The organism is Salinibacterium sp. SWN1162 (genome assembly GCF_015864675.1).
Lineage (GTDB): Bacteria > Actinomycetota > Actinomycetes > Actinomycetales > Microbacteriaceae > Rhodoglobus.
In genome coordinates, this window is the sequence record NZ_JADYWT010000001.1 from 229,212 (window position 1) to 286,882 (window position 57,671).

50 protein-coding genes and 1 tRNA gene (2 of these 51 cut by a window edge) are annotated in these 57,671 nt (G+C 61.6%); 20 read left to right on the forward strand and 31 right to left on the reverse strand.

The genetic code is table 11. From position 1 onward, the window contains the following. The 9 genes from I6E58_RS01080 to hemE form a co-directional block, all read right to left on the reverse strand. Positions 1-151, reverse strand: the 5' portion of a protein-coding gene (locus I6E58_RS01080; protein ID WP_197129461.1) for a phage holin family protein. 278 nt of this gene lie to the left of the window's left edge; 151 of the gene's 429 nt are visible here — the first part of the coding sequence; it begins with the start codon at positions 149-151; its stop codon lies beyond the left edge, outside the window. Between the two features lie 8 nt (positions 152-159). After that, complete coding sequence (locus tag I6E58_RS01085; protein ID WP_197129464.1) at positions 160-513, reverse strand: YtxH domain-containing protein; 354 nt, start codon at positions 511-513, stop codon at positions 160-162. 175 nt (positions 514-688) lie between these two features. Beyond that, positions 689-2,101, reverse strand: a complete 1,413-nt coding sequence (locus tag I6E58_RS01090) for a glutamate-1-semialdehyde 2,1-aminomutase (protein WP_197129467.1) — start codon at positions 2,099-2,101, stop codon at positions 689-691. Beyond that, positions 2,098-3,093: a porphobilinogen synthase gene (hemB, locus tag I6E58_RS01095; RefSeq protein ID WP_197129470.1), complete on the reverse strand. Its 996-nt coding sequence runs from the start codon at positions 3,091-3,093 to the stop codon at positions 2,098-2,100. The genes I6E58_RS01090 and hemB overlap by 4 nt, the downstream gene beginning before the upstream one ends. After that, positions 3,090-4,004: a hydroxymethylbilane synthase gene (hemC, locus tag I6E58_RS01100; RefSeq protein WP_197129473.1), complete on the reverse strand. Its 915-nt coding sequence runs from the start codon at positions 4,002-4,004 to the stop codon at positions 3,090-3,092. Before hemC ends, hemB begins: the two co-directional genes overlap by 4 nt. Further along, positions 4,001-5,170, reverse strand: a complete 1,170-nt coding sequence (locus I6E58_RS01105) for a ferrochelatase (RefSeq protein WP_129072676.1) — start codon at positions 5,168-5,170, stop codon at positions 4,001-4,003. The genes hemC and I6E58_RS01105 overlap by 4 nt, the downstream gene beginning before the upstream one ends. Then, positions 5,167-5,847 (reverse strand): hydrogen peroxide-dependent heme synthase, encoded by a 681-nt coding sequence (gene hemQ, locus I6E58_RS01110; RefSeq protein ID WP_197129476.1) that lies wholly within the window; start codon positions 5,845-5,847, stop codon positions 5,167-5,169. The genes I6E58_RS01105 and hemQ overlap by 4 nt, the downstream gene beginning before the upstream one ends. A 56-nt stretch (positions 5,848-5,903) precedes the next feature. Further along, positions 5,904-7,253, reverse strand: coding sequence for an NAD(P)/FAD-dependent oxidoreductase (locus I6E58_RS01115; RefSeq protein ID WP_197129479.1), 1,350 nt, complete (start codon positions 7,251-7,253; stop codon positions 5,904-5,906). A gap of 4 nt (positions 7,254-7,257) precedes the next feature. Next, a complete protein-coding gene (hemE, locus tag I6E58_RS01120; RefSeq protein ID WP_197129482.1) occupies positions 7,258-8,316 on the reverse strand; it encodes a uroporphyrinogen decarboxylase in 1,059 nt (352 codons plus the stop codon). A gap of 17 nt (positions 8,317-8,333) precedes the next feature. Here hemE and I6E58_RS01125 point away from each other — a divergent pair, with 17 nt between their 5' ends. The 5 genes from I6E58_RS01125 (at position 8,334) to I6E58_RS01145 (ending at position 12,308) form a co-directional block, all read left to right on the forward strand. After that, complete coding sequence (locus I6E58_RS01125) at positions 8,334-9,569, forward strand: glutamyl-tRNA reductase (RefSeq protein WP_197129485.1); 1,236 nt, start codon at positions 8,334-8,336, stop codon at positions 9,567-9,569. A 267-nt stretch (positions 9,570-9,836) separates the two neighbouring features. Further along, on the forward strand, positions 9,837-10,400 hold the full coding sequence (locus I6E58_RS01130; RefSeq protein WP_129072672.1) for an ATP/GTP-binding protein: 564 nt from the start codon (positions 9,837-9,839) through the stop codon (positions 10,398-10,400). After that, the gene (locus tag I6E58_RS01135) at positions 10,400-10,819 is read left to right on the forward strand and encodes a roadblock/LC7 domain-containing protein (protein WP_129072671.1); all 420 of its coding nucleotides are present in this window, start codon (positions 10,400-10,402) and stop codon (positions 10,817-10,819) included. The genes I6E58_RS01130 and I6E58_RS01135 overlap by 1 nt, the downstream gene beginning before the upstream one ends. Before the next feature lie 52 nt (positions 10,820-10,871). After that, the gene (locus I6E58_RS01140) at positions 10,872-11,231 is read left to right on the forward strand and encodes a hypothetical protein (RefSeq protein ID WP_197129488.1); all 360 of its coding nucleotides are present in this window, start codon (positions 10,872-10,874) and stop codon (positions 11,229-11,231) included. Between the two features lie 66 nt (positions 11,232-11,297). Next, a complete protein-coding gene (locus tag I6E58_RS01145) occupies positions 11,298-12,308 on the forward strand; it encodes a DUF2510 domain-containing protein (protein WP_197129491.1) in 1,011 nt (336 codons plus the stop codon). Positions 12,309-12,326: 18 nt separating this feature from the next. On the opposite strand, the gene I6E58_RS01150 is transcribed toward I6E58_RS01145, so the two are convergent. Together I6E58_RS01150 and I6E58_RS01155 are read right to left on the reverse strand one after the other, a co-directional pair. Further along, complete coding sequence (locus tag I6E58_RS01150; protein ID WP_129072668.1) at positions 12,327-13,241, reverse strand: serine hydrolase; 915 nt, start codon at positions 13,239-13,241, stop codon at positions 12,327-12,329. After that, complete coding sequence (locus I6E58_RS01155) at positions 13,235-15,202, reverse strand: M13 family metallopeptidase (protein ID WP_197129494.1); 1,968 nt, start codon at positions 15,200-15,202, stop codon at positions 13,235-13,237. The genes I6E58_RS01150 and I6E58_RS01155 overlap by 7 nt, the downstream gene beginning before the upstream one ends. Positions 15,203-15,277: 75 nt before the next feature. Between I6E58_RS01155 and I6E58_RS01160 the strand changes: the two genes are divergently transcribed. Together I6E58_RS01160 and pip are read left to right on the forward strand one after the other, a co-directional pair. After that, positions 15,278-16,696, forward strand: coding sequence for an MFS transporter (locus I6E58_RS01160; protein ID WP_197129497.1), 1,419 nt, complete (start codon positions 15,278-15,280; stop codon positions 16,694-16,696). Between the two features lie 50 nt (positions 16,697-16,746). Further along, positions 16,747-17,691 (forward strand): prolyl aminopeptidase, encoded by a 945-nt coding sequence (pip, locus tag I6E58_RS01165; RefSeq protein ID WP_197129499.1) that lies wholly within the window; start codon positions 16,747-16,749, stop codon positions 17,689-17,691. On the opposite strand, the gene I6E58_RS01170 is transcribed toward pip, so the two are convergent. Beyond that, positions 17,682-18,410, reverse strand: coding sequence for an alpha/beta fold hydrolase (locus I6E58_RS01170; RefSeq protein ID WP_197129501.1), 729 nt, complete (start codon positions 18,408-18,410; stop codon positions 17,682-17,684). The genes pip and I6E58_RS01170 overlap by 10 nt on opposite strands. Positions 18,411-18,521: 111 nt before the next feature. On the opposite strand from I6E58_RS01170, the gene nucS reads away from it, so the two are divergent. Then, a complete protein-coding gene (gene nucS, locus I6E58_RS01175) occupies positions 18,522-19,217 on the forward strand; it encodes an endonuclease NucS (protein WP_197129504.1) in 696 nt (231 codons plus the stop codon). Between the two features lie 50 nt (positions 19,218-19,267). Beyond that, positions 19,268-19,930: an HAD hydrolase-like protein gene (locus tag I6E58_RS01180; protein ID WP_197129506.1), complete on the forward strand. Its 663-nt coding sequence runs from the start codon at positions 19,268-19,270 to the stop codon at positions 19,928-19,930. On the opposite strand, the gene I6E58_RS01185 is transcribed toward I6E58_RS01180, so the two are convergent. The 5 genes from I6E58_RS01185 to I6E58_RS01205 form a co-directional block, all read right to left on the reverse strand. Further along, the gene (locus I6E58_RS01185) at positions 19,931-21,142 is read right to left on the reverse strand and encodes an NAD(P)/FAD-dependent oxidoreductase (protein ID WP_231595108.1); all 1,212 of its coding nucleotides are present in this window, start codon (positions 21,140-21,142) and stop codon (positions 19,931-19,933) included. Next, a complete protein-coding gene (locus I6E58_RS01190) occupies positions 21,139-21,669 on the reverse strand; it encodes an isoprenylcysteine carboxyl methyltransferase family protein (protein ID WP_197129508.1) in 531 nt (176 codons plus the stop codon). Before I6E58_RS01190 ends, I6E58_RS01185 begins: the two co-directional genes overlap by 4 nt. Positions 21,670-21,736: 67 nt before the next feature. Continuing rightward, complete coding sequence (locus I6E58_RS01195) at positions 21,737-22,795, reverse strand: type III polyketide synthase (protein ID WP_197129511.1); 1,059 nt, start codon at positions 22,793-22,795, stop codon at positions 21,737-21,739. A gap of 81 nt (positions 22,796-22,876) precedes the next feature. Continuing rightward, positions 22,877-23,416: a DoxX family membrane protein gene (locus tag I6E58_RS01200; RefSeq protein ID WP_197129514.1), complete on the reverse strand. Its 540-nt coding sequence runs from the start codon at positions 23,414-23,416 to the stop codon at positions 22,877-22,879. A gap of 161 nt (positions 23,417-23,577) precedes the next feature. Further along, positions 23,578-24,615: an NAD(P)-dependent alcohol dehydrogenase gene (locus I6E58_RS01205; protein ID WP_197129518.1), complete on the reverse strand. Its 1,038-nt coding sequence runs from the start codon at positions 24,613-24,615 to the stop codon at positions 23,578-23,580. A gap of 103 nt (positions 24,616-24,718) precedes the next feature. On the opposite strand from I6E58_RS01205, the gene I6E58_RS01210 reads away from it, so the two are divergent. Continuing rightward, a complete protein-coding gene (locus tag I6E58_RS01210; RefSeq protein ID WP_197129519.1) occupies positions 24,719-25,378 on the forward strand; it encodes a hypothetical protein in 660 nt (219 codons plus the stop codon). 85 nt (positions 25,379-25,463) lie between these two features. After that, on the forward strand, positions 25,464-27,569 hold the full coding sequence (locus I6E58_RS01215) for a DUF262 and DUF1524 domain-containing protein (protein WP_197129522.1): 2,106 nt from the start codon (positions 25,464-25,466) through the stop codon (positions 27,567-27,569). A gap of 55 nt (positions 27,570-27,624) precedes the next feature. Here I6E58_RS01215 and I6E58_RS01220 read toward each other — a convergent pair whose 3' ends face one another. The 4 genes from I6E58_RS01220 to I6E58_RS01235 form a co-directional block, all read right to left on the reverse strand. Then, positions 27,625-27,768, reverse strand: coding sequence for a hypothetical protein (locus I6E58_RS01220; protein ID WP_197129525.1), 144 nt, complete (start codon positions 27,766-27,768; stop codon positions 27,625-27,627). Between the two features lie 445 nt (positions 27,769-28,213). After that, complete coding sequence (locus I6E58_RS01225; RefSeq protein ID WP_197129528.1) at positions 28,214-31,339, reverse strand: type I restriction endonuclease subunit R; 3,126 nt, start codon at positions 31,337-31,339, stop codon at positions 28,214-28,216. Then, positions 31,339-32,532, reverse strand: coding sequence for a restriction endonuclease subunit S (locus I6E58_RS01230; RefSeq protein WP_197129531.1), 1,194 nt, complete (start codon positions 32,530-32,532; stop codon positions 31,339-31,341). Before I6E58_RS01230 ends, I6E58_RS01225 begins: the two co-directional genes overlap by 1 nt. Before the next feature lie 95 nt (positions 32,533-32,627). Next, positions 32,628-34,580: a class I SAM-dependent DNA methyltransferase gene (locus tag I6E58_RS01235; protein ID WP_197129534.1), complete on the reverse strand. Its 1,953-nt coding sequence runs from the start codon at positions 34,578-34,580 to the stop codon at positions 32,628-32,630. Between the two features lie 315 nt (positions 34,581-34,895). Here I6E58_RS01235 and I6E58_RS01240 point away from each other — a divergent pair, with 315 nt between their 5' ends. Continuing rightward, positions 34,896-40,382: a DUF3320 domain-containing protein gene (locus tag I6E58_RS01240; RefSeq protein ID WP_197129537.1), complete on the forward strand. Its 5,487-nt coding sequence runs from the start codon at positions 34,896-34,898 to the stop codon at positions 40,380-40,382. Positions 40,383-40,418: 36 nt separating this feature from the next. Here the strand turns inward: I6E58_RS01240 and I6E58_RS01245 are convergent, their stop codons facing one another. The 8 genes from I6E58_RS01245 to I6E58_RS01280 all read right to left on the reverse strand — a co-directional run bounded on the left by I6E58_RS01245 (position 40,419) and on the right by I6E58_RS01280 (position 50,243). Next, on the reverse strand, positions 40,419-41,612 hold the full coding sequence (locus I6E58_RS01245; RefSeq protein WP_197129539.1) for an MFS transporter: 1,194 nt from the start codon (positions 41,610-41,612) through the stop codon (positions 40,419-40,421). 3 nt (positions 41,613-41,615) lie between these two features. Continuing rightward, complete coding sequence (locus I6E58_RS01250) at positions 41,616-42,269, reverse strand: DUF624 domain-containing protein (RefSeq protein WP_197129541.1); 654 nt, start codon at positions 42,267-42,269, stop codon at positions 41,616-41,618. After that, entirely contained in the window at positions 42,266-44,296 is a 2,031-nt protein-coding gene (locus I6E58_RS01255; RefSeq protein WP_197129543.1) for a DUF4962 domain-containing protein, read from the reverse strand. Before I6E58_RS01255 ends, I6E58_RS01250 begins: the two co-directional genes overlap by 4 nt. After that, complete coding sequence (locus tag I6E58_RS01260; RefSeq protein ID WP_197129544.1) at positions 44,293-46,137, reverse strand: heparinase II/III family protein; 1,845 nt, start codon at positions 46,135-46,137, stop codon at positions 44,293-44,295. The genes I6E58_RS01255 and I6E58_RS01260 overlap by 4 nt, the downstream gene beginning before the upstream one ends. Beyond that, entirely contained in the window at positions 46,134-46,898 is a 765-nt protein-coding gene (locus I6E58_RS01265) for an SDR family NAD(P)-dependent oxidoreductase (protein WP_197129546.1), read from the reverse strand. Before I6E58_RS01265 ends, I6E58_RS01260 begins: the two co-directional genes overlap by 4 nt. A 74-nt stretch (positions 46,899-46,972) precedes the next feature. Next, on the reverse strand, positions 46,973-47,908 hold the full coding sequence (locus I6E58_RS01270; RefSeq protein ID WP_197129548.1) for a carbohydrate ABC transporter permease: 936 nt from the start codon (positions 47,906-47,908) through the stop codon (positions 46,973-46,975). 2 nt (positions 47,909-47,910) lie between these two features. After that, complete coding sequence (locus I6E58_RS01275) at positions 47,911-48,870, reverse strand: carbohydrate ABC transporter permease (protein ID WP_197129551.1); 960 nt, start codon at positions 48,868-48,870, stop codon at positions 47,911-47,913. Positions 48,871-48,944: 74 nt separating this feature from the next. Then, the gene (locus tag I6E58_RS01280; protein ID WP_197129553.1) at positions 48,945-50,243 is read right to left on the reverse strand and encodes an ABC transporter substrate-binding protein; all 1,299 of its coding nucleotides are present in this window, start codon (positions 50,241-50,243) and stop codon (positions 48,945-48,947) included. A gap of 280 nt (positions 50,244-50,523) precedes the next feature. Between I6E58_RS01280 and I6E58_RS01285 the strand changes: the two genes are divergently transcribed. Together I6E58_RS01285 and I6E58_RS01290 are read left to right on the forward strand one after the other, a co-directional pair. Further along, positions 50,524-51,588, forward strand: a complete 1,065-nt coding sequence (locus I6E58_RS01285; RefSeq protein ID WP_197129556.1) for a LacI family DNA-binding transcriptional regulator — start codon at positions 50,524-50,526, stop codon at positions 51,586-51,588. After that, positions 51,563-51,976, forward strand: a complete 414-nt coding sequence (locus tag I6E58_RS01290; protein WP_231595109.1) for a DUF2834 domain-containing protein — start codon at positions 51,563-51,565, stop codon at positions 51,974-51,976. The genes I6E58_RS01285 and I6E58_RS01290 overlap by 26 nt, the downstream gene beginning before the upstream one ends. Here I6E58_RS01290 and I6E58_RS01295 read toward each other — a convergent pair. After that, complete coding sequence (locus I6E58_RS01295; protein ID WP_197129558.1) at positions 51,973-52,851, reverse strand: restriction endonuclease; 879 nt, start codon at positions 52,849-52,851, stop codon at positions 51,973-51,975. The two genes, I6E58_RS01290 and I6E58_RS01295, sit on opposite strands and share 4 nt — an antisense overlap. 161 nt (positions 52,852-53,012) lie before the next feature. Here I6E58_RS01295 and pdxY point away from each other — a divergent pair, with 161 nt between their 5' ends. Continuing rightward, complete coding sequence (gene pdxY / locus I6E58_RS01300; protein ID WP_197129561.1) at positions 53,013-53,864, forward strand: pyridoxal kinase PdxY; 852 nt, start codon at positions 53,013-53,015, stop codon at positions 53,862-53,864. Positions 53,865-53,989: 125 nt separating this feature from the next. Here pdxY and I6E58_RS01305 read toward each other — a convergent pair. Then, positions 53,990-54,073 (reverse strand) — tRNA-Leu (locus tag I6E58_RS01305). Between the two features lie 210 nt (positions 54,074-54,283). On the opposite strand from I6E58_RS01305, the gene I6E58_RS01310 reads away from it, so the two are divergent. The 5 genes from I6E58_RS01310 to I6E58_RS01330 all read left to right on the forward strand — a co-directional run. Continuing rightward, positions 54,284-55,003, forward strand: coding sequence for a M23 family metallopeptidase (locus I6E58_RS01310; RefSeq protein ID WP_307841916.1), 720 nt, complete (start codon positions 54,284-54,286; stop codon positions 55,001-55,003). 80 nt (positions 55,004-55,083) lie between these two features. Beyond that, the gene (locus I6E58_RS01315; protein ID WP_129072638.1) at positions 55,084-55,800 is read left to right on the forward strand and encodes a DUF3662 and FHA domain-containing protein; all 717 of its coding nucleotides are present in this window, start codon (positions 55,084-55,086) and stop codon (positions 55,798-55,800) included. Further along, on the forward strand, positions 55,797-56,318 hold the full coding sequence (locus I6E58_RS01320; protein ID WP_197129564.1) for an FHA domain-containing protein: 522 nt from the start codon (positions 55,797-55,799) through the stop codon (positions 56,316-56,318). Before I6E58_RS01315 ends, I6E58_RS01320 begins: the two co-directional genes overlap by 4 nt. Positions 56,319-56,322: 4 nt before the next feature. Continuing rightward, complete coding sequence (locus tag I6E58_RS01325; protein WP_197129568.1) at positions 56,323-57,567, forward strand: PP2C family serine/threonine-protein phosphatase; 1,245 nt, start codon at positions 56,323-56,325, stop codon at positions 57,565-57,567. Next, positions 57,551-57,671: the start of an FtsW/RodA/SpoVE family cell cycle protein gene (locus I6E58_RS01330; RefSeq protein ID WP_197129571.1), read on the forward strand. Its footprint extends 1,325 nt past the window's final position; only the first 121 of its 1,446 coding nucleotides appear in the window; its start codon is at positions 57,551-57,553; its stop codon lies off the right edge, out of view. Before I6E58_RS01325 ends, I6E58_RS01330 begins: the two co-directional genes overlap by 17 nt.

Genomic DNA, 57,671 nt, shown 5'->3' on the forward strand with positions numbered 1-57,671 from the left:
CATTCTTGAGCTTGCCCACCATCTCGCTCTTGAGCGATTCGATTTCACCGCGAACGAGATCGCCCAGAAGGCGAGGAACGTCGGCGATGAGTGCAGCAAGCGAGCGCTTAGGCTCGCGCTGCGGGTCTGACTTCGGTGTTTCACCGTTCATGGCAGCCCCTACTTCGAGTTAGTGGACTTCGTCGTTGATGTCGATGACGAAGACTTCTTGGTGGCAGGCTTCTTTTTCGCAGCGCTGCTCGTGGTGGTCGCTTCTACCGACTCAGTCTTGTTGCTCTTGCTGCTCGCAACCTGCTTGACGACCTTCTTGGCGCCGTCTGCGAGAAATTCCGCGACGTCCGGGGCCTTGTCTTTAACAAAGTCTTCAGCGTTGTGGCGCTGCTGCGTGATGCGAGGATCGTTCCACAGCTTGCCTGCCGTGGCCTTGATCTTCTCGTACTTTTCGCGGCCAGCGCGGGTTCCGAGCACGTAGCCGATGCCGAGTCCTACTACTAGGAGGATCTTGCCCTTCATGGCGAACTCCGTTTCTTTTAGCGGTTGGTTATTCCAACATACTCGCGATACCTGACACCCGTGGGCTCATTTTTCTGGTATCGCAGGTAGCCAGTGTGGAGCATATTCTCAGATAGGCATAGCCCTACGGCCAGAACTCACACAGAGTTTGCAGCCGCGTAACATGCCCCACCGATTACTGCGGGGCGGATGCCGCAGCAGCCGCTTTCGCCGCAGCGGGCAACGCCTCCACAATCTTCGAGACCACACCGTCGTCGTGGGCGGCCGAGACGAACCACGCCTCAAACACACTCGGAGGCAACGACACCCCGGAGTCGAGCATGGAGTGGAAGAAGGGAGCGTAACGGTAGCCCTGCTGCGCCTTGACGTCCGCAAAGTTCATTGGCTCGGTGCCGGAGAACACAAACGAGAACAGGTTGCCCGCGTGCTGCACGACGTGCTCAACACCCTCGGCGGAGAGTGCGGCCGACGTTTCGGTCGAGAGGGTTTCGGCAACCTGGTTGAGCCGCGAATACACGGCGTCGTCAGCGAGCCGCAGCGTAGCGAGGCCCGCCGCGACGGCGACGGGGTTTCCGCTGAGGGTGCCGGCTTGGTAGACGGGGCCGAGCGGGGCCAGCAACTCCATGATGCGAGCCGAACCGCCCAGCGCGGCCAACGGCATCCCGCCACCAATGACCTTGCCAAAGGTGAAGAGGTCGGGAACCCAGCGCGCCTCGGGGGCGTCGGGGTTAGCGACCGCTGCGGCACGAGCATCCAAGCCCCAGTAGCCGGCGGGGTCGACGCGGAAGCCCGTGAGAACTTCGTCGCTGATCGCGAGCGCGCCGTACTCGTGGGCGATGCGCACAATGGCTTCGTTGAAACCGGGCTGCGGAGCGAGAACACCCATGTTCGCGGCGGCGGCTTCGAAGATCACGCCGGCGATGTCGTGGCCGTGTTCGGCGAAGACCTGCTCGAGCGCGGCAATGTTGTTGTACTCAATGACGAGGGTCTGCGCGGCAGTCTCGGCGGTGACGCCAGCGGAGCCGGGCATCGAGAGCGTCGCGAGGCCAGAACCGGCTTCAGCCAAGAGCCCGTCGGAGTGACCGTGGTAGTGACCGGCGAACTTCACGAGCAAGCGCCGACCGGTGGCACCGCGAGCGAGGCGGATGGCCGTCATGGTGGCTTCGGTGCCGGTGGAGACGAGGCGCAAGCGCTCGATGGGGCTCACTCCCCCGACGCTGATGCGGGCGCGCACGAGTTCGGCGAGCTCGGTCTCGGCGGGAGTGGATGCTCCAAAGCCGAGGCCGCGCGACGCTGCCTGCTGAACGGCGTCGATCACTTCGGGATGGGCGTGGCCGAGGATGGCGGGGCCCCAGGAGTTGACGAGGTCGATGTACGACCGGCCCTCGACATCCGTCACGTACGAACCGGAGGCCTTCACGTAGAAGCGGGGCGTCCCGCCGACGGAGCCGAAGGCGCGCACGGGCGAGTTGACGCCGCCAGGCAGCACGCCGCGAGCGCGGTCGAACGACTGCTGGTTGGTGACGGGGGCTGCGGGGGTGGTGCCGCTTGTGGTGACGCCGTTCGGGGAAGTGCTGCTGGTGCTCATCGGCGTAGCCATTCTGCAAGTTCGGTTGCGTAGTAGGTGAGCACCGCTTCGGCGCCGGCCCTCTGGATGCTGAGTACTGATTCTTCGATAGCGCGGCGGCGGTCGATCCAGCCGTTGGCGGCGGCGGCCTCGATCATCGCGTATTCGCCGGAGACTTGGTACGCCCACACGGGCACGCTGCTGATGGTGCTGGCGTCGGCGAGCACGTCGAGGAAACTCATGGCGGGCTTGACCATCACGACGTCGGCGCCTTCATCGATGTCGAGTTCAACTTCGCGGATGCCTTCGCGGCGATTGGCGGGGTTCTGCTGGTAGGCGCGGCGGTCGCCCTCAAGCGAGGACTGCACGGCTTCGCGGAACGGGCCGTAAAACGCCGAGGCGTATTTGGCAGCGTAACCGAGCAAGGGGGTGTCGGTGTGGCCGGCGGTGTCGAGAGCATCGCGCACTTCGGCGACTTGGCCGTCCATCATGCCGCTGAGGCCGAGCAGTTGAGAACCAGCTTCGGCTTGGGCAACGCCCATTTCGCGGTAGCGCTCAAGCGAGGCGTCGTTGTCGACGATGAGTTCGCTCGTACCGGTCACGGGGTGGATGCGCTCGCGCAGCACCCCGCAGTGCCCGTGGTCGGTGAATTCGTCGAGACAGAGATCGGTTTGCACCACGAGGGCGTCCCCGGCCTCTTCGACAGCCGCGCGCGTGGCGACGTTGAGGATTCCGTTCGGGTCGATCGCGCCCGAGCCTTCGGCATCCTTGTGCTCGGGAACACCGAACAGCATGACGCCACCGACGCCCAGCTCGGCGGCTTCGGTAATCGCGCGGCGCATCGAGTCGAGCGAATGCTGCTGCACTCCCGGCATCGAACTGATCGGCACCGGCTCGTTGAGCCCTTCGCGCACGAACATCGGCAGAATCAGCTGGTTCGGGTGAGTGCGGTTTTCGGCGACCAGACGACGCATCGCCGGGCTCGACCGCAAACGGCGGGGGCGGATGATCACGCTCGAGCTCCGGTGAGATCCCCGGCACCCTTGGCCAGCAGTTCGTCGGCGACCCGCTGGGCAACCTCGCGCGCCGGGTCTTCGACATCGTTGACATACAGCGCGTGCGAGCTGGTGACGTAGCGGGAGCCATCGAGGGCGTAGACCCGCGCATCCAAGAAGATGAGGCCGTCGTCGATCACGGCGTGCGCTCCGAGCGGAGCCGAGCATCCGGCGTCCAACATCGCAAGAACGTAACGCTCGGCCTCGGTCTTGGTGCGGCTGGGCTTGTGGTCGAGCACCCTGACGAGCTTCTCATCGCCGTCGCGCACCTCGATCGCGAGAGCGCCCTGGCCGGGAGCGGTGGGCCACCCCGAGATGCCGAGGTATTCGGTGATGGCAGCGGCACGACCGGCACGGTCGAGGCCAGCAGCGGCGAGGATGACGGCATCCAGCTCACCGTTCGTCACCTTGTCGAGTCGCGAATCGATATTGCCGCGGATGTCGACGACCTCAAGGTCGGGGCGACGCGAACGCAGCTGTGCCTGACGACGGGGCGAACCGGTGCCGACGCGGGCACCAGCCGGAAGGGTGTCCAGAGTGAGCTCGTCGCGGGCGCACAGCACGTCTCGTTCGTCGACGCGCTTGGGCACGGCCGCAATCGTGAGGCCGGGCACATTGGCGGTCGGCAGATCCTTCAGAGAGTGGACGACAACGTCGCACTCGCCGGCGAGCAGCGCCTCGCGAAGCGCGTTCGCAAACACACCCTGCCCGCCGATCGTGGAGAGCGACTCGGTGGAGCGGTCGCCCTGAGTGGAGATCGGGATGATCTCCGCCTCCACACCGGTCTTGCTTTCGAGCTGGCGCGCCACCGTGGTGGTCTGCGCCATGGCGAGCGTGCTGCCTCTGGTGCCAATACGAATAACGGTCACGGTGCTACCCCCGCGGCTGCGCGCTTAAAGCCGAGCCGCACATTCTCACAGCACCCGGGACGACACACGTCGTACCAGGGGCCGAGCTTAGTCAGTGCGGGGCGATCTGCCGCCGGCACTCCATCCCGGCGCTCCAGCACGAGGTCGACAAGACCCGTAACGAATGCCGGATGCACGCCAGGCGTCGGAACGCGGACGGCGAACATGTTGTGGCCTCCCGCAGTTTCGAGCGCCTCCGTGTCGAGATCCCACTTCACTTCCATGTGGTCGGAGATGAAGCCGACCGGAACAATGACGACCGCTTCGATGCCATCGGCGGCGAGCGCATCAATCGCATCGTTGATGTCGGGCTCAAGCCACGGCATCGAGGGCGGGCCACTGCGCGACTGGTACACGAGGCTGTGCGCGGGCAGCGGGGCGTCAGGCGAATCGCTCGCCTGCGCGGCCATCACAACTTCAGCGACCGCGAGGTGCTGCGCTGCGTACGCGCCACCCTCACCAAAGCCGCGGAAATCGGGGCCACTCTTGGCCGCATCCGTCGAGGGAATCGAGTGAGTGGCAAACAGAACGTGCGTCTTCTCGGGCGCAATGCCCTGAGCGGCCACCTTCGCGAGGCCCTCGCGCACACCGTCGATGAACGGCTGCACAAAACCGGGGTGATCGAAGAACTGGCGAACCTTGTCGATCTGAATCGTGCCTTCGAGGCCCGTCTGTTCGAGCGCGATGGCATAGTCTTCGCGGTACTGGCGGCAGCTCGAGTACGAGCTGTACGCGCTCGTGCCCACGGCGATGAGCTTCTTAAACCCTCGCTCGTTCGCTTCGGTGAGCGCGTCGCTCAAGTAGGGGTTCCAGTTACGGTTTCCCCAAATGACCGGCAGGTCGATGCCGCGGCGGGCAAGCTCTGCTTCGAGAGCGGCCTTGAGTTCGCGGTTCTGGTCGTTGATGGGGCTGACGCCACCGAAGGCGCGGTAGTGGTGCGCAACCTCTTCGAGGCGTTCCTCGGGGATGCCGCGACCGCGCGTGACGTTCCGCAAGAACGGAATGACATCGTCCTGACCCTCGGGCCCGCCAAAGCTGGCGAGCAGAATGGCATCGTAGGCGACGGCTTCTTCGACGTGTTCGGGGCCGGATGCCGCGGCATCCGTTGCGCCCAGAATGCGAGTCACGACAGCACCTCGGCAATCTCGTCGAGCGTGATGCGGCGGCCCGTGTAGAACGGCAACTCTTCACGCACGTGCAGGCGAGCCTCCGTCTGGCGCAGGTGACGCATGAGGTCGACCAAGTCAACGAGTTCGGGGGCTTCGAGCGCGAGCATCCACTCGTAGTCGCCGAGCGCGAAGCTCGCGACCGTGTTGGCGAGCACCTGAGGCATCTCGGAGCCCTTGATTCCATGGTCGCGAAGCATCTTGCTGCGCTCCGCTTCGGGCAGGATGTACCACTCGTAGCTGCGCACGAAGGGGTAAATGGTGAGCCACGCTTCGGGCTCCTTGCCGCGCATGAACGCGGGCATGTGACTCTTGGAGAACTCCGCGTCGCGGTGCACGCCCATGGCGTTCCACGTGGGAAGCAGCGAGGCGAGTGGGTCATGGCGACGCAACTCGCGCAGCGCCCATTGGAGGTCTTCGGGGTTACTGCCGTGCAGCCAAATCATGAGGTCGGCGTCGGCGCGCATGCCCGAGACATCATAGAAACCGCGGATGGTGACCCCGCGGGCCTCGACAGCGGCAACAGCCGGCTCCAAGTTGCCGGCGAGCGCCGGACGGTGCGGGTCACGACGGAGAACCGCCCACAGCGTGTAACCCAAAATTTCAGTGGACTTGTCGACGTCTGTCATGTCTTCCATTCTCTCCCGCGCCTTGTGGGCACACTGGGAAACTACCGTGAGTTAGGGGAACCTAACTAGCTTACCGCTGGAGTGGTGTCGCCCGTCTCGCCGGCCGCGTCAGTCGCGTGCGCATTCGTTGTCTCGTCCGCGGCTGTTTCGGCAGCGTCGTCTGCTGGTTCTTCATGCTCGAGCGCCAGCAGTCGATCGACCGCAGCGTTGGCGTGCGTGATGATGCCGGCGAGCCCGGTGCCGCCGACGGTTTCACCGACAACGACCACGCCATCCGTGCGTTCAGCGGGGGCTAGCGGGGCGGGGCGAGTCCATTCGCGGCGAGCAAAGTCGACGACTGCCGAAGCGGGAAGCGAGACACCCAAAAGCACTTCGGCATCGCGGCGAGCGACCTCGGCAAGATCACCGGCCGGCACTTCGTTATACGAGAGGCGCACCACATGGCGACCCTCCGCCTGTTCTTTCAGCCACTGCCACTTCGCCGTTGCGTGCGTGAGCGCGCGAGCGGAAACCTTCGTGCAGCCGGGCGCGACGAGCACTCCCGAACCGCGCGGTTCAGCATCCAGAGCCGGTGCATCCAGCACGAGAGTCGCGAGTGTGACGGTACGGCCGCGAACCGGAGCGAGGATGCCGGGGGCTGCCACGATCACCGTGCCGTCGAGGTCGGCGAGCGCCTCAGCACTCTCGATGCGGCGCTCGAATTCGACGATGACGCCGTAGGTCGTGAGGTCGGCCGCCAGCTCGGTGACGAGCCGATTAATGCCACCCCGGATGCCCTGAACCGCTGTTCCGGCCGGCATCGCGTGGCGCATCGAGCGCACCGCTGCCGCCAGCGAACCGTGAAGCGCAAGGCGTTCTTTGAGGGTCGCGACGCGCTCGAGTGGCAGGTCATCGGGGTGCAGCGAGTACACGCCGTGCACGACGGGAGCAACAAGCTTCTCCACGACGGCCTTGCCCATGCGCCGACGCACGAGAGCGCCGAGCGAAATATCGGTGCGCTTACCGAACCACGGAATCAGCGAGTCGAGTTGCGCGCGAAACGCGCCGCCGAGACCAATCACCGCGATGGTGTCTTTGTCGAGCGGCGTAGCCGGGATGCCGAGAATGCCGGTGGCGGGCAACGGCAGGGCCGCGCCATCCACGGGCTGCAGCCACGCACCCTCGTCGCCCGGTGAGACGATGTCATCGCCGAGCCCCAGCTCGCGCGCGAGGTCGGCCACAGTATTGCCGCGGGTCGCGAAGCTCTCGGCTCCGGCATCCAGATTGAGGCCACCTACACGGTGGGATGCCACGGTGCCGCCGAGATGATTGCTCGCCTCAATGAGGCGCACGGTTCGGCCCGCCATTGCGAGCCTGCGCGCAGCGACGAGTCCGGCGATGCCGCCGCCGACGACGGTAAATTCTGTCGTGCTCACGGCACTAACCCTCCCGGTGAACGAGCTCCACGATCTTGGTGAGCACATCCGGATCGGTCTCGGGGCCAACACCGTGACCAAGGTTCACGACATGGGCGGGAGCAACGCGGCCGCGGTTCATGACGTCGCGCACGTGCGCTTCGAGAACATGCCACGGCGCACCGAGCAGGGCGGGGTCGATATTGCCTTGAAGTGGCACACCACCACCGAGGCGACGGTCTGCCTCATCGAGCGGGATGCGCCAGTCGACGCCCATCACGTCGGCGCCGATCGAGTGCATGGCCTGCAGCACTTCGCCGCTGCCGACACCGAAGTGAACCTTCGGAACGTCGTAGCCGCGCAAGTGCGAAAGAACGCGCTTGGAGTGCGGGGCAACCCGGCGCACGTACTGCTGTTCCGAGAGCGAGCCGACCCAGGAGTCGAAGAGCTGCACGGCAGAAGCGCCGGCCTCGACCTGAGCGATCAAGAACTCGCCCGCAACATCCGCACACCAGTTGAGGAGGTTCGCCCACGTTTGCGGGTCGGAGTACATGAGCGTGCGGGCACGCTGCTGGTCCTTGCTCGGGCCGCCCTCGACCATGTACGAGGCGAGAGTGAAGGGGGCTCCAGCGAAACCAATGAGCGGCGTCGTGCCCAACTGAGCAACGGTTTGCGCGACAGCCTCGCGGATCGGCGCAAACGCCGCAGGGTCGATGGGGTGCAGCTTGGCGACATCCGCCGCCGTGCGAATCGGGTTCGCGAACACGGGGCCACGGCCGGGAACGATCTCGACCTCGACGCCGGCCAGCTTGGCGGGGATAACAATGTCACTAAAGAAGATGGCGGCGTCGACGTTGTGGCGACGCACGGGCTGCATTGTGATCTCACTGGCGAGGTCGGGCGTGAGGCACGCTTCGAGCATCTCGTTACCTTCGCGCAGCTTGCGGTACTCCGGAAGCGAGCGGCCGGCCTGGCGCATAAACCAGACGGGAGTGGTTTCTGGGCGGTCACCCCGATAGGCCCGGATGATAGGCGAGTTAGCTGTGCGGCCGTCGAGAAGGGGATGGTCAATATTCAGGGTCACGGGGTTAACATTAGGTCGTGCTCCTGTGTCTTAGCTCGAATCATCGCAACGCGAGCTTAGACGTACTCGAAAGTCTGTCTGAGGTCGCCCCGGCGGCCACCGTCGACCTCGTTTCGCACAACGACTTTGTTGCCGGTGCCGTTCTTGTCGCCACCTGCAATCGCTTCGAGGCCTACCTCGATGTTGAAGAACCTCTCACTGCTGGCTCAGCCATTACGGTCTGCTCGCTGCTCGAATCCCTGAGCGAACGCACTGGCCTCAGCATCGAGACTCTGCATTCGTCGATCGCCGTTCATGAGGGGGCGGATGCCGCAGCTCACCTCTTCGCGGTGACCTCGGGTCTTGAGTCCGTCGTGATCGGCGAAGCCGAAATCTCGGGCCAGGTCAGCCGCGCTCTCGACCAAGCGCGCAAAAACGGCACCACCACTCGCGACCTCGAGCGCCTCTTTCAGCGCGCAACGCACACGAGCCGCGGCATCAAGAACAACACCGCTATCGGTGGAGCTGGTAAGTCTCTCGTCCGTCTCGCGCTCGAACTCGCCTCTAGCCGCGTCGCCGACTGGTCAACCGCGAGCGTTCTCGTCGTGGGCACCGGCCGTTACGCCGTGACCACCGTCAACGCCCTGCGCAACAAGGGTGCTCTCGATCTGCGCGTCTTCTCCCCCTCGGGCCGCGACGCTGCCTTCGCCCTCAAGCACGGGCTAACCCCCAGCGAAGACTTCGACGTTGACGTCATCGTCACCTGCACCGCGAGCGCCGTGCTCGGCACCGAACGTTTCTCGGCCGCCAGCAAGTGCCTCGTGCTCGACCTCGGCCTCCCCCGCAACGTTGACCCCGCCGTGGGCCAGCTCGACGGCGTTGACCTGCTCGACCTCGAAACCATCAGCCTGCACGCCCCGCTCGAAGAACTGAACGCGCATGCGGATGCTCGCGACCTGGTTCGCACGGCCGCCCACGAATTCGCTGCCGAAAGCCAGGCGGAGCCCGCCATCGTTGCTCTTCGCAAGCACCACTTCGCCCTCCTTGAGGCGGAGATCGCTCGCGCCACCGCCCGCGGAGCCGGCGATGAAACCGTCTCCGCGCTGCGTCACCTCGGCGGCGTTTTGCTGCACGGCCCGTCCGTTCGCGCCCGCGAGTTTGCGGCTGACGGTCGCGTCGCAGAGTTCGATGCTGCGCTCTCCGCGCTCTACAACATCCCGGTCGAGCGGTCGACGAAGTCGGCGGATGCTCGCGCACGACCACATTCGGCCTAACTGGCTCACGGCCAAGCCCTGAAAATCGCCGCACAAACCGCGGTTTTTGCGAGCAAAACTTACACCCATTTACGGGGACAGACAGAACGTTCTGGCCCTGTTTTCCGCGAGTGTTTCGCTCGCGCCCCCCGACTGGGGACTCGCGATTTTTTGCACGCCGCCAGATTCTGTTAATACCGCACGCGACGACCGATCGCGTGAGAGCCCCTTCTTCACCCATCGTTGGGTGGATCGGCTCCGAATGACTTACTGACCCGAGAGAGAACTATGTCTGAGCACGTCGTACTATTTGCTGGGCCCATGGGCTCGGGCAAGACGACGGCTATCCGCAGCCTGAGCGAGATCGATGTGGTGTCGACCGAGGCCGCTAACACCGATCGTGCGACTGCCGACAAAGAGACCACGACCGTGGCGCTCGACTACGGCGAAATTACGATTGACGATGTCACCAAGGTGCGCCTGTACGGCGTCCCCGGCCAGAAGCGCTTCGATTTCATGTGGACGATCTTGGCTGGCCGCGCTCGGGGCCTTTTGCTCTTGATCAACAACGATGCACCCAACTCCGTCAATCTACTCATCGAGTACCTCAGCGACTTCCGCGAGCTTCACGAACGAGGCGCCGTCATTGTTGGTGTCACGAAAACGGATGTCGCATCCAGTCCCACCGTCGCTGACTACTCAGCCGCCCTCACCGCCGCTGTTCCCGAACAGCTCATTCCGGTATTCACCGTTGACCCCCGCAATGCTGAAGAGATGCGCACGCTGCTCTTGAGCCTCGTTGCCAGCGTCGAGATGCGTGAACTCCTTACCCCCGCACCCGAAAAGATCTGATGAACCAGCCATTCGCACCCGCTGCCGCCGTTCCTTCGCACCTGAACCCGGTGCACATCGACGCCGGCAACCGCACGCTCGCCGAGATGCAAGACCTCGCGAGCTCACTGACCTTCGCCGCCCTGCTTACGGATGACGGATTCGAGATCGTGCACCTCAATGGCGGCAACGCTGACGGCGGGCGCTTCGCCAGCATGTCCAGCTCGGTGCAGGCCCTCAGCGACGCTGTCGCCCACGAACTGAAAATCGGCACGAACGAATACGTGATCATCGCGTCTGAAGCCGGCCACGTCATCCAGCTGCGCGTTCAGGGACACCCCATCGTGCTCGCCGCACTGTTCGACACTCACGAAACTTTGGGCAAAGGCCTTTCGATCGCTCGCATCGCCGCGCGACGCATGGCCGAGCTCATTGCGTAACCACGCATCACTAGAAGTAACACCAAACCCGACACCATAAACGGAGAACACAATGTCAAACATCACGGAAACCCTCGCAAGCCTTCTTGAGACCGACGGCGCCATGGCAGCAGCCGTTGTCGACAGCGGATCGGGCATGCTCCTCGGCAGCGCCGGAAGCGGCATCGACCTCGACGCAGCAGCAGCCGGCAACACCGAGGTAGTGCGCGCCAAGCTCAAGACCATGAAGGCACTGGGCCTCAACGACTCCATCGATGACATCCTCATCACGCTCACAAGCCAGTACCACATCATCCGCCCGCTCTCCTCGAACCCCGAGGTCTTCATCTACTGCGTGCTCGACAAGGCGAAGTCGAACCTCGCGCTTGCACGCATCAACGTCAAGTCCGCAGACACGAGCTTGAGCCTCTAAATAACTTCAGCTGTGGCGGTCACATGTTGACCGCCACAGTGGGTTAACCGCCCAGAAAGATTCACTATGACCGACGGCATTGACGTTCCCGCAGGGTGGTACCGCGACCCTCTGGGTGGCGAGCACCTCCGTTGGTGGGACGCAAACGCCTGGACTGAGCACATCGCGCAACTCGATAGCTCGCCCCAGCCGCCGAATGCCACGGCAACGTCAGGGACACGTCCTGCCGCTGCGACTACCGCTGCACACGAACCTGAAGTCATGATCATTCACCCGACTTCGAGCAAACGCAGCACCCGCGGCACCCGCGGCACCCGCAGCACTCGTCACGCTGAGGCCTCGCCCGTGACACGCAGCGCCACGAATGCGGCGGCATCGGATGACGCAACCACCGTTATTGACGAACCGACCCGTGCCAGCGTCAAAGCTGCGGCTGCCGCAGCAAACGCCACCCGTCAGTCACAGTTCTCCGACATCGCGCTCACATCCGACACGTGGAACAAGCTCAACCGCGCCATTACCGACGCGGTCAACTCCCCGACTGCACCGCTCGTGGAGCTTCGATTCTCCGATGCCCCGACGCTCGTCATCGATCCGCGCGGCTGCGCCTACTGGTGGGCTGAATCTCTCGATCACCTTGCCACGTCGACCGCCGACGGCGATGTCGAAACCGTGGCTCGTCCGCTCGGCATCACCCAGAACGAGGCGGGTCGTGACTGGGAGCCTCTCGTGTGGCTCATTGGCACTCATGCCGAGCCCGAGTCTTTCGACCCGCTGAGCCTCTCTGGCGCACGCTTCAAGCTGCGCCGCTGGCCCAACCTCACCACTCTGAGCCACACCACCGAGCAAATGGGCATGACCGCCATGCTGGGCGCCGCTTTCTTGACGGTCACCGAACTCGCATCGCTTGCGAAGGTCGACGTCGACGACGCCCGCCGCCTCATCTCCACGTTCGAGTTGATGGGACTGCTCACGCACACCGTCGACACGATCTCGGATGACGCACGCCAGCCCATGACACCTTCAGCCTCGAAAGAGGGCATCTTCTCTCGCTTGAAGGCGCGCTTCAGCCGCTAATACCAGCGGTACGGCGTCTTAGTGCACGTACTCCATGAGGTCGAAGCCGAAAGTGCGCAGCGCTTCGATTACTTGCAGTCGAGCGTGCATGCTCTTGTCATCGAACTGAATGGATGCCGCGTAGGCCACCGCACGCTTGTTGCCTCGCAGCGCCCCGGCTTCCGCTCGCACGCCCCGGTCGATGCCGGTCTTGTTCACCAGCAGAGTGTTGTGGTCGGCCCCGCGATGAGCCAGCGGATCAAGCCCGAACGCACTCGAGACGAGCGACAAATCGGTGTTGAGCGAGAGCCAGCCGAGTACGCGCTGGCTGGCAAGAGAGTTGACGATTTCGCCGCGGGCGAGGGCACCGAACAACCAACTGAGTTCGACGGCGGATCCGACGGAAAGCTGAGGGGCGTCATCCGGGCCGCGGGTATCGCGCACGAGATCGAGAAGTGCCGTCTTGGTCAGGCCGAGGGATTCGGTGCGAGCCCGCACAGCATCAAGCCCGATGAGGCGAAGCAGGATGTTGGTGGCCAGGTTGTCGCTGGTGGCGCCCACGAGGGCGGCGAGGTCGGCGACGGGCAACGATGGTGCCTGCATGTGTTGCCACAGTCCGGCCGCTCCTACGGCCGCTCCGGGCACTTTGTCGAGGATGCCGTAGGGCGCAAAGTCGCGGTCTTCGAAGCGTGCGGAGACCTCGATCAGCAGCAAAATTTTGCCGATGCTGGCCGTGGGCAGCGCGACGCGATCGTCGATGCTCAGCACAGTGCGACCAGTGTTGATATCGACAGCGCTGGCGGAAACGCGCATGCTGCGATCAGCGAGCCGCAGTTTTCCAAGCGCGGCAAAGGTACTGGCGAAGTTGGGTTCTTCTCCAGTTCCGGCGTGTTTCGCAACTCGGGGGGTGCGAATTCGACTCCGGCGTTCTCGGGTTTGCTCGATCTCTACCAAATAGTGACGCGATCTTTCGGGTCCAGCCACAACGAATCGGATTTCGTCACACTAAATGTCTCATAGAACGCATCCAGATTGCGAACAATTTGGTTGCATCGGAACTCATTGGGCGAATGCGGGTCGATCGCCAGCAAGCGAATGACCTCTTCATCGCGGCCCTTTTGCTGCCAGGCCTGCGCCCACGACATGAAGAAGCGCTGCGCGCCGGTGAGCCCGTCAATCACGGGAGCTTCCGCACCATCGAGAGAGAGTTGATAGGCCTTCCATGCGATCGCGAGACCACCGAGGTCGCCAATGTTTTCGCCGATCGTGAGAGAACCGTTGACGTGATGCTCGGGCACCTGGGCCGGCGCGAGGGCGTCGTACTGGTCGATGAGCGACTTGGTGCGCTCTTCAAAGGCGGCCTTGTCTTCCGGAGTCCACCAGTCGATGAGTCGACCGTCGCCGTCGTACTTGGCACCCTGGTCGTCGAAGCCGTGACCGATCTCGTGGCCAATGACGGCACCGATGGCGGCGTAGTTGGCGGCGTCATCCCGACCCTCGTCAAAGAAGGGGTACTGCAAAATGGCGGCCGGGAAAACGATTTCGTTGAACCCGGGGTTGTAATACGCGTTGATGGTTTGCGGCGTCATGAACCATTCGTCGCGGTCGAGCTCTTTACCGATCTTGCCGAGTTCACGCTGGAACTCGAACTCGTTGGCAGCTCGCACGTTGCCGGCCAAGTCATCCACGCTGATCTCGAGCGTGGAGTAGTCGCGCCACTTGTCGGGAAAACCGATCTTGGGCGTGAACTTGTCGAGCTTCTCGAGCGCACGCTGCTGGGTTGTCGGCGTCATCCATTCGAGGCCGGTGATCGACTGGCGGTACGCCTCGACCAGGTTGGCGACGAGAATATCCATCGCCGATTTCGCGGTCGGCGGGAAGTGGCGATCCACGTAAATCTTGCCGACGGCTTCTCCGAGCACGCCCTCCACGAGCGAGACGCCGCGCTTCCAGCGAGCACGAAGTTCGGGAGTGCCTGAGAGCGTGCGGCCGTAGAAGTCGAAGTTGGCTTCGACGAAATCGCCCGAGAGGTAGGCGGCGTTGTTGCGGATGACTTGCCACGACAGCCAGTCGCTCCAGGCCTGCAGGTGGTCGTCGCTCAAGAGCGCTTCGAGGCCTTCGGCGAAACTGGGCTGGCGCACAACAACCTCGTCAAAGGCGCGGGCCGGAACATCGATGGCGTCGAGCCACACGTTCAAGTCGACAGCACCGGCGAGGTCGTTGGCGGCCTGCCAGGTCATCGGGTTATAGGTCTTCTCGCTGTCGCGGTTGGCGACGTTATCCCAGTGCTTCGACGCGATCTGAGTTTCGAGGGCGACAATGCGGGCGGCACGCTCGGCAGGAGCGTCGAGGCCAGCGAGCGTCAGCATCCGCTCAATGAACGTTTCGTACTTGGCCAAGATCTCGGCGAACTTCTCGTCGCGGTAGTACGACTCGTCAGGAAGACCGAGACCGCCCTGCTCGAGAAAGACGAGGTAGCGCTCGGGGTTGCCGGGGTCGTTGTCAACGAAGAGCTGGAAGAAGCCGCTCGTGCCGCCGCGTTCGAGGCGACCGAGTGTGCTGAGAAGAGTGGGGATCGAGTCAACGGCGGCAGCTTCGGCAAGCGGCGCTGCGATGGGGGTCGCCCCGAGTTCGTCAGCGCGAGCCTCGTCGAGGAAGCTGGCGTAAAGGTCGCCCACCTTGCGCTGTTCGGTGCCGGGCTCTGCCGACTGCGACTCGATGATGATGTCGCGAACTGCCTCTTCAGCTTCTTCCGCGAGAACCATGAACGAGCCATAGCGAGCCTTGTCAGAGGGGATCTCCGTGCGGTCGATCCAGGCGCCATTAACATGACGGAAGAGGTCGTCTTGCGGGCGCACCTTCTCATCAAGATCGTTGACGGCAATTCCGGATGACAATGACGATTCGGCACTCATGCCACCCAGCCTAGAGCGTTATTCCTTTGCACACGCCGCGAATCTAATACCGGTGGATAGCCCTACACTTAAGTGATGACAGCCTCTGACTCGGCCGCCACACCCCCCTCTCTTCCCCACGGCCTCACCAGCCGCCAAGTGCTCTCGTGGCGCAATGCGATCGCCACCCTTTTCGCTCTCGCGGGCTTCTCTTTTGCCAGCTGGGTGGGCCGCATCCCGACTGTGCGCGACACTTTTGGTGCCAGCCATTCGGAAATTGGCATCCTGCTCTTCGGGCTCGCGATCGGCTCGCTGCTCGGACTCGTCGTTGCCGGCAAACTCGTCGAGCGGTTCGGCGCCAAAATCGTCGTGCGCGCCTGCGTGGTGCTGTTTGTCGCTTCCCTCGCTGCTACTGCGCTCATCATCGGAGTGCTCGGCAGCTTCTTCGGTGCGGTGATCTCGCTCGCGGTCTTTGGGTTGGCGTTCAGCACCTACGACGTTGCCATCAACCTGTCGGGCACCGCGAACGAACGGCTCCTTGGCCGTTCGAGCATGCCGACTCTGCACGGTTTCTACAGCCTCGGCACGATGGCGGGTGCCGGGTTCGGCGCTGCGGCGGAAGCGCTGAGCGTTCCGCTCGCCACTCACCTCGTGATCGTCTCCGCGATCGTGCTCATCACTGCGCTCGTCGTGTCGGGGTTCATCCTTCCGGAGCGGCTCGCGGATCCGCCACCCAACACCGTCGAGATGAAGATCGCCGCGGGAGAGCTGACCGCTCCGAAACTGAAGAGCGTCTGGCTCGAGCCCCGCACCATCCTGATCGGCATCATTGTTCTCGGCATGGCCTTCGCTGAAGGCTCCGCGATCGACTGGCTCGCTCTGGCCATGGTCGACGGCTACGAAATCTCCAACGCCTTCGGCACCCTGATCTTTGGTGTCTTCGTGACCGCCATGACCGCTACCCGCTTCTTTGGGGTTCGCGCCCTCGACCGCTTCGGTCGCGTTCCCGTGCTCCGGGCATCCGCTGGTCTCGCTGCTGCCGGCCTGTTGCTCGTGATCTTCTCGCCCGCCGTCTGGCTCGCCGTCATCGGCACCGCACTCTGGGGTGCCGGGGCCGCACTCGGATTCCCCGTCGGCATTTCGGCCGCTGCGGATGACCCCAAGCGCGCCACCGCGAGAGTGACGGCCGTCGCAACCATCGCCTACGCCTCGACCCTCATCGGACCACCCATGATCGGCGTGCTCAGCGACCAGGTCGGTGTGCTGAATGCGTTGCTGCTGATCGTGGTTCTCGCGATCATCTCCGGACTGCTTTCGCCCTACGCCCGCGAGCTGGCAGGCCGCCACGCGTTCCCGTACGTCGACTTCTCGTCGCCGGGTACGACATCCATTGCCATCACAATGGCGACCACCGAAATGCACTTCGTCATCACGCCCGAGCAGATCGAAGAAGCACAGCGCGAGAACGAGCGTCGCGGCCTGGGCAAGTTCAAGCGCAAGCGCCCGGGCAAGTAACGCGGCAGCACAACAACGCGCCGAGCCATCGACGCTCTTAGGCTAGAGATGTGTTCGCCCCCATCACGCCCTATTCGCACGGCTGGCTGAGCCGACCCGATGGAGCGCGGTTGTTTTGGGAGGAATCCGGCAACCCGCACGGGCAGGCAGCGCTCTACCTCCATGGTGGCCCAGGCAGCGGGCTGGGCCCCGGAGGCTACCGGCGACGCTTCGACCCCACGGCATATCGAATCATTGGGCTCGATCAGCGTGGCTGCGGACAAAGCACCCCGCTCGCCATCGAAGCACTCGACTCGCTCGACACCAACACCACTCAAACGCTCATCGCCGACCTCGAAGCCTTGCGCGAGCACCTCGGAATAGACACGTGGGTTCTGCACGGAGTGTCATGGGGCTGCACGCTGGCGATGGCGTACGCGCTCGAGCATCCGGACAGAGTCCTCGGTCTGGTGCTCGTCGCTGTCACCACCGGCTCCCGCGAAGAAATCGAGTGGATCACCGAAGGCGTTGGCACGATATTCCCTGAGGCGTGGGCGCAGTTCAGTTCAGTAGCACGCGAGGGAGAGCGCCCAATCGCTGCCTATGCGCGGCTTCTGCGAGACGAGGATCCGCAGGTTCGAGCTGACGCGGCCCGCGCGTGGGAAATCTGGGAGAGCACCCACATATCGCTCGACCCTCATTGGGTTCCCGGCCCGCTGTTCGACAACGATCGTGACCGGGAGAACTTCGCGACCCTCGTGACTCATTATTGGGTGAACGACTGTTTTCTCGGCGGCACCGCGCGAATCTACGATCGCATCTCAGAGCTCACGGGGATTCCTGCAACTCTGATTCACGGTCGCCATGACATCAGCGGGCCCGTCAGCACACCTTGGCGCCTTCACCGCAGCTGGTCGAGCAGTGAACTCATCGTCGTCGAAGACGAAGGCCATGGCGGGCCCCGATCGATGGAATACGCAGCGGTCGCTCTCTCGAAACTGGTCGCTCAGACCTGAGCGAGCCACTCCCGCACGCGGTCGCCGAACCAGTCCGGGCGTTGCAGCGGGATGCCGTGCCCGCAGTGTTCGACGAGCGTGAAGGTGCTGGCGGGTTGAGCTTCGTGGATCGCGGCGGCCGACTCGTGCATCACCCGACGTTCTTTCGTTCCTGCCATCACGAGTACACGGCCGTCGAAGGTCGACCACTCCGCCGGGAGTTCGAATCTCATGTTCTCGCCGACGGCGGCGAGCAAGCTTTGCTTCGTGACGCCGGCACTCGTCTCGATGTAGTCCTCAATCTGGTAAGGAGGAACGAACAATTCGCGAGCTTGCAGCTTGGCGAACCAACGCTGACGGGCAAGAGGAGCGCTGACCCCCAGGGCGGCGAGTGTGAGACCCGTGAAAGGCATGGCTTTCGCTTGTGCACTCACGATCACGGCGTTCGTGACGAGTTGGGGATGGTGCGAAGCGAGCAGAATCGAAAGCTGCGCGCCCAACGAGAACCCGATCACGGTGACCGGAGTCGTGATGAGACTTGCCAGCGCTGCGACCGTCGCGGCGTGCGAAACATAGGGTTCGTCGGCTGAGCGTCCGTGGCCCGGGAGGTCAGGAACAATCACCCGGTAATCGGTCTCGAGCCGCTCTCGCAATGAATCCCACATCCAGCCCGCGACACCGCCACCGTGGAGGAGCAGTACGGGCGGGGCATCGGCTGGTCCGGAGGTGGCGACATACATGGTCACCATCCTGTCAGGTGCGCGAACGCGGTTCGCCGTCGGCGGTGCGGCCAGCCGACGAATCTCGTCCGGGATGACTCACCACTAACCTTCTCCGAGTACCGTAGGACGGTGCGACTTGTCATAGCCAAATGCTCCGTTGATTACGCCGGACGTCTCAGTGCCCACCTGCCCCTCGCGACGCGACTGCTGTTGCTGAAGGCCGACGGCAGTGTGCTCGTGCACTCCGATGCGCTCTCGTACAAGCCGCTCAACTGGATGAGCCCGCCCTGTGTGCTCTCCACTCTTGAGCCCGAAGCCGAGCAGTCGGATGCCGGAGTCACCGAAATCTGGAAAGTCGCCCACACGAAGTCGGCCGACATGCTCATCGTCTCGATTCACGAAATCCTGCACGACTCAAGCCACGAACTAGGCGTCGACCCCGGACTGCAAAAGGACGGTGTCGAGGCTCACCTGCAGAAGCTGCTCGCCGAGCACATCGACATCTTGGGTGAGGGCTACCGTCTTGTGCGCCGCGAATACATGACCGCCATTGGGCCGGTCGACATTCTCGCGACCGATGAGAAGGGCGCGAGCGTTGCCGTGGAGCTCAAGCGCCGCGGTGATATCGATGGTGTTGAGCAGTTGACGCGATACCTTGAGCTGATGAACCGCGATCCGCTGCTGGCTCCGGTCACCGGCATCTTTGCCGCCCAGGAAATCAAGCCGCAGGCACGCACGCTCGCGAAGGACCGCGGCATCCGCTGTGTGCTGTTGGATTACGACGAGATGCGCGGTCTCGACGACCCCAACATGCGGTTGTTCTAGTCTTCGGGTGATTGTCCCAGTGTTCAGGCACACGGCCTAGGCTGGTAGCGATGGCTACTAATTGGACTTGCATTCTCGTTGACCTTGACGGCACGATCGCTGACTCAGCGCCCGGAATTACGGCGTCGCTCGCGTTCATGTTCGAGGAAATGGGCCACCCCGTTCCCTCCGCTGAAGAACTGCGCGCCTACGTTGGCCCGCCCATTGTTGACTCGTTCCGTGACCGCGCGGGGTTCACTCCCGTTGAAGCGGCGCAGGCTCTCTCGATTTACCGCCGCCACTACATGGAGGGCAACAGCGCCAACGGAAGCGACATCTTCCCCGGCATGCCCGAGGTGCTGAAGACGCTGCACGCGACCGGCATTCCGCTGTCGCTGGCAACCTCGAAGCCGGAGTTCCCGGCATCCGTGATTCTGGATCACGCGAACCTCACGCAGTACTTCCGCGTGATGGCCGGCGCCTCGATCGACGAGATTCGCAGCGCCAAGAAGGATGTGGTGGCCGAGGCCATTACCCGCCTGAAGATGATCGGCGCCGACGTGAGTAACCCGGTCATGATCGGTGACCGCTTCTACGACATCGAGGGCGCCGCCGAGCACAACATCCCCACGATTTATGTCGACTGGGGTTACGGCAACCCCGGCGAATCAGAGGGATCGCTCGCGGTCGTCTCGAAGGCAGAAGAACTGCTGCCGCTGCTGCTTCCTAGCTAGTTAGCGGGCCAGGCTTTCCACAATGCGACCGTAAATACCCGGCAGTCGGGCGGCGAACGGCACGATAGCTCGGCGCAGCGGTGAGTTCGCGGCGGCCACGAGCCCGGTGGTGAGCATCCGAAAGTCGCGGGTCACTCGACGCCACTCGCGTTCGTACCGTTCAGGTTCACCGGCGACGATGCACTCGATCGCGGCACGCGCTTCTGCCAGCCCTAAGCGGATGCCCTCCCCCGTGATCGCATCGACGTAGCCGGCGGCGTCGCCCACGAGCAGCACTCGGCCCGCGCGCTGCCCAGTCGTGTTCTGCAACAGCGGACCAGCACCTCGCACTGTAGAAGCCGGAGTCGCCCCGCGCAGTCGTTCGGCGAGCGCCGGCACACTCGCCAACGCCTCCTCGAACGACGTTCCGCGCGGGCCCAGCACGGCGACACCCACCTCGGTGTCGCTCACCGGCGTGACATACAGCTCCGCGGTCGGCGCCCAATGCACCTCCACGAGATCCGTCCACGGAGCAACCTCAAAGTGCTGCCGGATGCCGAACCGCCGAGAATCACGTCGCCTCACGCGGCGAGGGCGCGCGGCCAGCCCAACCAGCTCGCGCACCGTGGAGTGCAGGCCGTCGCAGCCGAGCATCCACCGCCCCTCGATGGCGCGACCGTCAGCGAGGTGCGCGGATACCGCGCCGCCCTTGGACTGCGGCTGCGCGTTTGCGTCGCCACGCCCGTTCGACTCATTGCGTGAGCCGCCGCCTCGGTGCCCTGTCTGCGCACCGTCATCATGCTGCTCGATCGCCTCAACCTTGCCGTGGTCGAACTCAACGCCGAGCTCGAGCGCTCGCTCGGCGAGCGCCCGGTGCAGTTCGGTGCGGCGAACGCCGAGCGCGGCATCCGAAGCGAAGCGGTGTTCGGCGGTGCGGGTGCCGTCTTGATAGCTGATGCCCGCGATCCTGCGGCCGTGTGGGTGCACCCCGAGAGCGGCGAGTTCGGTGACGGCGCCGGGCATGACTCCCTCGCCACAGGCTTTGTCGATCGTGCCGGTGCGGCGCTCGATCACGAGCGCGGTGAGGCCGTGCATCCGCGCATTGATGGCAGCGGCGAGACCGATCGGCCCGCCACCGACGACGATGACGTCCACGACCGGCGAAACGCTCGGTTCGGCCACCGCATCATCGGCCGCACCTGCAGCGACCGCATCGTCACCCGCACCACTCATGGCGTCAGTTCGCGCAGGGCCCGGTTTTCGGTCGGGATGCGGAACGCCAGCAGCAGCACCGCATTCAACACGGTGAAGACAATCGCCGTAACCCACGCGGTGTGCACGAGCGGCAATGCGATGCCCTCGATCGCGACAACCAGATAGTTGGGATGCGGCAACCACGTCAGCTTGTACGGCCCGCGGTTCTGCACACGGCCGGCCCCGGGCACGACGATGACGCGCGTGTTCCACTGAGCACCAAGCGAGCTGATGATCCAATAGCGCGCCGCTTGGCAGAGCAGGGTGATGACGAGCATCGGGATTCCGAGCCACAGCAGGAAGGGGCGATCGGCGACAATCACTTCGACAACGCAGGCGATCAGCAGGCCCGTATGCAGAGCCACCATCCACGGAAAATGCTTCTGCCCATACTCGCGACCGCCGCGCTCGAAGGCCGCCGCAGCGTTGCGCTGGGAGATGCGCAGCTCATAGAGGCGCTCCATTCCGGTGCCGAGTACAAGCGCGATGTAGGCAATGACGGTCATGCGCGGGGCTCCTTCATGCTCACCACTCGGTCGTTGCGGCCGCCGCAGATTCCGGCAGCGGCGCCCATCACGACCACTCCAAGAGAACGAATTCGGCGCTCACACCCGGCCCGAGGGCGAAGGCGAGAGCGTGACTACCGGGGGCTGGCGCGGGATCGGCGTGCAGAGCATCCGCCAGCACATGCAGCACCGCTGCCGACGACAGGTTGCCGACGCGAGCGAGGCAATCCCAGCTGCTCTGCAGGTCGTTGCGCTGAAGCCCAAGAGAACTTTCGAACGCTTCGAGCACGCGCGGGCCACCCGGATGCGCGATCCACGTATCGATGTCGGCGATGGTCAGGCCGTTGCGGCCCAGAAAGTCGCTGACCTCGCCCGGAAAGCTGTTCTGAATCACGTCGGCCACGCCCGCGCTCAGCACGATCTCGAAACCGGTGCCGCCCACATTCCAGCCGATGACGTCGTGACTGTCGGCGACGAACGTGCTGCGGGTGTCGATCACGCGCGGGCCCGGCTCGTTGCGGTTCTCCCCCACCATCACGACCGCTGCGGCACCGTCGCCGAAGAGGCCGGTGGCGACAAAGTTGGCCATGGTGTGGTCGTCGCGTTGCAGAGTGAGTGAGCACAGTTCGACGCTCAGGACGACGCCAACGTCATCCGGATGCCCGACCAAATAGTCATGCACGCGGGCCAAGCCCGCGGCCCCCGCCAAACAACCTAAGCCGAACGAGGGAACCCGTTTCACGTCGGGTCGCAGCCCCAGCCGCGGGATCAGCAGCGCGTCGATCGACGGCGCCGAGACGCCGGTGACGGAGGTGAAGAAGACGAAGTCGACATCGGCGGCGGTGAGCCCGGCATCGGCGAGCGCCGTGGTCAGTGCACGCTCGAGAAGGTCGGTGGCAACACGGATGAACTGATCGTTGCTTTCGCGAAAACTACCGAGATCGCGGTAGCGCTCCAGCGGTAGCGCAGTGTGGCGACGCTCGATGCCGCTGGCCCCGTGCATCCGCTCGATGATCGCCTGATGTGAGGGAGAACCCGAGAGGAGCGGGCCAAGCTCGGCTGTGATTTCGGCCTGCGTGTAGCTGTGCTCGGGCACCACGGGTGCGACTGCCGCAACTCTGCTCATTCAGAGACTCCGCTCTTTCAGTGAAGTTATCACGGGCCCCGACGCGGTCTCTAGATCCGGCGCCTCATCGAGACGCTTCGGCTAGGCGCTGAGATTGCGCGCTTCGTTGCGACGATAGGCACGCCACGCGCGCCACGCCCCGGTAGACCACAGCGCCCACGCGATCAGCACGGGTTGGAACGGCATCCGAATCCAGCGTTTGAGATCGGTGTCGAGACCAAGGGAATCGACCTGGTTGACGAGCTGGGAGATGTTGCCGGGGTAGATCGCGATGAAGAAGGCCGCAGCGACCCAGCCGACGTAGGGTCGGTACTTTCGGGCGAAGACCAGTGCGCTACCGAGAGCGATTTCGACGACTCCGGATGCCACGACCACGAAGTCTGGGTCGAACGGCTGCCACGTGGGCACCTGCGCTTGAAAGTCTTCGCGCGCGAAGGTGAGGTGGCTGATGCCGGCGAACACGAGGGATGCGCCAAGCGCGATACGGCCGATCCGGCGGCCAATGCGGCTCGCACGCGAAAGCTCATCGGGCGCGGTTGAATCTCTGACAGACGCGACTTCGATCGGCTCTCGTGGTGCGGCGGGACCGGTCGAATCGTTGGCGCCTGGTGTCGTGTGCATTCCCCCATTCTGGTGGGGCGGGCTTAGGGTCTGCCGAGTGACAGGCTTTTGCGCGTGTGGCCAGCCGCCGCGGGCACGGCCGATCAACATTAACGAGCCACGGCCCCCACCGGGTGTGGTGAGGGCCGTGACCGTCGCGCTGTTCGGAGCGCGACTAGCCGTTACGGAATGAGCACCGCACGGCCGGTAATGCGGCCGGCTTCGAGGTCGTCGAAGGCCTTTTGGAAGTCAGCCAGCGGGTACTTCGTTACCTCAACGCCGAGCTTGCCCTGCTGAGCAAGCGCGATCACCTGGAGTTGATCAGCGCGGGTTCCGCCATACGAAAGCTGAACGTCGGTTCCCCACGGGAGGGCCTGGCCGACGCCAACGAGATAGTCGAACTGTCCGCCACCGAGGCCCACGAAGCGGAGCATTCCGCCGGGAGCGATGACCGCTGTAGCAAGGTCGACGGTGGGCTGAACGCCGACGAAATCGAAGACGGCATCCGCACCGTACTGGTTGGTTTCGTCGAGGATGCGCTTGGCTGCAGCGCCATCGCTCTTGAGCACGAGATCGGCGCCGAGTTTGCGAGCAAGCTCAAGTCGTTCTTCGTCGGTGTCGAGGGCGATGATGCGGGCACCGGTCGTGGCCTTCAGAATCTGGAGTCCGAGGTGACCGAGACCGCCAATACCGATCACGACGACGGTCGAGCCGGGAGTGAGACGCGAACGTGCACTGTTGATGGCGTGCATGGGGGTGACGCCGGCATCCGCGAGGGGTGCTGCCTGAACGGGGTCGAGGTCACCAATCTTGTCGAGGTGGCGGGCCTTGACGACCATGTATTCGGCCATGGCACCGTCTGGGCCGAGACCCGGGGTGGTGGGGAATTGCATGCGGCTGCCGTTTACTTCACACTCGTTGTCGCGGCCTTCGATGCACGAGCGGCAGTGACCACACGCCCAGACAACGCTCACGAGAACGGCGTCGCCCTTGGTGTAGCCCTCGAGCGCGGAGCCCACTTTTTCGACCCAGCCGGCACCTTCGTGACCGACGGTTCCGCCGAAGAAGGGCCACTCTTCGCCCATGTGCAGCACGTGCAGGTCGGAGTGGCATAGGCCAGCACCCGCTACCTTGACCAAAATTTCGTCGGGGCCGATTTCGGGCACGGGAACATCCTGAAGTTCCATCGTGTGGGGGCTTACGAGCTTCACTGCTTGCATGGGCTAATCCTCTCTAGATCGAGGCTGAGGTTTGCAGCCTCGCCGCCAGTCTACGCCTATCTGACAGGTGTCAGATAGTGGTCTATTCCGCTACAGTTCGCTTATGGATGTTCGCACTCGCCGCTCCCGCGACGCTCTCGTTGCGGCGGCCTACGCCCTCGCCGAGCAGCGCGACATCGCCACTATTTCGGTCACCGATATCACGAACGCATCCGGCATCAGCCGCGACACTTTCTACCGCCATGCCTGCGACCCCGTTGATCTCATCGCCACTGCTCTGCATGCCGAGCTGGCTGAAGCAATCGAACAATTCGGTGATCTGCTCGACCCCGCGGAGACCGCTGCGGTCTCCCACACCGCCGAGCCTGCCCCGGGCGCGAACGCCAACGCATCGACCACGGCGTTGTCGACGACGAACCATGTTTTCGCCGGCCCCACTCGCGTCTTCCTTGGTCACGTACGCACCCACGCCACGCTCTATCGGATGGCGGCCAGCGGCAGCCTGAGCGGCCGCTTGCGATCGGTGCTCATCGAGCCTGCGCGCGAGGTTCTCGCGGATCATCTGCGGCGGCATCCAGAAATCGTGCCTGCCGCACTCGCCCCGCTTTCGGAAACGACGTTTGCCATGGCGGTCGCCTATGCCGCCGGCGGCACGGTTGCTGCAGCCGAAGCCTGGCTCCTCACGGGCGACCTCGATGACCTCGACGGCGCCGTGCACGCGGTACTCGCCGCGAGCCCGCAGTGGTGGGGCGAGCGGCGCTAGTCGGAGCGCCCTGCGAGTGTGGCTTGAACTACTCAGCCGACGTGTCCCGCGCTAAGCAGACGCGAATCTCGATAGGTTTGCGAGCATGAAGGCAGTCGACGCAAATCTCCTGGACCTGCTCAAAGTTACGAGCCAGTTCGAAGTTCCGATTTACCAGCGCGCCTACGCATGGGGTGAGCCGGAGTGCGAGCAGCTCTGGAAAGACATCCTCCGCGCAGGTCAAAATAGCGCCCTGGGCGCACACTTCACAGGCTCGGTCGTTTATATCGAGAAATCTGCTGGCACAAGCACCAGCCAAGAGCCCAGTCTCATCATCGACGGCCAGCAGCGAGTGACCACAGTAAGCCTGCTTCTAGCCGCCTTGGCACGTCGACTTGATAAGGAAGAGCCCCACAAACAGGAGCCGCTAGAAGGGTTCTCGCCCGAAGAGATCCGTGTTTCATACCTCATCAATCGGTTCAAAACAGACGATCGTAGATACAAACTTCTCCTCTCCCAAGGGGATCGCGATGCCTTCATGACAGTCGTTGATGGGAATGATCCGCCCGCTGATGTCGTCAGCCAGGTGCTCGAGAATACTGACTATTTCGAAACGAAACTCAAGGACCCGAAACTCGATATCGCGGTTGTATGTCGCGGCCTCTCGAAACTTCGAGTTGTCGATGTGAAACTTCAGCTAGGTGTCGACCATCCTCAGTTGGTTTTCGAGGCGATGAATTCGACTGGAAAGAAGCTTTCTCAGGCAGACCTAATCCGCAACTTTGTTTTGATGGATCTCCCTACGGAGGAACAGAAGAACCTCTGGAAGACCTACTGGCGACCGATGGAGCTCGAGTTCGCGAAGGCTGGCGCGAGCTCACGATTTGATGAATTCGTCCGCCACTATCTGACAGTTGTTACCGGCGACATCCCGCGAGTGTCTGATATTTACGACGCTTTCAAGGATTACGCGGTGCTTCGCCTTAGCGAAGGCGAAGCAATAGACGCGCTGGTGGTAGAGCTTCGCGAGTACTCGAAACGTTTCTGTGCGATCGCGCTGGGAACCGAGCCGGACGCGTCATTGCGAACGGCTTTCGGCGACCTCATGCAGATCCGTGCTGACGTTGTCTATCCGTTCCTTCTTGAGGTCTACTCCGACTACGAATTAAAGATTCTGAGTCGGGAAGACCTCATTGAGATCGTGCGCATGGTCACGTCCTACGTGTTCCGGCGTGCGATCGTCGGTCTCGCAACGAACTCGCTGAATACAACATTTCAAACTTTCGGGCGTGCGTTGCGCAAGGACCGTTATCTCGAGAGCGTCAAGGCTCATTTCCTCAAGTTGGGTGGGTACCGACAATTTCCTGCGGATGCGGAGTTCGCCGAGAAGCTTCAAACCTTCGATGCCTACCACTTCAAGCGCCGCTCATACTTCCTGCGGATGTTGGAGAACTTCGGCCGCAAAGAGCCGGTGCCCACAGACGAGTACACGATCGAGCACATCTTGCCACAGAACGAGGAACTCCGCCCCGAATGGGAGAAAGCACTCGGAGCAGATTGGCAGGAAATTCAAGCCAAGTATCTGCACACTCTTGGCAATCTCACGCTAACGGGCTACAACTCTGAATACTCAGATCGCCCATTTAGTGAAAAGCGGGATATGAAGGGTGGCTTCCATGAGAGCCCGCTGCGCCTGAATCAGGGCATCGGAAAACTCGAAACGTGGAACGACGAGACAATCCGAGAGCGTGCGTCGCGGTTAGCGCACGAAGCACTCACCATTTGGACACGGCCGTCGCTTCCACCCGAAACGATTGCGGGCTACCAAGAGGCAAGAGCGGCTTCTGGTTATTCGCTAGAGGATCACGCGAACCTTCTTCGACCAGCAAGGCGCGCTCACTTCGATCTGCTCCAAGAATCTATTCTCGAACTCGATCCTGCGATCGATATGCAGTTCTTGAAGGTTCGGGTGACGTTCAAAGCCGAAACTACGTTCCTAGACGTAGTCCCTCAGGCTGCACGTCTGCTGCTCGTTCTCAACATCCCTATTGCCGAGCTACGCGACGAACGTGGGATCGCACGCGACGTGAGCGAAGTTGGCCACTGGGGTGCCGGAGATGTGCAGGTTCCTCTGGATGACGAATCTGACTTCGCTTACGTCATGGATCTCGTACGTCAGGCTTATGAGTTTCAGCTCACTGACTCCGAATGAAACGAATGGATTTGCTAGCCCGAGTTGGAGCACGAACCAGCCATAGAGCGAAAATCTAACATCCTCTGGCCACGCGGCGACGAACTTCCTCCGTGTCTACAAAGTTGGTGATCTCTTTCCAAGCATCGAAGTCTTCCACGTCCCACCTGTCGCTAAAGCGGTCATGGAAAATCACGATATTTTCGGCGATTTCATTCACGTTCCAAGTCAGAGCGAGTCTCGACTCCCTTTGCCTCCGAAAGAACCAGAACCGTTGGAACCAGCCTGACGGGCCGGACAGAGCCTTCCAATAAATACCTTGCGCCCTATAGAGGTTTCGTGCTCTCTGCAACGACCACATAAGTCGAAAGTAGGCCTCGATCGCGTCGGGCTTCGACGGCGCATTCCGGCGCGACGCGTAAAGCAGCGTGCCAATGGTGTTTCGCGCGTCGGCAGTCTCACCGCTGGTCAAAGAAACGTGGAGGTCTGAGAGAGAACTCCTGCGCTCCCGGCGACGCGCACCACACGCAAGAAGAAGAATCGCGAGAGTGGCGCCGGCCGTGCTGAACGCCGTTAGACCTGCGAAGAAGGTACTGGGTTCATTCATGCGTTTGTTCTCATTCCTGCGCGGATCGAATCAATGATGAGTTCAGTCAAGTGCGCGCTCAACTGCTAGCAACCCGCTCGGCTTCAGCACGAGTTTTCTCGTACAGTCCCATCGCGATGAGCACTTCTTTGACTTGGCCGAAGTCCTCAAGTTGCAGCAGCGCCTTGAAAGCACCATTGAGCCCATTGGCGGAGCGATACATGGCGTCTTCAAGCTCGCCAACGATGGTGGGCGAACCTTCGAAGTCAGTCTCCGTATTGGCGATCGCCTCGGCCTGAAGCTTCTCGTTCTCCACGACGTGACGCAGCAGCGATTCGGCGGCGTTCACGCCATCCACTTCGTCGATGCCGCTGCCGGAGAAGAGTTGGTTGATCTTGTCGATCACTTCTTGCAGCAGACCGTATTTCACTTCGCGCGGCTTGCCCGAACCGGATTCGGTGATGCCCGTGAGCTCCCCCGCCTTACCGGCGGTCAGCCCCAGGCTTTTGGCTTCTTGCTTGCGCAGGCGGTAGTGGGTGAGCACGATGTCGTCCGTGTTGATTTCGGATGGAGCCGCTTCTTGACGTTCGATCACCCGGCGGTAGACACGCAAGAAGATCGCCCACTTCTCGATATCGGTGTCGCCGTAGTCGATGATTTGCGAGAAGAAATCGTAGGCACGCACAAAGGCGTTGACGGTGCCGCGGAAGTCTTCGAGGCGACCAATCTCAAGGTCGTCAGGTTCCGTCCCCGCGTTGGCGGTGTTCCACCGATCCCAGAACACATCCCGTGATGCTTTGATGTGAGAGTAGAGGGCGTTGTGGGTGGTCTTGTTCAGCCACGCGTTGACGACGCCATCCACATCGTGTTGGTCGATGATGCTCATGCCGCGCAATTTGCCGAGCATGTCGTGAATGATGTTGGGGTCGGAGGGTGTGGTGAGTTCGGCATCCTCGTAGTAGGTCTGGAAAGCCGTAAGGATTTCGTCGGGGTCGTTGACGAAGTCGAGGATGTAGGTGTTCTCTTTGCCGGGGATCACCCGGTTGAGCCGCGACAGGGTTTGCACCGCGGTGATGCCGGAGAGTTTCTTGTCGACATACATTCCGACGAGCAGCGGCTGGTCGAAGCCGGTCTGGAACTTATTGGCCACGATCATGACCTGGTATTCGTCGCCGCCGAACGCTTTTTCGAGCGAGCGGCCTTTGAGTCCCGGGTTCATGTTGGTTTCGGTGAGGTCGGTGGAGCCCGAGTCGGGGTCGTCAACGGAACCCGAGAACGCCACCAACGCGCCCAATTCCTTTTCGAGTTTGTGCTCGGCAAGGTAGCTGTCGATGGCCCGCTTGTAGCGCACGGCTTCTTTGCGGGACCCAGTCACGACCATTGCTTTGGCCCGTCCACCGAGTTCGCGGCGAACGTTGGTGCGGAAGTGCTCAACGATCACCGCCACTTTCTGGGCGATGTTGGTGGGGTGCAGTCGCACCCAGCGCATGAGCTCACTGTTCGCTTTGGAGGTGTCTACTTCCGCGGCCACGTCGGCCCCATCCGAATGGGCGATCTCGAAGGCGAGGTCGTAGGAGAGATAGTTTTTGAGCACGTCAAGAATGAAGCCCTCTTGAATGGCTTGCTTCATCGAGTAGAGGTCGAACTCTTTCTTGACCCCGGCTTCGTCGTCACGCCCGAACAGCTCAACCGTCTTGCCCTTGGGTGTCGCGGTGAAGGCGAAGAAGGAGATTGTGCCGACTCCGACTTTGCGCGCCATGAGGTCGGCAAGCACGTCTTCAACATCGGTCGTGATCTCGCTGGCCTCCCCGGCATCCGCCTCCGTCGCGGCTGAGCTGCTGGCCGTAGCCCCGACGGTGAGAACTTGCTTGAGGGATGCCGCGGCTTCACCCGTTTGAGATGAATGAGCTTCGTCGGCAATGACGGCATACTTGCGCCCCGCAAGACCTTTGTTCTCTTCAATCACGCTCAACGCGTGCGGGAACGTCTGGAGGGTCACACCAATGATTTGCTTGCTGGCGAGGAGAGCTTCAGCGAGCTGTTTCGACTTGGACGCATCGCCACCGCGGGTGATGGGCTGGAAGACACCGCTGGTGGTTTCGAGTTGTTCGACGGCGCGTTGGAGTTGTCCGTCGAGTACTTGGCGGTCGGAGACGACGATGACGCCGTTGAAGACTTTGTTGCCGTCGTTGTCGTGGAGCTGGGCCATACGGTGTGCGGTCCAGGCAATGGAGTCGGTCTTACCGGAGCCGGCGGAGTGTTGGATGAGGTAGTTGTGGCCAGCGCCTTCGTCCGCGACGGCGCGCTCAAGTTTCGTGACGGCGCGCCACTGGTGATAGCGCGGAAAGCGCAGGTAGCGGGCGTAGGTTTTCTTGCCGTCGATGGAGTCGGTGTGTTCTTCGAAGCGGTAGTGCAGAAACCGGCCGATGAGGTCGAGCCAGGTTTCGCGTTGCAGTATCTCTTCCCAAAAGTAAGAAGTCGGGCTGCTTTCGCCCGCCGCTGGTGCGTTTCCGGCGCCGTTGTTTTTGCCGCGGTTGAAGGGCAGGAAACGAGTGTTGTTGCCGTCGAGTTTGGTGGCCATGTGTACTTCTTCGTTGGTGACAACGAAGTGTACGAGGGCACCACGACCGAAGGTCAGAAGCGGTTCGCCTTCAGGCTTGCGGTCTTGTGCGTACTGTTTGAGGCCGGCGGCAAGACTCTGTGTGAGGTCGGTTTTGAGTTCGATGGTGCTGACGGGGATGCCGTTGACGAACAGCACGAGGTCGATGCGGTTCTGGGTGCGGCCGGAGTATTTGACTTGCCGCATCACCCGCAGACGGTTCTTCTTGTAACGGTCGACTGTTGCGGGGTTCAGGGTGGTGGCGGGCCGTGCCTGTAGGAGACTGAATTTGGCATTGAGTACGCTGACTGGTTTCTTGAGCGCGTTGAGGGTGCCGCCGGCATTCATGGGGTCGGTGGCCATGATCTTGGCGACGCGGTCAAGGATCTGTTTGCGGCCCTGATTTTGGGCAATTTCGGATGCGTCGGGTTTGACGATCTTGTCGAGCTGGTCGGGCTGGGTGTCGTTCAGCCACGCCCAAATGTCATCAGGGAAGAGCGCTCGTTCGCGGTCGTACCCGAGGTCATCGGGCGAGTATTCCCACCCGTGCGCTGCCAGGTATTCGCAGATCTCTGTTTCGAATGCGTCTTCATGATGCAAAGCCATTACGCCACCGCTCCGTGTTCACGAACATCAATCTTGCCGGTCACTGCTGCCGAGATGAGTGCTGCGCGGCGCTCCCGCGAAAGGAAGATCGCCCCTCTCGCATCTGTAATCGCAGCGTCAATACTAGAAAGTTGTTGATCGATGGCCTCAACGATTTCACGCTGCGCTTCAAACGGCGGAAGCAAGACCGGAAGGAGTCTGTAGTGATCATTATCGATCTCCGCCTGGCCGACCCGCACACCTCTGGACAACGTCGCGTATGCCGCTGTGTAAGCGGCAGACCGGAATAGATAGTTCAGGAAGGGAGCGAATTCAGCGTGGATCGGAGCGAAACAAAGGTAGTGCCCAGACACAATTCCTTCGTACGAAGAAATCCCGACAGAACCTTGCCACGCCTTCATCCTGTTCGTTACCAACCACCCAGGACCGACAAGCTGATAAATGTTCCGATTCTCCGCAGTCTTGTTTATATTTGCAAAGTCATCTTTCACGACAACGCCGTAGCCGCGAAAAACAGACAGCATCGTTTCCGTGGGGTGCCCAACATCCTTTTTACGCTCAAACAGGGACCAAAGTGGCTCGATCTTCCACCCCGCAGGAACCTGGCCGAGCCAATCGAGGCCACTTTCCTTTACAGGGACGGCCGGGTCGAGGCCATTGGTGACAGCGTGGTTGATCGTTGCGGCACGCCGCTCGGCAAGCAAACCGACGAGTTCCTCCTGATCCGCGATGAACGCGTCAATCTCCGCCGTCTCCCGATCCAAAAACTCGGCAATGGTGATCTGTTCTGCTCTGGAAGGAAAGGGGATCAGAATGTTCCTGAAGTCAGTTCTGCGAATTGTATTTCTTAGCCCGGCGTAGAGCGGTCGCAGTGCTTTCCGCTGGTCAAAAGAAAGATATACATACTCGACGAATCGGGCGTATGCGTCCCTATCTGTCACTTCCATCACGGTGTACGCCCCGGTGATCATTCCGCGCTCTCTTGCGAGCCCTACCGTACGAGGCGTTTCTTGAACGTCAAAAAGACAAAAAACGATGTCGTTCGTTTCCACCACTTGATAGGTAGTGAAGTCAGCTGGCATTTTGCCGACGATGTTCACCAAATCTCTGGGAATTATTCCCCCGAGAGTGAGGGAAAGCAGCGTGAAATCGGCCCAACTCGACCCGACGAGCGCCCGCCGTTCGCTCGTCACGGAGCCCAGACGTCGCAATTTCCAGTCCCGAGGCACACTCTCTAGATATGGGGCCGCTGCCCTCTGCCGAGTAGAGGCTATAACGCCACCAGTGCTCATGCCTTCACCGCTTCAAGACGCGCACGAATCCGCCCCAACACAGCATCGAGATCAGCATCGATCTCTTCGAGGGAACGCGGTGGCACGTATTTGTAGAAGTGACGAGTGAAGGGGATTTCGCATCCTTCCTTCGTTTTCGACTCATCGATCCACGCATCCGGAGCAAACGGTTTCACTTCACGATCGAAGTACTCGTGGATGTTTTCATCCCAGGGCACGTTCTCGGTGTCGCGCAGAGTCGGATCAGCCTCGGGATGTTTCTTGCTGTCCACGATGATTGGAGCAGAGTCATCCCGCTCCGACAGTCCGGCCAACAACGCCTTCAACTGGGCGGCGCTGAGAGAGACACCTGCTGCGTCAAGACGCGACACAACCTGCTTGCGGAAAGCCGCGGCATCTGTCACCGGCTCGATCGGATTCGCCTCAACCTGCTCAGCAAACGTTGACCAGTCAGCATCCACCTTCTCCAACGCCTTAGCCTCACGAGCAACTGCGAAACGTCCCGACGTCAACGCCCAGTTGAGGCGCAACGGGCGCTCAACGGTGATCGTTCGGTAGAAGAAATCCTCCACCGCAAACCACTTCGAACGTTCATCCTGGGCAGTGCTGTCATACAGCTTCACCAGCGCTGCGATGTCCTCCTGGCCAAGCTCGTTGCGCTTCGAACCCAACCCTTTGCGCATCTTGTGGAACAGCTTCGAGCTATCGATGAGCTGCACCTTGCCCGCACGCTCTGGGCTCTTCTTCGTCGAGAGCACCCAAATGTAGGTCGCGATACCCGTGTTGTAGAACATGTCCGACGGCAACGCAATGATCGCCTCCAGCAGGTCGCGCTCCAACACCCACTTGCGGATGTTTGACTCCCCCGAACCCGCACCTCCCGTAAACAACGGGCTGCCGTTCAGCACAATCGCCGCCCGGCCGCCACCATCCTCAGCAGGGCGCATCTTCGAAATCAGGTGCAACAAGAACAGCATCGACCCATCAGAAACCCGCGGCAAGCCTGGGCCGAAACGGCCCGCGAAACCGCGCTCCTTGTGTTCCTCGGTGACAGCCTTCTGCTGCTTCTTCCAATCCACACCAAACGGCGGATTCGAGAGGCAATATGAGAACGTGGTGTTCGTGTGACCGTCATTCAGCAACGTGTCGCCGAAGATGATCGCATCCACCGACTGACCCTTCACCGTCATGTCGGCCTTACAAATCGCATACGACTGCGGATTGATCTCCTGGCCAGCCAACGTCAACGTTGCACTCGGGTTAGCGGAACGGATGTGATCCTCCGCCACCGACAACATTCCACCCGTACCCGCCGTGGGGTCGTACACCGACCGCACCACATTCTGCTTCGCCAACGTCTCAGACTCCGGCGCCAACAACACATCAACCATCAACTCAACAACGTCACGCGGAGTGAAGTGCTCACCCGCGGTCTCATTGGATGCCTCCGCAAACTTGCGGATCAGCTCCTCGAAGATGTGCCCCATCTCCTCATTCGGAACCGACGCCGGCGACAGGTCGACTTCAGCAAACTTCTGCGTCACCAAAAACAAAAGATCATGCTCGTCGAGCTCGGCTATGCGCTCAGAGATCTTGTACTTATCGAAGATGTCTTTGACGTTCTCCGAAAAACCGTTCACGTAATCGAGAAGGTTCACTGCCACGTTTTCGGAATCGCCCAGCGCCGACTTCATGTCGAAGCGCGACTCATTCCAGAACGAATACTCGTGGCCCGCCTTGTTGCGCAGCAGTGACGCCCGCACCGGCATCTCCTGCTTCTTCGCATCCTCCACCGCGGCAAAGACGGCTTGCTTGGTGGGCGCGAGCACGGCATCCAAACGACGAAGCACCGTGAACGGAAGGATGATGTCGCCATACTGGTGGGCTTTGAAACTGCCCCGCAACAGATCAGCGATGGACCAAATGAAAGTGGCGTGGTTATTGCTCAAAACGGGTGACTCCTTCGTACTCGGGCAGAAAGCCCTGACATATTGAGTTTGCCGCACTAGTGCTGCACGGCGCGACACCAACTCGGGGGTACGTGCTCAAGAGACCAGAGTCACCAGACCAACTGCCAATCCACGATGTGCGACGTCCGAGCGGGATCTCGCAGTTCGACATACGCTCTGAGGTCACTGTCATGCCCCCACTAGTGGTCTAGACGAGGCGCGTTGACGCTCCCACTCGCTATTCTGAGAAATAAGTGATTTGTTCGGCAAGCGTCGGGGTCTTCACACAGCAGACGTCAACGCCAAGGGGAAGTCATGAAAGCCGAGAACTCCAAACTTGCCGCCGCGTTGGAGCAGTGGCGCGATTCGCTCGTCAACCTCACCGGACGCAACCGGCTGATCAACTACAAACCCACCCGGTCCTCAACGGTCGAATTTTCCCAAAATGATGCCGCAGAAGTGTACGCGGCCATCGCTAGCGCCTCACTCACTTTCGTTACCGGCACCCGCCCACCGGAAAAAGCAAAAGCGGCGTCTGAAGAAGAAGGTCTCGAAGAGCGCGTTCTCGACGAGATCGAAGCATTCGACTACGACGACTACCCCGACTCGCTCTTCGCCGACATGACACAACGCAACGTCGACCGCGCTCTCAAAAACATGGCCGGGGTCGCTCGCCGCGAATTCCTCGACAAAGGCCTGTCGACTCTTTATCTCGCGCTGGGTGCGCTGCAGTGGGAAGAGGAGTCCGGCGACGCAAGAAAGAGCCCGTTGATCTTGCTCCCGGCCGCGCTCGAAAACACAGGTCCTCGCGAGCCACTACACCTCGACTTTTCGGACGACGACCTCTCAGTTAACCCCGCACTGGCCATCAAGCTCAGTGACTACGGGCTCAAGCTGCCTTCTGCCGAAACCGTAATCGAGACCATCGCCGCAGACGGAATCGATGCGGCGATCGACCTGTTTAGGGCAATCGACTATCCCGACGGATGGGAAATCGTTAATTTCAGCACGCTCTCCAACTTCATGTTCGCCAAAGAAGCGATGTATCGCGACCTTCTCGACAACGAAGAGTTGGTTCTCGAAAGCGAGCTTCTTCAAGCTCTCGCCGGCGACATCACGCCCGAAACCTCGTCGTTTGCGTTCGAAGAACTCGACATCAACACCATCGATACCGACGCGCCCCCAGAAACCACACCATTAGTGCTCGATGCCGACTCCAGCCAACGAGCCGCAATCCTCGCCGCAAACTCCGGCAAAAGTTTTGTGATGGATGGCCCTCCGGGAACGGGCAAAAGCCAGACGATCGCGAACATGATCGGCGCCCTAGTGGCGCAAGGCAAGTCAGTACTCTTCGTTTCGGAGAAGATCGTTGCGCTCGAAGTCGTGCGCGACCGGCTGAGCTCCCGAGGGCTTGACCCCTTCAGCTTCGAGCTTCACAGCCACAAAGCACAGAGAAGCGCCGTCGCCAAAGGCCTGGGCGAATCTCTCACCACCCGGCCCGTGGCGCCAACAAACTCCACACCCGAATTGATCGCACAAGCCCAATCGGCCAGAGATGCCCTCTCGGGATATGCAACGGCCATGAACGAAACCCGGGAGCCTCTCGGTTTGTCGATGTTCGAAGTGCTCGGGCGATCCGCACAAAGCGATTCGAGCCTCGAACCGCCGGCATGCTCTATTACCAGCGCCACGCTCACCCCAACCGCTCTCACCGAGATTGAACTCGGACTTGAATTCATCCAACGCCATTGGGAAACGGCTCTCGAAGGCGACGGTAGCCTGTGGGCCGGACTTCAAACCGCACAGGTTCCCGCCTTTGATTTCCGGCTAGCGTTGGACAAGCTCGCAGCGCTGCAAGAACTGAGCCCGGCGACAGCTGGCCCAGCCCAAGCCTTTGATATGCAAGGCCTCGGTTCCGTACGCGCTCTCCATGAACTCCTCACTGCGTGGTCTGAACAACCTCAGCTTCAGAACCCCGAATGGCTGCTCAGCCCTACGATTCACAAGGTTCGATCCGCGATCTCGCGGGCACATGAGCTAGCAACAGAACTAGAACAGGCTGAAGAGAGCGTTCGTAGTGTGTGGGGCGACAACTGGCAGTCGCTCCCCGAACTCTCGCTCACGTCAGCCAGCGAAGGGGGCGACTGGGCAACTGTTGCCCTCACCAGAGACGACCTTAATCTTGAGCGACTCGAAGTACTCGAGCCCTACCTCGGCAGAGCGGTAAAGCTAGCCCAAACTATCTTGCAAAACGCTGAAACTCTTGCTGGCCAATTCGGAATCGCTCAACCAACTAACCCCATCCAGTTCCAAGAATTCATAGACGTAAGCTCTCACGTGACAGGCGAAACTCCGCCGCTCGCAGCCTGGGTCGCAGAGGACTACGACCTGGATTCAATCGGGAATGCCCTGCGAGAGCTGAAAGCGCTGGCGGCCACAGCAGCGAAGGCGAAAAATAGCGCGGCCGAGATCTTTAGCGAAGGTGTTCTCAGCCTCGATCTGACAAGTCTGCAAGAGCACCTTCCGGCGCCGACAAGTTGGCTGAAGCGCCTCAAACGTGAATACCGCTCCGCACTCGCCGAGCTCCTGGTCGAGACACAACCCGATACCGATCGCCGCGCGGTTGCGGAAGCCCTCCCTCTCGCGATCGCGTGGAAAGTCGCAAACGACGCATTCGCAGAAGCATCACATCGACTCGCCCCTAAATTGGGCGTCTACTGTGAGGATCGGGACGCCGATTGGGCCAACGCTGAAACAGCGTTGAAAGGCGCACGAGTCGTCCGGTCTCAAGCGCGGATCGTGAGCAGCTCCACACTCAACTCAGTTCTCAACAGCGCTGATAATCGTTCCCTCCTTCGACAAGTGCACGACATTCTCGACTCAGCCTTCCTCGAATGGAAAACCCTGCGATCAGCGGACGGCGATTCCCTAACACCAACTAGCGCGGTCGGGCCGCTCCAGGAAACTGCAACACAACTCGCCGCGTTGTCGGCGGACACCTCCCATCTCAAGCAATACCTCGCACAGTTCGCCCCGCATCTCACTGCTGAAATAACTGTCGGCGAAGCGGCAGCCGCTGCAGATGTTCGGCTCGCGGCAGAATCCGCAGCAAGCGCCCAAACAAACGAAACTTCCACCATCGCCACAGCGCTGGGGATTGCCACCGAAAAAGTACCCCTCACTAGCGCCCAGGTCGAGAAGCTCTCCACGCAGCTCGCTTGGGTTGAGAGCCTGCGCTCCCTCGCTGCGCCCGACCTCGCGACGAAAAGGAAGACCGCCCCTCTCTCGGCAGATCAGCTCAGTGTTCTGCGGGAATCCGTTCTTCCACCAGTTCTCGAGACGCGGATTGCCGAATGGGAACAAGCCCGCGACACGGTGCTGAGCCACTTCGACTCGGCTCGACAGAGCTCTCTCTCAGAAGATCTCTCTCACTATCGCTCGGCCAATGAACTCCTCCCAGATTTCATCCGCCATCACGACTCAGCAATCGACTGGGTCAATCTGCAAGAAAAGCTCGAAACTCTCCGCGGCAACGGAGTCAACCAGCCCCTCGACTACGCGCTCAGCACTCGCGTGCCCGCCGCCCAAGTCGTCGACTACGTAATGAAATCCGTCTATCGCTCATGGTTCGCTTCGATCCTGGAGACTGATCCTCGTCTAGATCAATCGTCGGCTTCAGACCGTGACGCCCTAATCACCCGCTTCAACGAGCTGGATCGAGTTCTAGGAAATAGGGCGATCACCACAATCATCGAATCCGCGCTCAGCCGACGACCTCGCAGCGCAGCAGGCCAAGGCGGCGTAATCCTTCGCGAAGCAGAGAAGAAGCGCAAGCATATTGCTGTCCGCGAGCTGATGGATCGCGCACGCGATGTGGTTCAGGCGATTCACCCCTGCTTCATGATGAGTCCGCTCGCCGTTTCGCAGTATCTGCCACCCGATATGAAGTTCGACGTCGTCATCTTCGACGAAGCTAGCCAGGTCAGCCCGGGCGACGCCATCAACTGCATCTACCGGAGTAAAGCACTCATCACTGTTGGCGATCAGAAGCAATTGCCACCAACGTCGTTCTTCTCGACCTCAGGGGACATCGACGAAGATAGCGACGAAGAAAACCTCGCCGCTGACTACGAATCCATTTTGGATCTCATGAAGTCCACCGGAAACTTCAACTCGATGACCCTTCGTTGGCACTACCGCAGTCGTCACGAAGACCTCATTAGTTACAGCAATGCATCTTTCTACGACGGAAAACTCATCACTTTCCCCGGAGCGATCGCAAATTCCGACCGGTATGGCGTGAAATTCCACAAAGTAGACGGCGTGTACCGACGATCCGCCGGACGAGATAACCCGATCGAAGCCGAGTACGTCGCGCAACTGGTGATCAAGCACTTCGACGAGAACCCCGAATCAAGTCTCGGAGTGGTTGCATTCTCATCAACGCAACGCGACAGCATCGAGAACGCAGTCGCGATCGCACGAAACTCGCGACCGGACCTCGACGAGCGCTTTAAAGACGACCGAATCGACGGATTCTTCGTGAAGAGCCTTGAGTCAGTTCAAGGAGATGAGCGCGATGTGATCATCTTCTCGGTCGGATACGGCCCCGACGAAACGGGAAAGTTCTATAAGAACTTCGGACCACTCAACCAATCGGGCGGCCACCGCCGACTCAACGTCGCAATCACTCGCGCGAAAGAACTGGTGCAGCTTGTCTCATCAGTCTCTGCGGCAGAGATCGGCGACGTTAATAGCGAAGGTGCGCGGCACCTCCGCCGCTACCTAGATTTTGCCGACCGCGGGCCATCCGCGCTTGCGCTCGAACTGGGACCCGCCGGACTCGGAACGGATTCGCCATTCGAAGACTCTGTAATCGACGCCATCAGAAGTTGGGGGTTTGAAGTTCAACCCCAAGTCGGAATCGCCGGCTATCGCATCGACATTGGTGTGAAACATCCCAACTCGCCCGGCGCATTCATGCTCGGAGTCGAGTGCGACGGAGCTATGTACCACTCGTCGAGAGCTGCCAGAGATCGTGATCGTCTCCGACACGAGATACTGGAAGGTCTCGGGTGGAGTCTCCACCACATCTGGGGAACAGCTTGGTACCGCAATCGAGCCCAAGAAGAAGAGCGACTCAAGACGCTTCTCGAAAAGCTCGCACGCGAAACTGTCACCGGCCGTATCGTGAAGAAGCAGCTGAAGGCTGTACAGCCAACGCTCGAACTGGCAACGGAATCGCACGAGATCGACGAAATTCCAGCATGGGTCGTGGCCTATACAGAGGCGTCACCCTCGAAGATTCCCGGTTGGCTCGACCTTGGCGATAAAAGCAGCAAGTCCTACATCACGACACTCGTCGAAGAAGTGCTGTCAGTCGAATCTCCTATCCACATCGACCTATTGGCCCAGCGCTTGCGCGATTCATCAGGGATCGGGCGACTCGGCGCTCGCATTCAAGGAAACTTTGAAGCCGCAATCAAGAAGGCGGGAGCCCTCTTCGATGGAAGTTTCGTTCGCGACGCTTTACCTCGCGAATTGGAAGTTCGATCTCCATCGGTTCACACCGAACGTTCAGTGGAACAGGTGCCGCCCGAAGAGATCGAGAAAGCATTCATCGAGGTTGTCAAAGATGCCCTCGGGATTAGCCCGGAACATGCGGCGGCCCAAGTCGCGACCATCTTCGGGTGGCGGAGGCGAGGGACAACCATCTCGAAACATCTCAATCAGAAAGTGAAGGACCTCTGTAAATCGGGTGTCCTTGAGTTGACGTCTGCTGGCCTCCGGGTCAAAAGCTGATCTACCTTCTTCTCGATCCTTTACCGCTAGCTCCCCCTATGTGTTCGCTGGCATCCGGTGTGCCCGCGGCCCAAACGCCACAAACAGCACCGCGACGATGACCGCCCACGCGGGGTACGTCAGCCAGACCCACTCGGCCCCGGGCTCGCCCGAGCCGGCGCGCGCGTAGATCACTCCCGCCGAGCTGCTTCCCACGACGCCACCGATCGCGTTGGCGAGGCCCTGCACTCCGAAGTAGCTAGCGACTGAGCCTTCCGGGGCAAAGCGCGACACGGTGGCGTTGAGCACGGGCTGCGCAAGCATTTGGCCGACGATGAACACGGCAACGCCCACGAGCATCCCGACCAGATTGGTCGAAAGTCCCATGATGCCGACGCCGACACCCAGACACGTTGTCGCGCCGGCGAGGGTGACGCGGTCAGGCAGAAAACGGTTGGCGGCACCCGTGAGCGGCAGCATCGTGAGTACCATCACGATCGCGGCGCCCGAGTAGATGAAACCGAGATCGGACGGGCCCGAGGTGAACTCGGCGGCCCGGAATGGGATCACGAGATAGAACTGAGCGACGAGCACCGCGGTGCCCGCCACGAGCGCGCAATACCGCACGAACGCGAGGTCGGCGAAGGCCACTCGCAAGCGCGGCGGGGTGCGGGCCTTGTCGTCCTCCCCCGGTCCGGGCAAACCGAACGCGCTAATGATGAACGCGATCACGAACATCCCGGCCGCCGACAAACTCACGAAAGCAAAGTCAGCGCCCGCTAAGAACCCGCCGATGATCGGGCCGACGATGAAGCCGACGTTGCTCACGACCTCGCGCGTCGAATACACCCGGATGCGGTCGCTGCCGGTCGTGAGGGCGGCATACGCCGAATAGCTGGCGGGGTGAAACAACGCACCGCCCAGCCCCGTGAGAATCGACGCCACCACGAGCAACGGCACCGAATCTACGGTGCCCAGCATGGCGAAGCCCGAAGCCCGAATGAGCACCCCGATCAGGATGGCGCGGCGAAAGTTGATGCGGTCGGCAACCCACCCGGCAATCGGCATCATCCCGTTTTGGGCCGCCGTACGGAGTGCCGTCAACGCCGCAACGACCGCAATCGTGAGGGTCAGATCTTGCAGAAAGTGATACGCCAACAACGGGACGAGCATGTAAAAACCAACGGCCATGATGAAGGTATCGCTGTAGAGAACCTTCAGCGCAAACGAGACCGGTGGACGCTTTGCCACGCCCTAATCCTGCTCGTCGTTCGCAGGCGGACGCGGGCCCCAGGCCCGCACTCCCACGTACACCGGCACCGCGATGACTACGAACGGCGCGAGGCTCGGCAGCAGAACCGAGCCCACGATCACGACCGCCAGCGTGAGCAACACGAGCAGCGAGCGACGCGGATGCTGCAGCATCAACACGAATCCCTCACGGGCCCAGGTGCGGGCATCCGCTTCGGGAAGGATCGTCGAGGCAGCCGTCAGCGCGACGGCGAACACGCCCACCGCGGCGGCGATCGGCATCACGGCGGCGGCAAACATGAGCGCGAGCGGATCGCCCGTGCTCGTGAGCTGCGCCGCGAGGAAGACGCCGTCGGCCACCAAGATCGCGAATACGACGATCGCGATGGCGCCGAGGCCCAGCGTGCGTCGCCACGTATCCCGAAACTGCCGGAACGTGTTCGTGAAGACTTTGTCGTCGTTCGTGACATTCCAAAGCGCGAAGGCGCGAGCGAGCGCGACCGCGGCCGGCAGCACCGTGATGATGCCGAGCGACAAGATGAGCACCGCAAGCGACCCCAGGAAGATATTTCCCGGGTAAGCGAGCGCACCGAGCAGAGAGGTCTCCCAGCGGGGAGACCGTCTCGTGGCCTGCGGTCGTTGCGGTCGCTGTCTCATCGGTGCGTGCTCGTGCTCCCCTGGAATCCTTCGCCCACGACGGCTGTTGCGCCCAAAGTCGGAGCGTCGCCATCAAAGCCCAACGATACGGTTTCGGTCACTCCGTCGCGCTCGATCTCCACACGTACTCCGCCGGCAGCGACGTCGTAACGAATGCTCGCCGGGGCAGTGTCATCCCAGCGACGCGACTCAAGCACCGTGACGAAGCGAGCACTCGTCGTCGGCTCGCTCACGCGCTTGAGCGTGTGCTGCTTCTTGCTAATCGCCAGGCTCGGCGTGGATGACGTGGGGTTGGCGTGTACGGCCGTTTCGACAATCTCACTGGCCGCATTGTCGTCGAGCGCAGCGATCGGCATGACACCGTGTCCAGCATCCGCTCGCCAGCGCTTGTCGCCGAGAGCAACGGGTGCGTTGTCGGTCTGGAGCAACCACGTCCAGGTGCGGGGCTGGTCGGCGGCGAGGTCGTCGGCGATCACGAGGGTTCCGCCGGGCGTCATGACGAGGTGACGGCGCACCCGCGTGACACCAAGGTCACGGGCGTACATCGCGGAGGACTCGCTCACCGCGTGCGTCCAGCCATCCTTGATCGTTGTCGTCAGAATTTCTGCCGTGAACTCCTCGGCCAGCTCTTCGAACACGTGGTACCGGTCTTCATTCACGAAGCCGTTGCCGTCGATCAGGATCGAGTTGTGGTGCTCAGTGAGTTTGCGCGACGAATAGCCTTCGTCGATCGCCAAGTACGAGCCGTTCCCGAGGAACACAAACGAACCTGAGTCGGGGTGGTGGTGTCCCGCGTTGAGCGTGACCCAGCCGTTCTCCTTGCGCTGGCGGTGCGACTGATCCCACGCTTTGTGACCGCCACCGGGCGATGCTTTGAACGAGACGAGGCTCGCCTGCTCATCCCACGAGCTGCGCCCGACGACGAGTCCGAGGTCTTCGAAGTACTTGCTCGGCGGAAGAGTTTCCGGGCCGGCCGGCTCAACCGTGGGGTCGAACCAGAGCAGCTCTTGATACGCCTCGGGACGAACGCCGGGCCGCACTCCACTCTCGTACGCTTCGCGCCAGTAGAACTCGGTCGACACCTTGTTGGCCAACCACTGCGCCTGCGGAATGCGGTATTCGGCAGCGAGCTTGTAATAGAGGGCGAGCGGATGCCCGCTGCGGCGGTCGTGGCAGTCACCGTGGTCAACGATGCGTTCCAGATCGGGAGCCGCTTGGTAGAGGCGGTACCAGAAGGTCTCCTTCAAGTAGGTGCCGCGGTTGAACCAGTCGAGACCTTCTTGGTCGCGCAGCACGTCAAGGTAGCTCGCGATCCACGGCACCCCGTAGCGCCAATAGACGACGCCTTCGTTGTTAGAACCGTCGTCGGGAAGCGCGTCGAGAACCTTGCCGAAGTTGTCCTTGGCGCGCTCAGTCCACGCCTTCGCTTCGGGGTACTTCTCTTGCAGGGCATAGCCGGCGGTCGCGAGGCCCGCGTAGCAAATCCAGTTGTGGTTCTGCCAGTACGACGACGACCACCATCCGCCCTCTTTCTCCACAGCGAACTCGTACATGCGCTGGCCCTGCAGCAACAGTTTGTCTTCGAGCACCTGCTTCTCTTCGGGACGCAGCGCATCGCCGGCCCACGAATACGCGAGCGAGAGCCCGTGCAGAATCCAGCCGGCATCGAGATCGTGGTCGGGCAGATTTGCCTTGCCCCAGTGCGGGAACGACAGCGGCGGGGCCAACCAACGACGCAACTCTTCGAGGTAGGCCTCTTGCCCGGTCAATCGGTAGGCAAGCGCAAGGTTCGCCGAGCCCGGCCCGAAATAGGTGATGGATGCCAGCGGGTGTTCCTGCGGAAGTTCCATCCCCTTCGCGCGCTCACACTCCTCGAGCAGTCGACGGAACTGCGCGCTCCTGCTGCCATCAAGTTCGCTGCGCAGCTGCTGCTCGCGGTCGCCGATGAGCATCGCGCGGCCCGTTGCCGACGAAAGTGAAGCTGCGGTCGATGATGTGGGGGTTGTGGTCTCGGCGATGTTGGTCACAGTCCTACCTCTATTAGTGATGAGTCGGGGGCGGCAGTGGGGATCGTGATCCGCACTGCGGTGTCAGAGAAGTCGGCTTCGACAGTGTCGAGGCTGAACTCGGGGTCGAAGGAGTACACGCTCACGAAAGTTGCGGCGCTGGCGGTCATCGACCAGTCGCCAACATGCTGCAGACGGCTGGGGTCATCCGATGGCCCGCGGCCCGCGGCCAGTTCGAGCGTGGCGTTGCCGGATGCGCGATGCCAGCCGGTCAAGCCTGCTTGCCCGCGGCTCAGGGTTGGCTTCGCATGAGCGCCCGTCAAGCCTGCGCCCGAAGCAGCGCCCCAAGTCGAACGCCACGAGTCACCCGCCACCACAACACTGAAGTCAACGGCCGGGCGAAGGCCAAGCGAGATCTCGTGGGGTTCGCCGTCATCGCAGACGACGTGCACGACATCCACGAGCAGTCCGTCTGCGAGTTGCACGGTGCGGCTCAGTCGAACGCCCTCGATCGCGGTCGTCGTCACGGCCGTGACGCGAGAGGCCGCAGCATCCCATTCGGTAATTTCAGCACTGGCTTCGACCTGGTCAGCGCCGTCAACGCGAACGGTCGGATGCGCGATCGTGCGCGCGTAGTACGAGTGACGAAGCGCATGCCCATACGGCGGCACAGCCGGAGCCGGCTGCCATTTCGGGCCATCGCCATAAAGGTAGAGCGCGAGCTTGTCGAAGTGACCGTGGGCTCCGCCGTGCGGTCCAGCATCGAGGATGCCGACCATGCGGTTGCGTGAATCACGCAACACGACATACCCGGCATCCTCGAATGCTCGCGAACCGACCACCACCGGTGCGCGGTCAAGCGGTGCTCCCACAAACCAGCCATCGAGCATCCACTCGAGACCATCGTGGTCAGCACCAAGTCTTTCAACGACCCACGACTGCACAGTCGCCAAGCCGGTATCGCTGAAGAGCTGCACTCCCAGCGTGCAAATTTCAAGCACTTCGCGGTGCATCGCGTCCCGGTCATAGGGGCCGTCGTGCAGCGCGGGCAAGAAACCATCGGGCGCCGCGATCGAGACCAGCACGTCGATCATGCGACGGAGCGTGTCGACGGCGTCGGCCGGAAGTTCCGCCAGTTCGATTCCGCGCAGCCCCAGAAGATAGGCCCGTAAAACGAACACGTGATAGTAGGTGGATGCCTCCCACTCCCACCCGTCGGAACGTACCGCGAGTTGCATATGGTCGAAGACCACCGCCGCAAAGTGTGGTGCGACCGCGGGCCCGCCCAGCGTGTGCGAGGCCAGCGCTACCAGCCGGGCGGCGGCATCCAGCCACGCGGTGTAGTTGCTGCGCTGATCGTCACGATCCTCCACGAGGATGCGGCGCGACTCGGCCAGTGTCGCGGCCAATCCGTCGAGGGTGCGGCTGAGATCGGTCGACTCGCGAAGTTCGGGAAGCGGCCCCAGCGTGATGATCGCATCGGCAAAACCGACAGCCCACTGCGCCTCAGAGAGCGCCTGAGCGAAGAGCTTGCCCTGCAGCATCCACGATTCGCTCTTGTCGCTCCAGCCGCCGGCCGAGATCTGCACGTAGAGAGCGGAGTAGTCGAGAACGAGCTCGATGGCCCGTTCTCGATCGGCCGCCTCGCCGTGCAACGCATACCGTCGCGCAGCAACTCGGGCGGCACGAGCGAGCGCTTGATGTTCAAGCGCGAGCCACGCGGCCTCGACCTTGTCGCCCGTGAGGCGACAGCCGTGGTCGCACAGAAACTCGTCGCCGTCGCGGGCGCCCAACTCGATGCCATGCGTGGGGCAGACATAGTCATGCCACCACCCACCCGGCTGCTGCGGAACAGAACTCATCGGAAGTTGAGGCCTCCGTTGATGTCGACAACCTGGCCCGTGACGTACGACGAGAGGTCAGAGGCCAAGAACAGGGCAACGTCGGCAACGTCGCCCGCGGTGCCTGCCCGACCGAGCGGAATACCCGCGACGATGTTCTTCTGGGCCTCGCCCGGGGTGAACGTCTCGTGGAAGGCGGTCTCGCCGATGAAGCCGGGAGCAACTGCGTTCACGGTGATCTTCTTGCCGGCGATCTCCTTGGCCAGCGCCCGAGTGAAACCGACCACGGCAGCCTTCGAGGTCGCGTAAACAACCGACCCCGCACCGCCACCGTTTTCGGCGGCAAGCGACGCCATCGTGATGATGCGGCCGTGCTCCGACTCGGCGAGCGCGGGAAGGGCCTGCCTGGTAGTGAAGAACGTGCTGGCCACGTTCACATCCATGATCTCGTTCCAGCGCTCATCCGTGGTCTCGGGGATGGTCGCGCGGCCCACCAAGTGGCCGGCGTTGTTGACGAGGATGTCGAGGCCGCCCAGAAATTCCACGGCCGCATCCACCAAGGTGGTCGCCTGCGCTGAATCGGTGAGGTCGGCCTGAACGGCGAGCGAGCGTCGTCCGCCCGCTTCGATCTCTTCCTTTACCGCTGTGGCTCCCGCTTCACTGTGGGCGTAGTGCACCACAACGTCAGCTCCTGCCGCCGCCAGTGCTTTCGCGATGGCCGCGCCGATTCCTGCTCCTGCGCCTGTAACGAGTGCGCGTCGTCCGGTGAGGTCAATGCTCATGTCTATCTACCGTGCCTATCTATTTGTTGGATGGGCGGCTGCCACTAGAGCAACCGTTCGTGAAGGGGGTGCGGCTACTTGATGCCGGCGTTAGTGAAGCCCTGAATGAAGTACTTCTGGGCGAAGATGAACAGGATCACCATGGGCACTGTCGCCATCGTGGTTCCCGCCATCAGGTACTGCCATTGCGTGTTGTCGAGCTGCTGGAAGACCGCAAGCCCCACCTGGATCACGCGCAGGTCGCTACTGGTCGTGACGAGCAGTGGCCAGAGGAAGTTGTTCCAGCTCTCTTGGAAGGTGAGCAGCCCCACCGTCGCGATGGCCGGCTTGATGAGCGGCGTATAGATCTGCGCGAAGATGCGGAACTCGCCCAGCCCATCAATACGGGCAGCCTCTTCGAGGTCTTTTGGCAGCGACAAATAGAACTGTCGAAAGAGGAAGATGGCGGATGCGCTGAGCCCACCAGGAATGATGAGTGCCCACCACGTGTCCAACCAACCGCTACCGCCTTGGCCGAGGATGTCGTTGCCACCGAACAGGGGCATGAACTTCACGAGCAAGAACTGCGGCACGATCTTCGTGTAGGTGGGGATCATCAGCATCGCGATAAACGCGAGGAAGATCGCTTCACGCCCGCGGAAGTAGATGCGAGCAAGCGAGTATCCCGCCATCGCTCCGAGGGCGATGGTGATGAGCGTGTGAGTCGTCGCGATCACCAGGCTGTTGCGAAAGTAGAGGCCGAACGGCGCAGCATCCAGAGTCGCGGCGTAGTTGCTCCACATCCACTCCTGCGGGAGCACCGTTGGCGGAAACTGGGCCAGCTCGGCCGGCGACTTGAGGCTCGTCAGCACCATCCAGAGGAACGGCACGAGCATCGTGATTGCGCCCAAGCTGAGCAGCACATTGACGAGCACCGCCTGACGCCCCTTGGCGTGATGGAACCAGCGCTTGCGGGGTGCGACCGTGATCTCTTCGCTGATCGCGAGGGCCTTGATGGTGGGGAGAGTCATCGCTAGTCCTCTTCTTTCGTGGCACGACGGCTGATGAGGGTGACAACGAGCAGGAAAGCGAACAGGGCGACCGACTGAGCCGATGCCATTCCCATCCGGAACTCCTGAAACGCCGAGCGGTAGACCTCGTAGGTCATCATCGTGGTTGCGTTTGCGGGCCCACCGTCGGTGAGCACGTAGATCTGGTCGAAGACTTGGAAGGCTCCGATGATCGAGATGATGAAGACGAAGAACGTGGCCGGCTTGAGCATCGGAACGGTGATGCTGAAGAACTTGCGCACCGACGATGCGCCGTCGAGCGAGGCTGCCTCATAAAGCGATTCGTCGATGTTCTGCAGGGCCGCGATGTAAATGAGCATCTTGATACCGATGCCCTGCCACGCACCGACCAGAATCACGGAGGGCAGTGCCCACTGCGGGTCAACGAGCCACGCTTGCCCGGGGAGGCCCACGGATTCGAGCATGGCGTTGAGCAGACCGTACTGCGGGTTGAAGATCCAGAGCCACACCATCGCGATGGCGACGGTGGCGGTGACCTGCGGGAGGAAGAAGGCGGTGCGGTAAAACTTCTGCAGCTTGAGGCCCTGATTGAGCAGCACCGCTACGACAACGGCGACGGCCATCGACACGGGCACGGTCCAGAAGGTGTACCAAATGGTGTTGCCGATCGACTGCATGAAGACCGGGTCGCTGAACATCTCAACGTAGTTGTCGAACCAGATCCACTTTGGCGCCGAGAAGATGCCGTAGTCCGTGAAGGAGAGGTAGAAGGTCGCGATGACGGGGATCAGCGTCCAGAGACCAACGTGAATCACGGATGGCGTGATCATCAGCCAACCAGCACGTCGCCGTTTCTTCTCGGCCATACTGATCCGCTTGCGCTTGCGCGGAGGTGCTGTTGCCGTGCCGGGCACAGGCGCCGCTTTCGCGACCTGCACTGGCTGGTGGTCTGTAGTAGTCATCACGCCCTCGTGTGTGTGGTGCTGGGAAGAGGGATGCTCGGGTACGTGGAGTACCCGAGCATCCGGGGGAAGAACTAGCGGTCTATCGAGGTCTGAACGAGCGCGGCGAGGTCATCAAGGGCCTCTTCCGCTGACTTCTGACCAAGCAGAGCTGCTTGAACGGCAGGGGCGAAGTCGCCACGGACTTCGAGCCACTGAGCCGGGCCACCTTCGCGCTGAGCGACGTCAAGGTTTTCCATCGCGAACTGAACGAAGCGATTCGACTGCACGTAGTCGGAGTCGAGCAATTCGGTCAGAGCCGGCACGTTTCCGCGCTGTTCGTTGGCGGCGAGTGCAGCGTCCGGGCTCGACAGGAACTCGAGCAGTGCGCGGGCAGCCTGGGGGTTCTTCGAGTTGTTAGCAACGGTCGCCAAGGTTCCACCGAAGAACATTCCGGATGCATCGCCCTGAATAACGAAGGGCTCGAGGTTGTCGAGTACGGTTTCATCCGCTTCGAGCGCCTGCGTCCAGAGGTTGTTGTGGGCGATTCCCATTGCGGCGCGCCCGTTGATGAGCGGGTTCACGATGTCGTCCGTTGAGGTGAAGCCGATGTCTTCCACTTCGTACTCGTTCACCATGTCAGCCATGAGGCCCAGGGCCGCAACACCTTCATCACTGTTGAAAGCGGGAGCGGTGGCATCCTCATTGAAAAGTGCGCCGCCGGCAGAGAAGAGCATTGTCTCGAACGCCTGACGAGCATCCAACGACATCATGTCGAAGCCAGCGCGTTCAAGCGAACCATTTGACGAACGCACGGTGGTCGCTTCAGCGATTTCAATGAGCTCTTCCCACGAGGAGGGCGGGCTGTCGTAGCCAGCTTCCTTGAGGATGTCCATGCGAGCGACTCCGAAGCGGGTGTCGAGCATGATCGGTACGGCGTAGACGTTGCCGTCCCACATGCCGGCTTCGACGATCTCGTCGGTGTAGCTCTCCTTGAGGTCAGCTTCGCTGAGGCCGAGTTCACCGAGGTCGGCGAGCACGCCCTTGTCGGCGAACGCCTCGATCCAGCCGACGCCCATGAGCATGACATCGGGGACGAGACCGGAAACGACCGCCGTAGTGAGTTTCTCGTTCAGGTTGCCGTAGGTCGTGTAGTCCACGTTGACCGTGACGTTGGGGTACTCCTCGTAGAACTGCGGAAGCAGCTCGTCTTCGAGAAGGTCTTGCCCGGGGCTTCCTTCAAAAATGGGGGTGAGCAGGCTGATCTCGCCCGAAACCTCATCGGGGTTCAGATCGGCGTCTGCTTCTCCGGCTGAACAGGCGGCGAGACCGAGACCCAACAGGGCCACCATCGCGACCGATGCTGTGCGGCGCATTCGTGACTTCACTTCCATGTGCATGTCCTCTCAAGCTGAGATTGAGCGACGGCTCCAGTGCCTTCGTTCCGCGACGTCGTCGTCGGCTCATTCGATTCCTAACCGATTTCCTAGGGGGGTGGGTGAAATCGGTGTAACGATGCACTGACCATAGACGAGTCATTCTCTGAGAGTCAAGGGCGACGATGAAATTACTCTCACAAGGCACGTACTTGCTGGACCACTGCTTGCCGAAGTTCAATAAATCGTTACACTAAAACGACGATCATCAGGATCGCCAACAACCGAAGGAGGTCGCGTGGCTCGAGTAACCATCCAGCACGTGGCGCAAGCTGCTGGGGTCTCCCCCAGTACCGTCTCCAATTTTTTGAATGACCGTCAGGGCCGGATGGTCGCGGCAACGCGAACTCGCATCGAGGCCGCGATCGCAGAGCTTGGCTACCGCCCCAATCGTGCTGCTCGCCAGCTGCGCAACGGCAAAACTCAAACCGTGGGCCTCGTCGTGCCCTCGGTCGGCAACCCTTTCTGGGGCGCCTTCGCGCACGAAGTGGAAGTCGCTGCCCTGGCTTTGGGCTGCAGTGTTCTGCTCTGCAACAGTGAGCGCGATCCCGAACGCGAACGCCGCTACGTCGAAGAGCTGTGGGAAGACGGCGTACGCAGCATCATCCTGTGCACCTCGCTCCCGTCGCTCGATCACGTCAGCCACGTCATCGACGAAGGTCTGCGCCTCGTCACGTTCGACCGGCCGGCCCAGCCGAATGACCCACAATCTGTCGTGAGCATCAGCATCGACAACAATGTGGGTGGCCAAGTCGCCACCGCGCATCTCCTCGAGCTCGGTCACACGAGCATCGCCTTCGTGTCGGGCTCAATCCGCTCGGTGAACCGCTCAGCGCGCTACCGCGGGTACTGCGATGCTCTCGAAGCTGCTGGGCTCTCGGTTGCCGATATGCCGCAGTGGACCGGGATGGATGCTTCGCACTTCGGTGATGTCGAAGCCGCCGAGGTGGGGCGAGCCGCAGCGCGCGATCTCTTCGCTGATCCCAAGATTGCGCCGACCGCGGTGGTAGCGATCAACGACATGACGGCACTGGGATTCTGCCGCGGGCTCCGCGATCTCGGCCTCAAGGTCGGACACGATGTGTCCGTGATCGGCTTTGACGACATCATCCTCGCCGACCTCTACGACCCGCCGCTCACAAGCGTTCGCCAACCCATCACCCGGATGGCGCAGCTCGCCGTGTCGGAGGCCATCGAGCGTGGCTCCAACGAATCCACCGATCCCGGCAGTTCCGTTCTCTTGCGCCCCGAGCTTGTGGTGCGAGAATCGACAGAACATGTCTCCTCAGCCGCACGACCCTAAGCAGCCGGCCGCACCGGAACCCGCACCCGCACCCCAGCGAGACCGCCCCGCCCTGCTGCGCCACTGGAACGCCACCGCGATCACGTTCGCGGTGCTCTCCATCATCGGCCTAGTCGGCACGTGGGTCTTCAACGCGCTAGCAATCGTGCAAATGCGCAACTTCCTCGGCGACTGGTTCGGCAACGGCCCCGCCGTCAACTCACTCGGCGTCGACCTCTTAGTGGTTGCTGTCGCGGGCAGCATCCTGATCATCATCGAAGCGCGGCGCCTCGGGATGAAGCGGGCCTGGCTCTACATCGTGCTCTCGGGCATCACGGCCTTCGCGTTCACCTTCCCGCTGTTCCTCGCGATGCGCGAGCGCAAGCTCGTGGAGCTCGGCCGGCGCTAGGTAACCTGTTGACCGAGCCCGCGCTTCAACAGCGTCAACGCCAATGGGTTGACTGCGCGAAGCTCGGCCCCCGCTACATCGTAGACAAATAGAGCAATTTCTAGCCGGTTAGCGAACGCCACCGCGCCTGATGAGTATCCGGTACTGGTGAAGAAGAGTGGGAGTCTGCCATCGTCGCTTGCCACCCCGGCTAGTTCCCTCACAGGGGCCACGCCAACAGAGCCGGCGAAGTGTTTCACCTGTGCGATGTATCTGCCTCCAGCGACATCGACTCCTCCGTCGCCTCGGAAGGGAGTTACCTCAGCGTTTACCTCACCTAAATGGCGCATCCACTGCGCCACGAGGCTTTCAGCGCCTCGCGGCGTCACACCCGTGCTAATCCGGTCCGGACGGGCTGAATCGCGTGCAACTCCTCTCGATGTGGAAATCCCCTCACGGCGCCTTCTCCTATCCAGAACATGAATTGCTCCCTCGAATGCAGCTTTCCTCATCGAAACAATATGGAAGAAGCGAGCGTCATTCGCCTCTTGCCTGATGTGCGAGAACGAAATAAAAACTGTGACCGAGAGCACAAGAAAAACAATGGCTGCGGCCCATAACACCGGTATCGAGTCAGTCACTTCTTTAACTACGACGACTTCGGACTTGCCGTACCAATACGCGACCCCACCCAGCACCAGGGCTGACATGACTCCGACCGCCGCGAGTGCGCCTCGTTGGTCAGCTTTGCGTTCGAGGTCGCTTTTGTTGAGCTTGATTTGTGGGGTGAGAATCGAATCGACAGCGGTGCGAATGTCGGCGTCAGAGGCTCGAAGGTCTGGGAAATTTCGCGCAAACTTCGCGCCAAGTTCACGTGCGGAATTGACGGATCTCATTGGAACATGATCGCACCTCAAAGGCAGGATGGCGCGGGGCACGGCACGAGATATCGCTGAGCGTGCAGCCTGGGCCGCGAGCGCAAGCTCCTAGAGCTCGGCCGGCGCTAGCGCACCCGCGGGTGCCAGCAGCCTCTAATAGAAGGTGGGAGAATCAAAGGATGAAGATCCTCTCGATTCAGTCCGCAGTCGCGTTTGGTCATGTCGGTAACTCCGCTGCGGTGTTCCCGCTGCAGCGCATCGGCGTCGAGGTTGTACCGGTCTATACGGTCAACTTCTCGAACCACACGGGCTACGGCGCTTGGCGGGGGCCGATGATCGACCCCAGTGACGTCTCCGAGGTCATTGCGGGCGTCGAGGACCGCGGGGTCTTCCCCCAGATCGACGTCATCCTCTCGGGCTATCAGGGCGGCGAGGGCATCGGCGATGTCATCATCGACGCCGTTGCGCGCGTCAAGGCAGCGAACCCCAACGCGATTTACGCGTGCGATCCCGTAATGGGCAATGCGAAATCCGGATGCTTCGTGGCCCCGGCCATCCCGATCCTGCTGCGCGAGCGTGTTGTTCCCGTCGCCGACATCATCACGCCCAACCAGTTCGAGCTGGGCTTCCTCACCGAAACCGAACCCGACACGATCGAGTCGACGCTCGCATCCGCCGATCTCGCCCGCGCCATGGGCCCGAGCACGGTTCTCGTCACGAGCGTTGAGCGCCCCGACCGCGAACCCGACACCATCGAGATGATGGTCGTGACGGATGCCGGAGCTTGGATCGTGCAGACCCCGCAGCTGCCCATGAAGGCCAACGGTTCCGGCGACGTGACCGCCGCCCTCTTCACCGCCCACTTCGTGCGCACCGGCGACGCCGCCGATGCCCTGGCTCGCACGGCATCCAGTGTCTTCGACCTGCTCACCAAAACTCTCGAGTCGGGCGAACGCGAGTTGCAGCTAGTGGAGTCGCAAGAGTTTTACGCAAACCCGCAGATGCAGTTCACGTCGCGCCAGGTTCGCTAGGCGCCGGAGAACCAGAGCCAGTCCCTGCGGGCCAATAAGGCACAGACCAACAAGACCCAGACCAACAAGAAAAGGCCCACCAACCGGTGGGCCTTTTCTCTTACCTCTGCTGTGCGATTGCACTGTGCGCGAGGGGGGACTTGAACCCCCACGTCCTTTCGAACACACGGACCTGAACCGTGCGCGTCTACCAATTCCGCCACTCACGCGTGGGTTGAGTTGAACACTCAACTGAGTGAGATTATCACAGCGTCAGGGTGTTCAACGATTCGTGAGCATGAAGATGTTTAGTGACGATTCACAGCTTTGTCATATAGGGTCGATAGCTGTCCGTGTGCCTAAAGCCACGGGTTCAACCAGACTTGATCCAAAACTGTCCAACCAGACAGAAAACAGACCACACCCCTGGGGGTTACCGCGTGAAACGATTGCTGACACTCAGCGCGATCATGGCAGTTGTCGTGAGCGTGACTGTTCCAGCCGCAGCACACATGGAGCCTTCGTCGCGCGACATCGAATCCACCGCTTCCGCAGCATCGGCATCCGCCGTTTTGCAGCAGTCTGTTGCTGTCGCCACCACCGAGCCCGTTCAAAGCGTGCCGATCCAGTCCTTCGCCTCTTCGGTCGAAACCGAAATCAGTGCCGCAAAGCGCGACAAGCTGAGCATCAAAGAACCCGAGCCTGAGCCAGAGCCCGTCGTCGAGACCTACACCGCAGGGCCTTCAGGTTCGTTTGCCGGTAGCTACAGCGGTGAATTCGCTGGCTTCTTGGCCGTGTGGCCTGCCAATGCTCCGGTAAACGACGGATTCGGTTACCGCGACGGTGGAGAATTCCACGGCGGCATCGACATCATGACCGGCAGCGGCGCAACGCTAGTCTCTGCCTCCCCCGGTGTTGTGACCGAAGTCACCTACGGCGGCGGCTGGGGCCAGTACGTCAAGGTCGACCACGGCAGCGGAGTTTCGACCCTGTACGCCCACATGATCGCCGGTTCGCAAATGGTCTCGCCTGGCCAGACCGTGTCAGCGGGAACGCCTCTCGGGCTCAGCGGTTCCACCGGCTACGTCACTGTCGCCCACCTCCACTTCGAGACCTACGTCAATGGCACCCGCGTTGACCCCATGGGCCTTCTTCCCTAATAGCTCGACCCTGGGTAACGGGTTAGCTTCACACACCGGCTAACATCGACGTACTACACCGAGCCACTACGAGGAGAGCTTTGGGTCTTCTGGACAACTTTGAGCGAGGTCTCGAACGCGCAGTAAACGGCGCATTCGCAAAGACCTTTAAAAGTGGTCTGCAGCCCGTCGAAATCACCAGCGCCCTGCGCCGCGAACTCGACACGCAGGCCGCTGTTGTGTCGCGCGACCGCATCCTCGTGCCCAACAATTTCACCGTTCGCCTGAGCGATACCGACTACCAGCGAATGGCAGGGCTCGGCAGCACTTTGATTTCCGAGTTGACTGAACTCGTGCAACGGCATGCCACGGCTCAGCACTACTCCTTCTCCGGCGGTATCTCTATCGTTCTGGCGCCCGACGATTCCCTCAGCCAAGGCATGATCGAGGTCGACTCAATCAGCGTTAAGGGCACCGTTGCATGGACTCCGGTGGTCGACATCAACGGCACGCGTCACACTCTCGCCCACTCCCGCACCATCATCGGTCGCGGTAGCGAAGCCGACATCACGGTTGACGACAACGGAATTTCTCGCAAGCACGTAGAGATCCTCTGGGACGGTTCGCGCGCCGAAGTGAACGACCTAAACTCCACAAACGGGTCAAAATTGAACGGATCGCCAGTTTCTCGCGCACCACTCGCGCCGGAATCCGTGATTGATATCGGTCGAACCCGTATCGTGTTCCGTGTGCTTGCCCAATCTGCCGATGCCGACCAGTCCGCTGCTCGCCGCAATGACCGGGGGTTCCCCCTGTGAGTGAACTCACGCTTCTGCTGCTGCGCATCGCATTCCTCGCGATCATGTGGGGCTTCATCTTCGCGATCGTTTACGCACTGCGCTCCGATCTCTTTGGTGAGAAGGTGCGGCGGATGCCCGTGCAAAGCGCTGCCCAGGCACAGCAGGCGCCCTCGACTCCGTCTACCCCGGTCGCCGCGCAAGCCACTCGACCGGTCCAGCCCGTCGCCGCGTCTGGAAGCTCGCTCGATGCCACTCGGCTCGTGATCGTTTCTGGTTCAAAGGAGGGGCTCGAAATTGCGCTCCCCGAAGAGCAACTCACTATCGGTCGCTCAAGTGAGTCCGGGCTTGTTATTCGCGACGATTACACCTCAACCCATCACGCGCGCTTGCTGCGTTGGGCGGATAGCTGGGTTGTTCAAGATCTTGATTCCACCAACGGCACGTTTCTGGCGGGCCAGCGCGTGAGCGTTCCGACGCCAATTCCGTTGAATACTGCCATCAAGATCGGCACTACTAGCTTCGAACTGCGGCGGTAGCTGAATGGCCACGCCGGGCAACAGTGCTGCCGCATCCCATGTGGGCAAGGTTCGGGCTAACAACCAGGACAGCGCCTACGCCGGCAGCCATCTCTTCATCGTCGCTGACGGTATGGGAGGCCATGCGGGTGGCGATGTTGCTTCGGCGATCACGATCAAGCACGTTGTCGAGGCCGATCGCAGTTTTGAGTCAGCTGACGACGCCGCTCAGGTGCTCCATGACACTCTCCTCGCCGCGAACGCGATACTCTCTGACACCGTAATCGAGCACAACGAGCTCACCGGCATGGGCACCACGGTGAGTGGAATGATCCGCGTTGGCAACAAGATGGCCATGGCGCACATCGGTGACTCGCGCATTTACCTGCTGCGTCAGGGCGAGATGACGCAGATGACGCACGACCACACTTTTGTGCAGCGACTGGTCGAAAGTGGCCGCATCACTCTCGAAGAGGCCGCTGTGCATCCGCGCCGTTCCGTTCTTATGCGCGTTCTGGGAGATGTCGATGCGTCGCCCGAAATCGACACCGAGGTCTTCGCCACCCAGCCAGGTGACCGATGGTTGCTCTGCTCGGATGGCTTGAGCAGCTTCGTTACCGAAGACAAGATCGCCGCAACCTTGCGTCGCGTCACCGATCCGCGGGTTGCCACTGAACGACTCGTTCAAGCCAGCCTTGATCAAGGTGCCCCTGACAACGTCACCGTTGTTGTGGTGGATGTCGGCGATGACGACACGTCTTCTCACGAGCCACCCCTGATGGTCGGTTCCGCTGCTTCACCGCTGTCATTCGAGCCGACAGTCGCCAAGAAGCAGACGCGCTTGCCGAACCTTTTGCTGCATCCGTTGAAGGCAACGCAGCCAGACGACAGCCACTTCGAGCCCGAATCTGACGAGTACTTCCAAGCGATTATTCGCGAAGACCGCCGTCGTGTTCGCCGCCGTCGCATCTCCTGGATTACCTTCATCACTCTCACGATCGCCGCGATCGTTGCCGGTCTGGTCCTCGGCTACCAGTACACCCAACAGCAGTTGTACGTGGGCATCGAGGATGGCAACGTAGCGATTTACCAGGGTGTCCAGCAGGACATCGGCCCTATTTCGCTGTCTCATATCTATCAAGTCACTGATGTTCGAGTCGTCGATCTTCCGCTGTACCTGCGTGCCAGTGTCGAAAACACCATCAACGCGCGTGACCTCGCGGATGCCCGTCGCATTGTAGGAATGTTGTCTGATGCCCAAGTCCCCTAGCGCTGAGACCCGCGCCTCTGCCACGGCGGTCCCGCGGGCTATCACTGAAAACATCCGGCTCAAGCTCCGCGTGCCCGCACGGCTGCGCAACCTCGAATTGCTCT

Excerpts from the sequence above, each read along its gene's own strand:
- I6E58_RS01145 (WP_197129491.1), top strand. The coding sequence starts at position 11,298 with ATGACCGACGGCATTGACGTTCCCGCAGGGTGGTACCGCGACCCTCTG.
- I6E58_RS01180 (WP_197129506.1), top strand. The coding sequence starts at position 19,268 with ATGGCTACTAATTGGACTTGCATTCTCGTTGACCTTGACGGCACGATC.
- I6E58_RS01260 (WP_197129544.1), bottom strand. The coding sequence starts at position 46,137 with ATGAGTTCTGTTCCGCAGCAGCCGGGTGGGTGGTGGCATGACTATGTC.
- I6E58_RS01280 (WP_197129553.1), bottom strand. The coding sequence starts at position 50,243 with ATGGAAGTGAAGTCACGAATGCGCCGCACAGCATCGGTCGCGATGGTG.
- I6E58_RS01200 (WP_197129514.1), bottom strand. The coding sequence starts at position 23,416 with ATGCACACGACACCAGGCGCCAACGATTCGACCGGTCCCGCCGCACCA.
- I6E58_RS01210 (WP_197129519.1), top strand. The coding sequence starts at position 24,719 with ATGGATGTTCGCACTCGCCGCTCCCGCGACGCTCTCGTTGCGGCGGCC.
- hemQ (WP_197129476.1), bottom strand. The coding sequence starts at position 5,847 with ATGGAAGACATGACAGACGTCGACAAGTCCACTGAAATTTTGGGTTAC.
- I6E58_RS01135 (WP_129072671.1), top strand. The coding sequence starts at position 10,400 with ATGAACCAGCCATTCGCACCCGCTGCCGCCGTTCCTTCGCACCTGAAC.
- I6E58_RS01265 (WP_197129546.1), bottom strand. The coding sequence starts at position 46,898 with ATGAGCATTGACCTCACCGGACGACGCGCACTCGTTACAGGCGCAGGA.
- I6E58_RS01205 (WP_197129518.1), bottom strand. The coding sequence starts at position 24,615 with ATGCAAGCAGTGAAGCTCGTAAGCCCCCACACGATGGAACTTCAGGAT.
- I6E58_RS01225 (WP_197129528.1), bottom strand. The coding sequence starts at position 31,339 with ATGGCTTTGCATCATGAAGACGCATTCGAAACAGAGATCTGCGAATAC.
- pdxY (WP_197129561.1), top strand. The coding sequence starts at position 53,013 with ATGAAGATCCTCTCGATTCAGTCCGCAGTCGCGTTTGGTCATGTCGGT.
- I6E58_RS01215 (WP_197129522.1), top strand. The coding sequence starts at position 25,464 with ATGAAGGCAGTCGACGCAAATCTCCTGGACCTGCTCAAAGTTACGAGC.
- I6E58_RS01190 (WP_197129508.1), bottom strand. The coding sequence starts at position 21,669 with ATGACCGTCATTGCCTACATCGCGCTTGTACTCGGCACCGGAATGGAG.
- I6E58_RS01195 (WP_197129511.1), bottom strand. The coding sequence starts at position 22,795 with ATGAGCAGAGTTGCGGCAGTCGCACCCGTGGTGCCCGAGCACAGCTAC.
- I6E58_RS01290 (WP_231595109.1), top strand. The coding sequence starts at position 51,563 with ATGTCTCCTCAGCCGCACGACCCTAAGCAGCCGGCCGCACCGGAACCC.
- I6E58_RS01185 (WP_231595108.1), bottom strand. The coding sequence starts at position 21,142 with ATGAGTGGTGCGGGTGACGATGCGGTCGCTGCAGGTGCGGCCGATGAT.
- I6E58_RS01140 (WP_197129488.1), top strand. The coding sequence starts at position 10,872 with ATGTCAAACATCACGGAAACCCTCGCAAGCCTTCTTGAGACCGACGGC.
- I6E58_RS01160 (WP_197129497.1), top strand. The coding sequence starts at position 15,278 with ATGACAGCCTCTGACTCGGCCGCCACACCCCCCTCTCTTCCCCACGGC.
- I6E58_RS01270 (WP_197129548.1), bottom strand. The coding sequence starts at position 47,908 with ATGACTCTCCCCACCATCAAGGCCCTCGCGATCAGCGAAGAGATCACG.
- I6E58_RS01155 (WP_197129494.1), bottom strand. The coding sequence starts at position 15,202 with ATGAGTGCCGAATCGTCATTGTCATCCGGAATTGCCGTCAACGATCTT.
- I6E58_RS01170 (WP_197129501.1), bottom strand. The coding sequence starts at position 18,410 with ATGTATGTCGCCACCTCCGGACCAGCCGATGCCCCGCCCGTACTGCTC.
- I6E58_RS01275 (WP_197129551.1), bottom strand. The coding sequence starts at position 48,870 with ATGACTACTACAGACCACCAGCCAGTGCAGGTCGCGAAAGCGGCGCCT.
- I6E58_RS01240 (WP_197129537.1), top strand. The coding sequence starts at position 34,896 with ATGAAAGCCGAGAACTCCAAACTTGCCGCCGCGTTGGAGCAGTGGCGC.
- I6E58_RS01090 (WP_197129467.1), bottom strand. The coding sequence starts at position 2,101 with ATGAGCACCAGCAGCACTTCCCCGAACGGCGTCACCACAAGCGGCACC.
- I6E58_RS01325 (WP_197129568.1), top strand. The coding sequence starts at position 56,323 with ATGGCCACGCCGGGCAACAGTGCTGCCGCATCCCATGTGGGCAAGGTT.
- I6E58_RS01085 (WP_197129464.1), bottom strand. The coding sequence starts at position 513 with ATGAAGGGCAAGATCCTCCTAGTAGTAGGACTCGGCATCGGCTACGTG.
- I6E58_RS01250 (WP_197129541.1), bottom strand. The coding sequence starts at position 42,269 with ATGAGACAGCGACCGCAACGACCGCAGGCCACGAGACGGTCTCCCCGC.
- I6E58_RS01130 (WP_129072672.1), top strand. The coding sequence starts at position 9,837 with ATGTCTGAGCACGTCGTACTATTTGCTGGGCCCATGGGCTCGGGCAAG.
- I6E58_RS01295 (WP_197129558.1), bottom strand. The coding sequence starts at position 52,851 with ATGAGATCCGTCAATTCCGCACGTGAACTTGGCGCGAAGTTTGCGCGA.